Below are 44,829 nucleotides of genomic sequence, written 5' to 3' on the forward strand. Positions count from 1 at the left end.
CACCGGACCCGGCGACCGATGATGCCAGGTCGGCATTCCGTTGAACAGGTGCGTGGCCGTCATCGGACCGTCCCCCAGCGACTCGATACCGCGTCGAGTGGTGAGGGCATCGGCGTCCGTGTGCCCGATGCTCGGGAGTATTCCGTTCTCCCGCAACATCTCTGCGATGGCGGTAAAACCGTCGATCTCGGGCGCAAGGGTCATCGACTGCACCGCTCCCCGGCCCGCGCTCAGTATGTCGCGGAGCAGTCCGGGATCTCCGCTGCGCAGCGACGCCGGATCCTGTGCGCCGCAGCGGGCGACCGAGAGGAACGGCCCCTCGAGGTGGACTCCGGCGATGTCACCGGACTCGTACAGATCGGCCAACAGCGACGTCTGCGTGATCAGCCGTTCCGGCGGTGCCGACACCAGTGAGGCGAGCATCGTCGTTGTCCCGCGGGAGCGGTGATGCCGTACCGCCGTCATGAGATCGATGGCCGGTGAATCCGGAAAAGAGGCCCCCGCTCCACCATGACAATGCAGATCGACCAACCCGGGCAGGATCGTCGAATTCGTCTGCGGTACTGCCTCACCGGGCCACGCCGATGCAGGTCCGACCCACGAGATCCGGTCTCCCGTCGACGCGAGAACGCCGTCCTCGATCACCTGCTCGCGCGTGACGACCCGCCCGCGGTGCGTCGTCGTAGTGGATGCGGTCATGCCCGATCAGGTTCGAGCACTGCGTCGTCCTCACGTCCGGGGGTGCGCAGGTTCCACTTCTTGATGACGAAGCTGAACAAGAAGTAGTAGATCACCGCGTACACCAGGCCGATCGGGATGAGCAGCCACGCCTTGGTGGCGATTCCGTAGTTCAGCAGATAGTCGATGCCGCCGGCGGAGAAGAAGAAACCGTCGTGGATCCCGAGAGCATTGGTCAACGCCATCGAGGTTCCGGTCAACACCGCGTGAATGATGTAGAGCGGCCAGGCCACGAACATGAACGAGTATTCGAGCGGCTCGGTGATGCCGGTGACGAAGGCAGTCAGGCCGGTGGACAACATGATTCCGCCGACGATCTTCTTCTGCGACGGCTTTGCGTTGCGGTAGATCGCGAATGCCGCAGCGGGAAGAGCGAACATCATGATCGGGAAGAATCCGGTCATGAACACTCCGGCGGACGGGTCGCCGGCGAAGAACCGGTTCAGATCGCCACGGACCAATTGGCCGCCTGCATCCTGGTAGTCCCCAACCAGGAACCAGACGACGGAGTTCAGAATGTGATGCAGCCCAGTGGGAATGAGCATGCGGTTGGCGAAGCCGTAGATTCCGCTGCCCACCACACTGTGGTCGGCGACGGTGTTGCCCACCCACTGGAGAGCGCTGTAGAAGAGCGGATAGACGAACGACATTATTACGGCGACAACGAGACCGGTGATCGCCGTCATGATCGGCACCAGACGACGGCCACTGAAGAAGCCGAGATAGTCCGGCAGCTTCTGTCGATAGAAGCGCTGCCAGAGAATTGCCGAGAGCAGTCCGATGACGATGCCTGCCAATACGCCGTAGTCGATCACGGCCGGGTCTCCGTTGGCATCGACCTTTCCGTCGAGCACGACCGGCGACATTGCCGTGAAGACGCCGTTCATCACCATGTAGCCGACCACCGCTGCGAGCGCGGTCGAACCATCGGACTTCTTGGCCCAGCCGATGGCGATACCGACTGCGAAGATGAGGGGAAGCCAGGTGAACACCGCCTGACCCGCGGCGGAAATGACCGCAGCGGTGGTCTCCAGTGCGCTGAATCTCCCCAGCAGGTCATCCTGACCGAGCCGCAGGAGAATTCCGGCGGCGGGCAGAACAGCGATCGGGAGCATGAGGCTGCGTCCGAACCGCTGCAGCCCGGCCAATGATCGAGATTCCTTCTTCGGCTCGGTATCGATCGAGTCCGTCTTCTTCGGGGTCATGGCGACCTTCTCTTCGAGGCTGGTCCTTCGAGGGCGATTTCGCTGTTGTGACCGGGTGCCATCAGGGGTACTGTCCGGTCATTACCAGTTGTAGTTTGGCCAGGTGGCAAGCACATGTCAACCCGGCCGTGTGATCCACCCGACAGACATACGCCGACAGAAAGCGGGAACCCCACATGTCCAAAGCGGACGCGATCGTCGAAGGCCTCGGCGGTGCCGACAACATCGTCGAGATCGAAGCGTGCATCACTCGGCTGCGCACCGAGGTCAAGGACGGGTCGTTGGTGAACGAGGCAGCGCTCAAGGCGGCAGGTGCCCACGGCGTCTTTCACAAAGGAACCGCAGTTCAGGTCATCGTCGGCCCCGAAGCGGACACGCTCGCAGAAGACATCGGCGACATCCTGTGAGCGACGCCAGGGTGATCCTCAGCCCTGTTGCCGGCCAGGTCATCTCACTCGCCGACGTGCCGGACCCGGTGTTCTCGGCGCAGATGGTCGGCTCCGGTGTCGCGCTTCGCCCGGCCCCGAACGACGGGTCGGTCGAGGTTCGTTCGCCGGTCGCGGGCACGATCCTCAAACTCCATCCGCACGCGTTTGTCGTCTTTACCGAGGACAAGGCTGGTGTGTTGGTGCACATCGGTATCGACACCGTGAAAATGAAGGGCGCGGGCTTCGAACTCGTTGCAGCAGAGGGTGATCGAGTCGAGGCAGGCGACCTCGTCGTCACCTACGATCCCGCAGCGATCGCGGCGGCGGGCTACTCGGATGTCGTTCCCGTCGTCCTGATGGATTCGAAGCCGGATTCGGTGACGAGTGCGAACATCGACGACACCGTGGCAGTGGGCGACCTACTGTTCGAGCTGCCCTGATCTCACCGGCGCTGCGGGGTGCGTCGCCCGCCTTCGACTTCCATCGACAGTTGATACCGATCGCAGCGGTACCAGCTCTCGGTGTGTTCGAGCGGCTCGTCGCCGCTGAAGGAGACTCGGTCGAAATACAGCACGGGGGCACCGCGCTTGGTGCCGAGCAGGGTGGCGGTATCGCTGTCGGCCGCAGTGGCTTTGACGGTCTGCTCGGCCCGGTCGATGGTCAACCCGTAATGGATCTGTACGGCCTCGTACACCGATTTGCTCAGGTCGTGCTCGATCAGGCCGGGAAGCAAGGAAGCCCGGTACCACGCGTCGTCGACGCTGACCGGTTCGGCATCGGCCAGTCGTAGACGTTTGACGTGGTAGGTCTGTTCTCCGTCGGCAAGGCCGAGAGCACGAGTCGTTGCCGCCGAGGGGCTTTCGAGCCGCGCGAACAGCACCACCGTGGTGGGCGTCAATCCTTGCGCGCGCATCTCCTCCGAGAACGACGCCAGGTGCAAACGCGACTGCACGGTGCGACTGGCCACGAACGTGCCCTTGCCACGGACCCGCACCAGGTGTCCGTCGTTGACGAGCTGGCCGATGGCTTCGCGAACGGTGATGCGGCTGACGCCGTAGTCCTCCATCAGTTTTCGCTCGCTGGGCATCAGATCGCCGGGTTGCAGCTCCTTGGTGCAGCGGTGCAACAGGATTGCGCGAAGCTGTTCGTGCTTCGGGACCTGACTGTCCCTCAGATGTACGGGCATCACCACTGCGCCGGCCTTTCCGTCACTCGCCGAACCAGCGGTACGGACTGGTCCGGTCCAACCCAGAGACTACGTCACGTCGAGGGTGCCCCGACAGCATTCGGCCACCGACGCCTGGCGCGACTCGGCTCGACGGGAAACGACGCGACAGGCGACGGCCCACAGTGCATCATCGTCAGTCGTGACCACTGCCGACGCCGCCGACGGACCGACGCCGCTCTCGACCCCCATCAGCGCAGGAATCGTGGCCTCACTGGTCGGCTTCACCAGCTCGTTCGCCGTCGTGCTGACGGGCCTGCGGGCGGTAGGTGCAAGCCCGACAGAGGCGGCCTCCGGCTTGCTGGCACTGTGCGTCACCCAGGCCGTGGGCATGATGTGGCTCGCGCGCAGATACCGACAGCCCATCACGCTGGCGTGGTCGACGCCGGGCGCTGCACTGCTCGCCGGAACCGGTGTGGTCGTCGGAGGGTGGCCCGCCGCGGTGGGTGCCTTCGTCACTGTCGGGGTGCTGATCCTCCTGACGGGCCTGTGGCCGAGACTCGGCGCGCTCGTCTCGAGAATTCCGGTACCACTCGCGCAGGCAATGCTGGCCGGAGTACTCCTTCCGCTCTGCGCGGCACCGGTCGTCGCCTTCGCCGACTCCCCCGCCCAGGTAGCTCCGGTGGTACTCGTCTGGCTCGTCGTACTTCGGTTCAATGCACGCTGGGCAGTTCCTGCAGCATTCGCCGCGGCGGCGGCGGTCATCGCGGCCGACTTGATCGGCGGCGACACCCCCATCGCGGCCTCGGATCTGATTCCCCGAATCGACTGGACGGTTCCGCACTGGAGCTGGCAGGCCACAGTAGGTATCGCGGTGCCGCTGTACATCGTCACGATGGCGTCGCAGAACATCCCCGGCACCACGGTCATGGCATCGTTCGGGTTCCGAATTCCTTGGCGTGCGTCGATGACCGTCACCGGAACCGGCACTGTCCTCGGCGCATTCGCCGGCGGTCACACGATCAACCTCGCCGCGATCAGCGCTGCGCTCTCGGCGAATCCCAGTGCCCATCCGGACCCGAAGCGGCGATGGGTCGCCGCATTCTCCGCCGGATCCTCCTACCTGGTGCTGGCACTGCTGTCCACGGCCCTGGCGACCCTGGTTGCCGCAGCTCCCGCAGGTGTGGTGGAAACCGTTGCCGGACTTGCCCTGTTGGGAACTCTCGCGGCGTCGTTGTTCGGCGCACTCGAACATGCGTCGGACAGAGAAGCAACGGTTCTGACTTTCCTCGTCGCTGCGTCCGGCCTGACATTCGCAGGAATCGGCTCCGCGTTCTGGGCCTTGGTCGTCGGTCTGGTGGTCCGAGCAATCCTGCGTCGGCAGTCCCCGGCGATGCCCGCTACCGACGCCACTGGTTAGGGTCACGTTCATGACCGATCAGGTGAACCCCGGGCCGGAGTTGTCGCATGCATCGGACTTTCCGGCACTGTGGCCCGTGACGACGCGATGGGACGACAACGACCACTACGGCCACGTCAACAACGTCACCTACTACGCGTATTTCGATACCGCTGTCAACGGTTGGTTGATGGAGACGACGGGACTCGATATCCGGACACTGCCGGCGATCGGTGTCGTCGCCGAGACCTCGTGTCGATACCTGTCCGAGTTGAGCTTTCCGGATCGCCTTCAGGTGGGCCTGGCCGTCGAGAAGCTCGGCACCCGAAGCATCGTGTACTCGCTCGGGTTGTTCCGCGAGGCCGGCGACGATGCGTTGGAGTTGGCGGCGAGGGGTCGATTCGTACACGTGTACGTCGACGGAGTCACTCGCAGACCGGTGGCGATTCCGCCCGAAATCGAGAGCGCCGCTCGCACTCTGGTGATCGGGACCGCGTCGATCTGACCGACTACAGGCCGATCTCGTCGGCTGTACGCAACGCCCTGGTGACGATGTCGTCGATGAGCGTCGTGGTCGGCCCGCCCGCCACGGCCCGGTTTCGCGAATCGGCTTCCATCCGGCGCATGACGCCTTCGGCGATGATCGAGAGCTTCCACAGCGCCAGCACCTGCCAGAATCCGACATCGGAGACGTCACGCCCGGTGTGCTGCGCATACGACTCGACGAGCTCGGCCCGTGTAGGAAAGCCCGGCAGAGTCGACGCCATGAACGGACCGGCGACCCCGTCGTCGGCTTGCGGCCAGTAGGCCAGCAGGCCGCCGAGGTCCGCCAACGGATCTCCGAGTGTGCACAGCTCCCAGTCGACGACCGCGGCGACACGGCCGTCTTCGCGGGCCGTGATGACGTTGCTGAGGTGGAAGTCTCCGTGCACCAGAGTCACCTCGTGCTGCGGAGGGATGTTGGCTGCCAATCGAGTTGCCAGCGAGTCGATACCGGGTACGTCGCGAGTGCGCGAGGATTGCCACTGCTTGGTCCACCGGGCGAGTTGGCGAGCGGCGTACGGCTTGTGGCTGGCCAGATCGGCCAGACCCGAGGATTCCAGATCCACGCGGTGGATGTCGGACAGCGCCACCGTGAGGCCGAGCCCGATTCGGCGTCTGTGATCGGGGTCGAGTTCTTCGGCTACCGACACCGAGTCGACGACGATTCCGTCGACGAAACTCATCAGCACAAGCGGAACCTCGGACACCGAAGAATCCTCGGTGATCGCAATCATTTTCGGAACCGGCACCGCCGTGTTCTGCAGGCCCGACAGAATTCGATGTTCACGCACGACATCGTGTGCGGACGCCAACAGTTTCCCCAGTGGTGGACGTCGAAGTACCCAACTACTGCCACCGGCGTCACGAACCGCGTAGGTGAGATTGGACTGACCGTTGCCGATCCGGTGAAAGGTGAGAGGCGAGGTTGCGCCGATTCCCAATCCTGCGATCCAGGTCGTTACTGCTTCTTCGTCCAGTCCCACTGCGCCCATAGAAGAACCCTCACTTCGCCGCGCGACACCGTTGTCGACTGCCGTCATCGGAATTCGACCGATAGTAGCGAAGCAGAACCTGCTCGGGTGCGAAGGACTCCAGACCCGGGACGAGTCAGCTGGCGCGCACGAACGCGGGGACCAGAGCCGGAGTAGCAGTTGCCGCGGCCGGCACCGCTGCGCCGTGGCGCTTGACCGCGATTTCGTCCACTTCACCGATGAGCATTGCTACCAACGTCTCCGGCTCGGCCGCCCACACCGAGGAGATGTTGCGAACCTCGGCGGGTGCGAAGAGGCCGCTGTTGGTGAGTGCATCGATCCACTCGGCGACTGCCTCGGCGGTAGGCTCGGGCACGGTGGACCGGTCGAGGGAATCCGCTTCGAACTCGTTGCAAAAGAACGCGCGGACCATGTCGAGCTGTCCCTGAGACATTGCGGTCATGTTCTTCTCCTTCGAGTTTCCGGCGTCCGTAGGTGTCGAGTACCCGATTCCGACGGGTTGTGACGGGTACCACGGCCCGTTTCCAGATCGTTATCGATGTGCCTGTAACGGTCGAATGCGGGTTTCCGATGCGGCTGAAACTACGCCCTTTTGGACGGTCTCGCCCAGGGTGAACTGGACTATGTGAGTATCGTCACATAGATGGACCCATCCAATCAACGCCTTGCAACGAAGTCATAGTTCGCTTCACGAAATGCTGTGACGGGAAACAATCCGAGGGCAAATGCCCAGCTGAGCGGACCGAGAGCCGCTCGAGGGTGCGCATCGGCGGCCGGTATGCGAGCGACGCCGATCCGACCCACTCGATTCGGTTGCAGGTGAGAGGACCGTTCGATCGATAGAAACCAGTCCTGACCCCCGATTGAATCATTGAAACCGACTTCGAGAATTTGACGGCATGGTCACCGTTACCCGACACTGCATGATTCCGTACAGGCGGACTGGCGTGATCGAATCGTTACCAGAGCAACTATCAGCCGGTTCCCATGTTCCTCACATCCGACGTTCAGCCGGATCGGGCACGGTGGCGCTCATGCCACCACCGAGCCTGGACTCCGGACCGATCCGCGCATCACCCGCCGCCGAGACGCTCGCGGCGCCGCCCGGCACCACGAGCCGACCACGCCGGCGAGCCGTCGTCGCTCGCTTGGCCGTGTCCGGTGCCTCTGCGGTCCTGTTGCTGATCTTCCTGATGTGGGCCCCGCATGTCGCACCCTCGACGTCCGGGGTATCGACGACCGCCTCGGCACTGGCCGCTCACGTACTCGATGCGATCGATGTGACCGCGGTGTTGATCGCCGTCGCCGTCCTCGCCGTGGTGGCGCTGATACGCAAGCTGCCGTTCGGAATCGGGGTGGTGATCGCCTGCACCATCGGTGCCGTCGTGACCAGTGCGCTGGCTCGCGAGATCCTGGGAGCGTCGATGCCGTCCGCAGACCTTCCGAACGGACAACTCGTCGCCGTGGCCTCTCTGCTCGCGGCGGCATCCATGGTGGCGTCCACAACGTGGCGGCCCGTGATCCTCGGTCTGGGAACCGTCGCAACGCTGGCGGTGGCGGCAGCTGCCTTGATCGTCGGATCCGCGTCCGTCACCGGGATAGTGAGCGCAGCATCGATCGTGTTCGTGTGGTGGCCTGTGTGCTCGATCGTCATGCTCTATTCGCCTGTCGCCGCTGCCCGTGAAGCTCGCAACCCACTCGACACGGCCGCCCTGGCCGTTCAACGCAAGATGGGGCGCTCCCGGTGATGAACAACCGGAACGCGCCCCATCGATACTGCTGACGGCTCGTGACTAGAGGGCTTTGAGCTCCTCGGTCACCTCGGACACCGACTTCTTCGCGTCACCGAACAGCATCGAGGTGCCCTCGGCGAAGAACAACGGGTTCTCGATGCCTGCGAATCCGGACGACATCGACCGCTTCAGAACGATGACCGACTTCGACTGATCGACGTTCAGGATCGGCATCCCGTGAATCGGGCTCGACGGATCGTTGCGCGCAGCCGGGTTGGTCACGTCGTTCGCGCCGATGACCAACGTGACGTCGGTGCGGGCGAACTCGTCGTTGATGTCGTCCATCTCCTTCATCGCGTCGTACGCGACGTCGGCCTCTGCCAGGAGCACGTTCATGTGCCCTGGCATGCGACCGGCGACGGGGTGAATGGCGTACTTGACCTCGACGCCCTTCGACTCGAGCAGCTTGGCCATGTCCTTGACCGCGTGCTGTGCCTGCGCAACGGCGAGGCCGTATCCGGGAACGACGATGACCTGGTTGGCGTAGGCCATCTGGATGGCAGCGTCGGCCGCGGACGTGGCCTTCGCAGTTCCGCCGCCTGCACCCGCGGGACCTGCAGCAGCGTCACCGCCGCCGAATCCACCGGCGACGATTGCCGGAATGGAACGGTTCATGGCCTTCGCCATGAGGTTGGTCAGGATCGTGCCGGAGGCGCCGACGATCATGCCTGCAACGATCATCGCGGTGTTGTTGAGCGCCAGACCTGCGGCCGCGGCGGACAAACCGGTCAGAGCGTTGAGCAACGAAATGACGACCGGCATGTCCGCGCCACCGATGGGCAGCACAACCGTCAGACCGAGAACTCCGGCGAGTACGAGAACCGCAACGATCCACCACTGCGACACCCCGCCGCCCGGAGTGGCGTTGATGCCGATGACCACTGCAGCTGCCACAGCGCCGATCAGCAGCAGAGCGTTGAGCGGCTGCTGCAACTTGCCGATAGTGATGGGCGAACCGGGCAGGGTCTCCTGCAACTTGAGGAACGCGATCAGCGATCCCCAGAACGAGATGGACCCGATGATCGCCGCGAACAGCGACCCGATGACGATGTGGACCGTCGGCGATTCACCGTGCTTGAAGTTCGAGAAACCCGACGTGTCGAGGAACTCGGCCCAGGCGATCAGCGCGACCGTTCCACCGCCGACGCCGTTGAACAGAGCCACCAACTGTGGCATCGCGGTCATCTTGACCCGGCGAGCAGGCGGGATACCGAGCGCAACGCCGACGACCAGACCGAAGACGATCAGAATCCAGTTACCGGTGTCTCGGATGGAGATCAGCGTGGCCACGACAGCGAGGAACATGCCGATCGCGGCGATCTGATTGCCGCGCACGGCCGTCTTCGGTCCGGTCAGACCCATCAGGCCGTAGATGAACATGCCGAAGGCGACGATGTAGAGAATGTTGACGAGATTGTCCATCAGGAGTCAGCACCCTTCGTGGCCTTGGCAGGGACCGGCTTGGACTTGAACATGCCGAGCATGCGGTCGGTGACCACAAATCCACCGATGACGTTGACGGTTCCGAACACGAGCGCGACGAACAGGATGACCTGCAGGCCGATGGACGGATCCTCGACCTTGCCGAGCACCACCAGGGCTCCGAGCACGACGATGCCGTGGATGGCATTGGTTCCCGACATCAACGGGGTGTGCAAGGTGTTGGGCACCTTGGAGATCACCGCGAAGCCGACGAACCCGGACAACACCAGGATCGCAATGTTCGCGAGCAGCGGGGTGTACATCAGTTCTCCTTCTCACGTGTCACGCAGGCACCGGCAAGAACCTCGTCCGAGAAATCGGGGGCGAGCTTGCCGTCGACCAACATGAGTTCGAGCAATGCCGAGATGTTCTTCGAGTACAGCTCGCTGGCGTGCTCGGGCATCGAGGCCGGCAGGTTCAACGGCGAGCAGATGGTGACGTCGTGCTTGACGACGGTCTCGCCTGGCTCGGTGAGTTCACAGTTGCCACCGGTCTCACCCGCGAGGTCGACCACGACACTGCCGGGCTTCATGCCCTCGACGGCTGCGGCCGTGACCAGTCGCGGGGCGGGGCGTCCGGGCACCAACGCGGTGGTGATGACCACGTCGAATCCCTTGATGGCCTCTTCGAGAGCCTTCTGCTGTTGCACTCGCTCGTCTTCGGTCAGCTCACGTGCGTATCCGCCCTCGCCTGCGGCGTCGATCCCGAGATCGAGCCACTGCGCGCCGACGGAGCGAACCTGATCCGCCACCTCCGGACGCACGTCGTACCCGGTGGGGCGGCCGCCGAGACGCTTCGCGGTGGCGAGCGCCTGCAGACCTGCCACGCCGACGCCCAGTACCAGCACGGTAGCGGGCTTCACGGTGCCCGCGGCGGTGGTGAGCATCGGGAAGAACCGGGTGGACTCGGACGCGGCCAGCAGCACGGCCTTGTAGCCTGCGACGTTGGCCTGAGAGGACAGTGCGTCCATCACCTGCGCCCGCGAGATCCGCGGGATCGCTTCGACGGCGAAGGCCTGCACTCCGGCTGCCTTCAACGCCCCGATGCTGTTCTCCGCGTTGCGCGGTGCCAGAAATCCGATGAGCGTCGAACCCGACGTCAGCTTGGCGATCTCGGCGTCGGACGGCGGCGCGACCTTGACCACGACGTCCGCCGACCATGGATCACCGATGGTCGCGCCGGCGGCGACGTACAGCTCGTCGGGAATCAGAGCGCCGAGACCGGCACCCGATTCGACGACGATCTCGACGCCCTTACCCGTCAGGGAGGCAACGATCTTGGGCACCAGGGCGACGCGACGTTCGCCCTCCCCCGATTCCCGAACCACACCGACGACAGTCGTGGATCCCGAACCCTTCTCAGTGCTCTGCGATGTATCCAAATCTCCGTCTTCCTGCGTTGAATGGTGTCCACTGATCGGCCAATGGCCCCGAACGTGCGACGAGTGGACGAACCCATGCGACAAAGGCACAAGGTCCCTGATAGTAGCCAGAGGAGACAGACCGCGGGTAACCCGGAACACAGTCCGATTCGTTCTGAATCGAGTCCGTTCGGCATTCCGCAGCCACAAGACGAGCAATTGTGATGCACGCCATACAGGTCTATCGGTGATGATCGGACCCTACAGTGACAACCGTGGAATCTTGCATCTTCTGTGCCATCGTCGCCGGCGACGCCCCCGCACACCGTGTGTTCGAGAACGACCACGCGGTCGCCTTTCTCGACATCCGGCCGGTCAGTCGCGGACACCTGCTCGTCGTCCCGCGCGAGCACGCCACCGATCTGAACTCGACCCATCCGGACGCGGCCGCTGACGTGTTTCGCGTCGGGCATACGTTGGCGCGCGCCGTGCGCCACTCGGACCTGCGCGCCGACGGAGCCAATCTCGTGATCAACGACGGCAAGGCCGCATTTCAGACGGTGTTCCACCTCCATCTGCACGTGGTGCCCCGCTGGCATCGGGACCGGATGCGGTTCGCTGCCGGGTTCGTGACGCGCCGCCTGCGTGAGCCCGAGCGTGTCGCGGACTCCGTTCGCGTCGGGTTGGCCCGGTTGAACGGCGAATCGACGGCATGAAGCTGTTCCTGTCCTCGTACCGATTGGGCGGTCACTCCGACGCTTTCGTCGAACTGACCGGGCCGCCGTCCGATCTCGCGGTCATCGCGAACGCATCGGACGCGTGGCCTGCTGCCGCTCGCGAATCCTCGCTTCGCAGCGAGTTCGGTCCGCTGAGCGCGCTCGGGTACCGGCCCGCCGAGCTGGATCTGCGCCAGTACGTGGGTCGGCCCGCCGCATTCGAGCGCGCACTGGACGGCTTCGGTGCGGTCTGGGTGCGCGGGGGCAACACCTTCGTCCTGCGCGCTCAACTCGCCCGCTCGGGTGCAGACGAGATTCTGGCCGAGCGTGTTCGGCGGGGATCGATCGTGTACAGCGGATACAGCGCGGGCGCGTGTGTGGCCGCACCGTCGTTGATCGGAGTCGAGGACGCGGACGACCCAAGCGAGGTTCGGCCCGCCACCGGTGTCGATCCGGTATGGACCGGGCTGGGTCTGGTCGATTTCTCGATCGTCCCGCACTTGAATTCCGTTCTGGACGAGAACGATTCGGGGCATGCAACCGTGCAGCGCCTACGCAGGGACGGTATCGACTGTCGTGGGTTGACCGACGACCAGGCCATCGTCGTCGATGCGTCGGGGACGCGTGTGCTCGGTAGTTGACCTTCGTTCAACCCAGGCGGGCCAGTGGGGCGAGTCGGTCCAGCGAGGACCACGCCAGCGAGCAGCGCCTGGCGGTCATTTCGTCCGCGTCGAGCACCAGCATGTCGAACAACTGCCGAGGGGCCTGATGCCACGAGTCGGCGATCTGCGCGATGGTTGCTCGATCGAACAGCCCGGACTGCGTCAACGCCTGAACCCACTCGTCGATCTCGCCTCGGTGAATGCGCTCGATGGTGTCGTATTCGATTCCGCCCCCGAGGAATTCGTACGAGAACATCGCGGCCACGTAGTTCCAGGAGTCACTTCCGGGATCGATCATGGTGCAGCCTCCTTGTCGACTCGCACCGCATGGGGATGCGAGGTTCGCTGCGCTGGACGCTAGCGTGGCGAACTACAAAATTGCGTGTCGGCGACGCATCGATCTGGTAACGCCTGAGGCTGGTGTTACTGATGTGACTCACTTCGGTCGAACACTCACCCTCCTCCGTACAGGGTGGGTAGAGTCCGCATTCGTGGGCACTCGAGCCGTTGCAGCGTTGATCGCAGCGATCATATTCGGGCTGGTCGGATGCTCGAGCACACCGGACACCGAGGCCGATCCGGATCCGTCCGAGACGGCCGACCAGCCCGTGACCGAAGAACTCTTCGTCGGTGAATGCGGGTCGATGGACGACACGGAAGTGCAGAGACTCACGTCCGTATCCGACCTGACGGTGGTGTCCGAGAACGCCATTCGTTGTCGATGGGAATCCGCGACGGGCGCGTACGCGATGTTCACCTGGTACCGCGGCAGCCCCATCGATCGAGAGAGTTCCGTGGCCGAAGCGGTCGGCCGCACCATCGAGCGCATCGATGTCGACGGTCACCCAGGATTCACCGCCGCGGCCTCGGGAGCGTCGTGCGAGGCCGGGGTCGAGAACGGGGACGGCTTCGTGCACTGGTCCGTCAATTACATGGTCGACGGCCCCCGCGATTCGTGCGACGTCGTCGAGGATCTGGCCAGAACCACGATCTCGAAGGCGAAGTAGCCCGATGACGACGTTCCCCTGCACCGATTCCACCCGTCGCGTCCTTGCCGCTGTCCTCGTCACTGCCGCCGTCGGAACCGGATGCACCACCACCGTGACCGGTAGGGCGGCACCCGCTCGAGGCGGCGGTAGCGGCCAGTTCGACAAGCTGCTCGAGGAGTGCATCGCCGTCCCGGACCCCACCATCGCCGAAACAGTGGGTGCCGACCTCGTCGATCAGTACTTCTACGGTGCAGTGTGCATGTGGACCGGCGTCGGTGCCGCCGGGCTCATCGACGTGACCTTCGCCTGGTTCGAGAACGAAGCCCTCTCGCGCGAGCGAGAGCTGGCCGATCGGCTCGGCTACGCGACCGAGGACGTCGACGTTGCCGGCACCACAGCATTCCTGTCACGACGACCGGCCGACCCATCGTCGTGCGGAATCAGCGCGGCGTACTCGGGCGTCATCACCTGGTGGGTGCAATACCGAGGCGGCAGTCCGGCCGACCCGTGCGCCGCGGCCACCGAACTCGCAGAACTGACACTGCAACGCAACCAGTGACCGACCGACCGACCCCGACCCCGACTCCGCCTCACGCGTGGCCGTGACAGACTCGAGTGTCGACGGTCACATTTTCGACGTGAGGAGACCGAGATGTCGGTGACGACCGATGCAGATGCCCGCCTGAGCGAGCTCGAATCCCTTCTTTCGCCCGGCTCGGTGGTCACCGACCCGGACATCACCGAGGGCTACCGACGCGACTGGGCCAAGGATCCCGACGCCGGTACCCCGCTGGCCGTCGTACGCGCACAGTCCACCGAGGACGTTCGTGCCGTCATGCGATGGGCCACCGAGCACGCCGTGGCGGTCGTCCCACGCGGTGCGGGATCGGGTCTGTCCGGTGGAGCCACCGCCGTGGACGGCGGAATCGTGCTCACCACCGAGTTGATGCGCGAAATCACCGTCGATCCGGTGACCCGCATCGCGGTGGTACAACCCGGACTGCTCAACGCCGAGGTCAAGAAGGCCGTCGCGGAACACGGCCTCTGGTATCCACCGGATCCGTCATCGTTCGAGATGTGTTCCATTGGAGGCAATGCGGCCACCAATGCGGGCGGACTGTGCTGTGTGAAGTACGGCGTCACCACCGATTACGTTCTCGGTCTCGAGGTCGTCCTGGCCGACGGTACCGCCGTCCGACTGGGCGGGCCACGCCTTAAAGACGTTGCGGGCCTGTCCCTGGCGAAGCTGTTCGTCGGCTCCGAAGGCACGCTGGGCATCATCACCGAGATCACTCTTCGATTGATTCCGGCGCAACCTCCCGCCAGTACGGTGGTCGCCTCGTTCGCCTCGGTGCACGACGCCACCGCCGCAATTCTGGCCATCACCCGGAACCTGCGGCCGTCGATGCTCGAGTTCATGGACCGCGCGTCCATCGGTGCCGTCGAAGACGCCATGAACATGGGACTCGATCGCGAGGCGGCGGCGATGCTCATTGCTCGGTCCGACTCCCCCGGTGCCGACCGAGGCCGCGAGATCGAGATCATGGCGGCCGCGTGCACCGAGGCCGGGGCCTCGGATGTCTTCACCACCGACGACCCCGATGAGGGCGAGGCCTTCGCTGCCGCACGGCGATTCGCCATTCCCGCGGTCGAGCGACTCGGCAGCCTGCTGCTCGAGGACGTCGGGGTTCCGCTGCCCGCACTGCCGGCCCTCGTCGACGGAATCGCCGAGCTGTCCACGAAATACGACGTGCTGGTGGCGGTCATCGCCCACGCCGGTGACGGCAACACCCACCCGCTGATCGTCTTCGACCCCGAGGACGCCGACATGACACGTCGCGCCAACATCGCGTTCGGCGCGATCATGGATCTGGCAATCTCGTTGGGCGGCACTATCACCGGTGAACACGGAGTCGGTCGCCTCAAGAAGGCGTGGCTTCCCGATCAGGTGGGTGAGGACGTCATGGAGCTGACCCGCCGAATCAAGACCGCACTCGATCCGGCGGGGATCCTCAACCCCGGTGCTGTGCTGTGAGCGGAGCGGCTGACGCCGCACGTGCGCGCAACTTCGTAGCAGGGGTCGAATTTCCATGCACGACCCTCGGTCAAACGGTGAACCCGTCCGCCACCGCCAATACCTCGTCGAGGATTTCCAGTCCCTGACGAATTTCGTCCTCGGACGTGGTCAACGGCGGGGCAATCTGTAGGCGGTTTCCCGACACGAACGGCCACAGCCCACGTGATTTCGCCGCTGCGGTCACCGTACCCATCGCCGCCGCGTCCTTGCCCGACGCGGCGAACGGCACCAGCGGTTCCCTCGTCGTGCCGTCCTTGACCAATTCGACGGCCCAGAAGAATCCCTTGCCGCGCACCTCGCCCACGCTCGGATGTGATTCGGCCAGCTTCGACAGGCCCGCACCCAGTACGTCCTCGCCGACGTGACGCACGTGCTGAAGGATCTTGTCGCGCTCGAACACTCCGATGGATGCCACGCCCGCGGCGCACCCGAGCACGTGCCCGGAGTAGGTCAAGCCGCCCGGATACGGCTTGTGGTCGAACTGCGAGGCGATCTTCTCCGAGATCACGACACCGCCGAGGGGGATGTACCCGGAGTTGACGCCCTTGGCGAACGTGATCAGATCCGGTGTCACATCCCAGGCCTGGCACGCGAACCATTCGCCGATGCGCCCGAACCCGACCATCACTTCGTCGGCGATGTAGACGATTCCGTACTTGTCGCACAGTGCCCGAACGCCGGCCAGATATCCGGGCGGTGGAATCAGCACACCGTTGGTGCCGATCACCGATTCGAGGATCAGTCCGGCAATGTTCTGCGCGCCCTCGAGCACGATGACCTGCTCCAGATGCGCCAGTGCTGCCGTCGTCTCGTCCTCGGGAGTCGTTGTGCCCCAGGGCGACCGGTAGGGGTACGGCCCGAAGAAGCGCACGACGTCGACGTTGGTGGGTTCGGTGCCCCAACGCCGTGGCTCGCCGGTGAGACCGATCGCAACTCCGGTCCCACCGTGGTACGAGCGATACGCGGCAAGCATCTTCGTACGCCCGGTGTGCTGTCGCGCCAGCCGCACCGCATGCTCGACGGCTTCTGCGCCACCGGTCGTGAAGAACACTCGGTTCAGATCACCCGGCGCACGTTCGGCGATCAACGCGGCGAGTTCACTGCGCTTGTTGTTGGCCACGGTCGGGGAGATGGTCGTCAGAACCTGAGCCTGTTCGACTATGGCGGCGACCACGTCGGGGTGTTGATGGCCGAGATTGACGTTGACCAACTGCGACGAGAAGTCCAGGTATCGGTTGCCCTTGTCGTCCCAGAACCACGATCCCTCCGCCCCCTCGACGGTGATCGGGTTCAGTTCGGCCTGCGCCGCCCAGGAGTAGAACACGTGATCCATCTACTTGCCGCCTTCCTCCAGTGTGACCTCTATCGGAGCGTACGACTCCCCGGTGACGTCCACACCGTCGGCCTTCAACAAATCGAGCGCCTGCGTGACGTACTCGTTGGTGTACGCCTCGGCATCGGGATCGGCTGTCAGCACCGTCGATCCCTCGGCATTCTTGGTGCTCTTGGCGATGTCGACAGTCTGCTGCCAGGCCGCCTCGTCGATCATGCCGATGCCCTCTGCGGACGGCCAGATCAGTTTGTTGACCTCGTTGACCTGCCAGAGCTGGTGACTCGCGCCGAGTGTCGAGCCCGCCGCAACGGTGATGTCGCGGCACGTTTCGACGTTGTCGCGGCAGAAGATCCAGCCCTTCAACGATGCCGCCAGGAATTTGACGGTCTGCTCCTGGTAGGCCTCGTCGGAGAGCCTGTCGGTATTGGCCCAGATCGCGTCCTGCAGCATCGCGACTCCGTCGTCGTTCCAGTTCAGCGCGGTGAAATCGTCTGCGGTGTAGAGCGCACCGGTTGCGGGGTTCACGGTCTCGAGCAACTGCGCGTACTCGTTGTACGACATCGCCTGGGCTGCAGCGATATCACCGGACAACAGGCCGTTCATGTCGAACTGCTGCTGCACCAACGTCACGTCGGAGGGACTGACCCCGGCCTTGGTCATACCGGCGAACAGCTCGAATTCGTTTCCGTAGCCCCAGTTTCCGACGGTCTTGCCCTGGAGGTCGGCGGGTGAGGCGATGTTCTGATCCTTGAACGAGACCTGCAAGGTGCCCGACTTCTGATAGATCTGGGCCACGTCGGTGATGCCGGCTCCGGCCTCACGGGATGCGAGCGCCTTCGGTACCCACGCGACGGCATAATCGGCCTGCCCCTGTGCGAGCACGGTTTGCGGGACGATATCGGTTCCGCCGTCGAGGATTTCGACATCCAGCCCCTGCTCGGCGTAGAAACCCTGATCGACGGCGGCGAGGTAGCCCGCGAACTGGCCCTGCTTGAACCACTGCAGTTGAAGCTTGATCGTGGTGTCCCCGTCGGCACCGGTGTCGGTGTCGGTCGTGGTGGTACTGCACGCCGAGGCGACCACTGCCAGCGCCATCACGGCGGCGAGAAGAGATCGGGGGGTTCGGGTGATCTTCACGTTCATCTCCTAGATACGACGCCGGGACACGAGCTTCTCGAGCAGCAGAACAACCAGAAAGAAGAGCAAACCGACTGCGATGGCACCCATCACATAGGCCCATGCCCGGGGGTAGGCCGTGTTCGCCGCGGCGGAGGTGATCCGCGACCCCAAACCGTTCTGCAATCCACCGAAGTACTCGCAGATGATGGCAGCAATGACAGCATTGGGAGCGGCAACCCGCAACCCGGTGAAGATGTGCGGAACGGCGGACGGGAGGCGGACGATTCGCGTGAACTGCCAACCACCCACGGCATACGACGTCATGAGATCGTGGTGCACGGCCGAGACCTGACGCAGTCCTTTTGCCGCACTGACGAATACCGGGAAGAACACGACGATGGTCACCACGAGGCGGCGCGGTAGATCGGTGGTCGAGGAGAACATCGAATTGAACACCGGCGCAAGAGCGACGATGGGAACGGCTGCAGCACCCGCTGCCAACGGGGTGAGCAATTCGTCGACGATCCGCAGGCGAACCGCTGCCATTGCCGCGAGGAGACCGAGGACCGAGCCTGCGATCAACCCCACCAGAGCATTGGTTCCCGTTGCCAGACTTGCCGATCCGATGTTGCCGAGATTTCGCACGAATTGCTCGGCGATGGCGCTCGGCGACGGCAGCAGGAACGACGGAACCCCCGCGACGACCGTGAGCATTTGCCACAGTGCGAGCGCCGCTGCACCGAACACCACCGGTGGCAGCCAGAGCTTCATCGCAGATCCGCACTTCGAACCGTGCGGCCGTGCAACGCGTCCCGAACCGCGGTGATGGACGAGAAGAACTCCGCCGATTCGCGAGGATCACCGTTCGCGCCGAATCTGTCGATCGTCAGTGTGTCGACGATCCGCCCCGGCCGAGGGGACATCACAACCACCCGATCGGACAGGTACACCGCTTCGGGAATCGAGTGGGTCACGAACACCACTGCCGCGCTCGACTCCTCGGCGATGCGCAGTAGGTCGTTCTGCATCTTCTCGCGGGTCATCTCGTCCAGGGCACCGAACGGCTCGTCCATCAACAACAGTCCCGGCGTTCGGGCCAGCGCCCGCGCGATCGCCACTCGTTGCTGCATCCCACCGGATAGCTGGCTGGGAAACTTCTCTGCGAAATCGGTGAGTCCGACGAGGTCCAGGAGTTCGCGCACCCGTTCCGCGCGTACGCGTTTGGGTACCTTGTGCAGTTCGAGCGGCAACGCGACGTTCGATTGCACTGTGCGCCAATCGAGCAGCCCGGCCTGCTGAAAGGCGATGCCGTATTTCTGTTCGATGCGGGCTCGGCGAGCAGTCAGACCGAACACCGACACAGCACCGGACGTGGGTTGCTCGAGATCGGCAACGATGCGGAGCAACGTCGACTTACCGCACCCCGAAGGCCCGATCAGCGAGACGAATTCACCGGGCGCGATCGCGAGCGAAACATCCTCCAGCGCAGTCACTCCCCCGTCGAACGTCTTCCCGACGCCCTCGACGAGTACCGCATGCTCGGTCATGACCGATCCTTTCGACCAGGCGAGCGGCCCGCATACCGACTCAGTGCGATGTCGAGCAGCGACACCAACCCGGTCACCACCAGCCCGAGCACCGCTGCACCGAGAACAGCGGCGTACAGGCGGGATGCGTCTCCTGTTGCCTGCTGCGAGAACACGATGATCTGCCTGCCGATACCGCCGGTCGTTCCGGTGGAGATTTCGGCGACCACGGCACCGATCACGGCGGCGGCCGCGGCCAGACGCAGCGCCGGAATCAGATGCGGCACAGAGGCGGGTAGGCGTAGTCGAACGAGGGTGGTCCACCATCCGGACGCATAGCTGTGCATCAGATCGAGTGCTGCCCGATCGGGTGCACGCAGGCCTCGCAGCATCCCCACCGCCACCGGGAAGAACGCGAGATACGACGCGATGACGGTGATACTCATCCACGGCTGCCATGCGTAGCCGCCGATGGCAATCTTCCCGCCCCACCCCGCGACCAGCGGTGCCAACGCGATCAGCGGAACCGTCTGCGAGACGATCACATACGGCAACACGGACCGCTCGACCCACACGAATCGCTGCATCGCCACGGCCAGCACCAGCCCGACCACCGTCCCCAACGCGAACCCCAGTACCGCGAGCCCGAACGTGAACAGGCCACTGGAGGCGATCGCGGCACCGACACTGCGAGCCCCGGCGACGTTCACCTCGGGCTCGGTGAGCGCCGCCAACACCGACCACACGTGCGGTAGCGCGCCGTCGTCGGTGCGCGGCAGCACCCGCACTCCGGCGATACTCACCCCGTCCTCGGGGACGAGCACTTTCACCAGCTCCCAGAAAACCAGCAACAAGCCGACGGCCACCACCGCCATCAACGGACGCCGCCCTCCTCGATTCGCACCGGCGGGAGTAGGCGCCACCACCGAAGCCTGATCGAGAACGCTCGTCACGACGTTGCCGTCACGCTCGGGCGAATCTGCGGAATGATGCTCTCTCCGTACGCTTCGAGTGTCGCGGCCTTGGCGTCGTGCTGCAGGTACACCGAGAACTGGTCCACGCCGAGTGTCTCCAGCTCTTTCAGCTTGGCGATGTGATCTGCCGGGGTGCCCAGCAGGCAGAACCTGTCGATCACCTCGTTCGGAACGAATTCTGCGTGCGAATTGCCTGCTCGGCCGTGCTCGTTGTAGTCGTAACCTTTGCGCGCCGCGATGTAGTCGGTGAGTGCCTGTGGAACTCCGCCGCCATCGCCGCCGTAGCGCGAGACGATATCGGCGACGTGATTGCCGACCATCCCGCCGAACCAACGACACTGATCTCGGGCATGTTCGAGCCCTGCATCGGTACCGTCGGTGACGTACGCGGGAGCTGCAACGCAGATCGAGATCGAATCCGGGTCGCGACCCGCCTGCTCGGCCGCAGCGCGGACCCGGCCGATCGTCCACGCCGCGATGTCGGGATCGGCCAGCTGCAGAATGAAACCGTCCGCCACCTGTCCGGTGAGCTCGAGGGCTTTGGGTCCGTACGCCGCAACCCATACCTCGAGTCGGGACCGCTCCGCCCATGGGAACTGCACCGTCGTCTCACCGACCCGAGCACTCCGCCCGTTGGCCAGGCTGCGGATCACATCGATCGATTCCCGCAGCGTGGCAAGGGTTGTCGGCTTGCCGCCGAGGGCACGGACCGCCGAATCACCGCGGCCGATGCCGCAGACGGTCCGATTGCCGAACATGTCGTTGAGCGTCGCGAACGTCGATGCCGTAACCGTCCAGTCGCGGGTGGCGGGATTGGTGACCATCGGACCGACGGTCACCCGCCTCGTCGCGGCCAGAATCTGACTGTAGATGACGTACGGTTCCTGCCACAGCAGGTGCGAATCGAACGTCCACACGTGCGAGAAGCCATGTGTCTCTGCCTGTCTGGCCAGGTCGACCACACGGGACGCCGGCGGATTGCATTGGAGCACTACCCCGATGTCCATAGCTCAGATCAGATTCTGCGACAGGTCGCGTCGGACGAATCGGCCGTGTCCAGCAGTGCCGGAATAGGATCCGCCGTCGACGATGATCCGGCCACGCGAGATCACGGTGTCGACGTGCCCGTCGATCTCGAAACCCTCGTACGCCGAATAGTCCATGTTCATGTGGTGGGTCTTGTCGACGCCGATGCTGGTGTGTCCGTTCGGGTCGTAGATCACGATGTCCGCGTCGGCACCGGGGGTGATGACGCCTTTCCTCGGATACATTCCGAACATCCTGGCCGGGGTGGTGCAGCAGACGTCGACCCACTTCTCGAGCGTGATCCTGCCGCTCTTGACGCCCTGGAACATCAGATCGATGCGGTGTTCAACCGAGCCGATCCCGTTGGGAATCTTGGAGAAATCGCCGATACCCATCTCCTTCTGATCCTTCATGCAGAACGGGCAGTGATCGGTACTGACGGTCGCCACGTCACCGGTGCGTAGATAGCGCCACAACTCGTCCTGATGCCCCTCCGCTCGCGACCGCAATGGCGTCGAGCAGACCCACTTGGCACCCTCGAAGCCCGGTGCACCGAGTTGTTCCTCGAGCGACAGATACAGGTACTGTGGACAGGTCTCGGCAAAGACGTTCTGCCCGTTGCCCCGGGCCTGCGCGATCTGTTCCAGGGCCTGCTTGGCAGAGACGTGTACGACGTAGAGCGGTGCACCGGTGACGTTGGCCAGCATGATGGCTCGGTGCGTCGCCTCCTCCTCGAGCTGCCACGGCCGTGACGTGCCGTGGAAGTACGGGGCCGTGTCTCCACGCGCGATCGACTGAGCGACCAGTACGTCGATCGCGATGCCGTTCTCCGCGTGCATCATCAGCAGTGCACCCGTTTCGGCGGCGGACTGCATGGCGCGCAGGATCTTGCCGTCGTCGGAGTAGAACACGCCCGGGTAGGCCATGAAGAGTTTGAAACTGGTGACGCCCTCGGATACCAACTCGCTCATGGCTTTCAGGGAATCGTCGGTGACGTCGCCGATGATCTGATGGAAGCCGTAGTCGACGGCGCACTGCCCCGCGGCCTTGTCGTGCCATTGCGCCAGAGTGTCCTGGACGCGCTGACCGGGTGTCTGAATCGCGAAGTCCACGATCGTCGTCGTGCCACCCCACGCCGCTGCGCGCGTTCCGGTTTCGAAGGTGTCGGAGGCGAACGTACCGCCGAACGGCATCTCCATGTGTGTATGTCCGTCGACCCCACCCGGAATGACGTATTTGCCGGTCGCGTCGACGACGACGTCCGCCGAGGTCTTCAGGTCCGCGGCCAGGGAGACCGATCCGGGTGCCAGCACTGCAACGATGCTTTCACCGTCGATGAGAACATCCAATTCCTGTGCGCCGGTGGTCGATACCACGGTCCCGCCGTGCACGAAGGTGGTGGCCATCAGGGTTGCACCAGTGGGCCGTATGCGTCGGGTCTACGGTCGCGATAGAAGGCCCACCGGTCGCGAACCACCTTGATCAAATCCATGTCGAGGTCGCGCACGATAATTTCGGATTCCGAATCCGACGCCACCTCGCCGACGAATTTGCCTTCGGGGTCCACGAAGTAGCTGGTCCCGTAGAAGTCGTCGTCACCGTATTCGGATTCGATTCCGACTCGATTGATCGCGCCCACGTAGTACTCGTTGGCGACGGCCGAGGCGGGTTGTTCGAGCTTCCACAGGTAGTTGGACAGGCCCCGCGAGGTGGCCGACGGATTGAAGACGATTTCGGCACCGGCAAGACCGAGTGCGCGCCACCCTTCCGGGAAATGTCTGTCGTAGCAGATGTAGACACCGATACGCCCGACCGCGGTGTCGAACACCGGCCACCCCAGATTGCCGGGGCGAAAATAGAACTTCTCCCAGAATCCGTTCACGTGAGGGATGTGGTGCTTTCGATACTTGCCGAGATACGTGCCGTCTGCATCGACGACGGCAGCGGTGTTGTACAGAAGTCCGGGCTGTTCCTGCTCGTAGACGGGCAGAATCATCACGATGCCGAGTTCTTTCGCCAATGCGGCGAAACGGTCGACGGTGGGCCCGGGTACCGATTCTGCGTATTCGTAGAACTTCGCATCCTGTAACTGACAGAAGTACGGACCGTAGAAAAGTTCTTGGAAACAGACGACTTTCGCGCCCTGCTCGGCGGCGGACCGAGCAAACCCCTCGTGTGCCGCGATCATCGATTCTTTGTCACCGGTCCACTTGCTTTGGACCAGAGCAGCTCGAACTGTGGACATCATTGGCACTCCATCTCTCGCTGGCTTGCACCCTCAAGATATTTTGCGCCGTGTTACGGGATCGTTCGGCCGGTTTCGTATGTATTAATCGTCGGAACTGTTCACGAGTGTGGAAGGAGTGCGCGCACCGCGTCGATGGAATCCGCGGTGGCGAGGTTCTTGTCGGGGCGGTATCGCAGTACTCGCGCGAATCTCAGGGCCACACCGCCCGGGTACCGTGGGCTGACCTGCACGCCGTCGAGTTCGATTTCGACGATCAGTTCGGGGCGCAGGTACACGGTGTGCTCGTCCCGCTCTCGCTCGTGTTTCGGGAATTCATCGGTCTGCCATTGCAACAGAACGTCGGTCAGGCCTTTGAAGGTCTTACCGACCATGATCGGGTCACCGCCGTCGGGATCGCGAGCTCCGAGGTGCAGGTTGGACAGGTAGCCGGTGCGGCGCCCGTATCCCCACTCGGCTCCGAGGACGACGAGGTCGAGGGTGTGCTCGGGTTTGACCTTCTGCCAGCTCTTTCCGCGGCGGCCTGCCGCGTACGGCGCACCGAGAGCTTTGAGCATGACCCCTTCGTGCCCGGCGTCGAGCGCTGCGTCGAAGTGGGCCTCTGCCGCGTCCGCATCGGGTCTGACGGCACTGGGAATTCGGTGCTCCGGTGCCACTCGGTCCAATGCGGCCAGGCGCTGCTCCAGCGGGGCATCGAGCAGGTCGACACCGTCGAGGTGCAGGCAGTCGAAGAAGTAGGGCTGCAGCAGCAGCTCGTGCGCGCTCTCGGCACCGAATCGGCTCATCGTTTCCTGGAACGGTCGCGGGCGGCCGCTGTCTTCGAGCGCGAGGGTCTCCCCGTCCAGGACCACCGACTCGCACGGAAGCGCGAGAACCAGGTCCACCAACTCGGGCACACTCGCAGTGATGTCGCGCAGAGTACGCGTGTAGATGCTCACGTCGGTTCCGGAGCGGTGCACCTGAATTCGTGCACCGTCGAGCTTGTACTCCACGGTGACATCGCCGGACAGTTGTTCCCAAGCACCGCGCAGAGATTCCGCGGGCGACGCCAGCATCGGCCGGACCGGTCGACCGACCTCGAGCCGGAATGCATCCAGCGCGTCGACGCCACCGGTGATGGCGGCGATCGCCGTCGCGGGCAAACGACCCGACAGCATGAATGCGCGACGCACCGGCGCTTGCGGCAGGTTCGTGGCCGCGGCAACTGCGTCGACCATGATCCCTTCGAGCGCGCCCTGACGCAGCTCACCGGTGACGAGCCGGATCAGAAATTGACGCTCCTCGGTTGTACTCCGGGAGAACAGGTCGGTCAGTAGCGCCACCCGACGCGCAGCAGAACCGGCCCCCGAGGTCGCCGCGACCGAAGAAATCGCCTCGTCCACCTCGGCAACCGTCAGCGTCGAGTCCGCAGCAGCCGCAACGTCGAGATCGGCCAGCGTGCGCCAGCCGACCCCTATCCGCCCCTGCGGTAACTCCCCCGACAGCCAGGACACGGCGGGCTCGATATCTCCGACATCGGCCTCGGCGAGCAGGGCACCGATCTGCCCGATCTTGATCTTTCGCGAACGCGTCGCCGACACAGCACGGGACGTTTCGACGATCCTCGACATCAACACAACATCGAACATAACCGCCCCCACCGACAGCGTGCTGACATCCAATTGTTACCGGTGTGACTCGAGCGACTGGTGTTCTTGCTGTTACGTTCGATTCATGTCAGCCACGTCCGTGCTAAAAAGCGCATGGACGACGCGTCAGCTGAATCCGAGAACCTGGTCGCCCCACGCAGCGCGCATGTCGCCGTCGGGGTCGTCGACGAGAGTGTCGGATGCATCGATCACCAGCGTCCAGCGCGTCTTCTCGGTGTACGGAGCCCAATGCTTGGACGCATCCAACGCGGCGGGGACGCCGTACCGTGCGAAAGCGAGCCAGCGTCTCTGCATCCGCGCCGACACCGCCATTGCCGGCTTTCGGCCACCGAGCCAGAAGGTGGGGTCTCGGTTGAGCGTTCCGAAATTGCCGAAGACATACGGCAGTTCGGTCGCGTGTCCGGCTCCCACCCGTGCGGCCTTGAGCATCGGCGTCGCATGATCGAATCGGTACATCCATGTCGGCGAATGCCTGCTGTGCCCGTCGGCGATCCACACGCTCGGCATGAGGAATCCAGCGTCGCGCGACATGGCCTGTGCCCCAGCCGGTTTGTCACGGTCCGGGTATGCAGCCATGATCTCGGCGACTCGATAGGCAGGCAGATCCGCGTGGTCGTGAGCGATGGCGCGGAACATCTCGGAGACGGTGTCGGAGGTGATCGGCATCAACGGAGACTTCATGAATCGGAAGATCGAGGGCTCGTCGTGGTTGGTGCCGATGATCAACGGGATTTTGTGCGAGAGGCCCTTCTGAAAGGCTGCCACGGGATAGCGCGGAACGATATCTCCATCGACGACCGGCGAAAGGCCAAGTGTCCCAGGAACTGTCGTCGGGATCTCGTAGCAGAGCGTGTCGCCGGCGGTGACCAGCCTGGTGAAATGCATCTCGAACAGTTCCCCGATGTCTTCCGGGTCGACCCCCACCAACTCCAGGAATCTCGATGCCACCGCGGCTCCGCGTTCGGGGCCGTACACCGAGGTCGCAGGCGCGCTCTGCACGATCGCTCGCTGGAACAGGCCCTCGGCCTTCGGAGAGGTCATCAACGTGGTGACCGACGCTCCCCCGGAGGATTCGCCGAACACCGTCACCTGATCGGGATCGCCGCCGAACGCGGAGATGCACTCGCGGACCCACTGCAGCGCGGCAATCTGATCTCGCAGTCCCAGATTGGTCTCGAAGGTGTGCTCGTCGGTGGAGAACGACGAGAGGTCGAGGAACCCGAACGCGCCGAGACGAAAGTTGATGGTCACCACCACCACGTCGCCGTTCTCGCTGAGGTTCCTCCCGTCGTAGACCCGCTGCGCGGACGATCCGAGCGAGTACGCACCGCCGTGGATCCACACCAGCACCGGCCGCAGTTCTGCGTCGGGACGGGGAGCCCAGACGTTGAGCGTGAGACAGTCCTCGGAAATCGACAGCGACGGATCGATCGGCACCGGGCTGTCGCGTCCCTGCGGAGCCATCGCACCGAATTCGAGGCCGTCGATCACTCCCGACCAGGGCTGCAACGGACGCGGCGCACGGAACCGGTGCTTCCCCACCGGAGGCGTCGCATAGGGAATACCGCGCCAGGCCACGATCGGCGACGCATCGGCAGCGACCGGATAGCCCAGAACGTCACCGTAGGGCGTGGCCACGAGCACGGTGGAATCGGACGCAGCGGAATTGGACGCAGCGGAGTCGGACTCGGTGTCCATGGCACCTCCCGTTCGGTCGTTGCCCAACGTACCAACATCAACCACCCCCTCGGCGACGATACGCACAGCGTCGACGCCCGCGAGCGAAGGAACCGACGATGAAGAGAATCGGATGTGCCGCAGTGGCAGTCGTCGGGGCGTGCCTGCTCGGAGCCTGCGGCGCGAGCGGCGAAGGTGACGGTCCGATGGCCACCGTGATCACCGACCGCCCCACCCCGATCACCACGGCTCCCTCCGCCCCCTCTGCCACGTCGGCAACACCGTCCACCACCGCGACCGGCACGCCGACGTCCACCACTCCGGCACCGACGAGTCCTGCTGCAGCGCAGGCGAAGCCGCAGGACTACGCAGGCAAGGCACCCGGCTGGTACTACTTCTCGAGCCCCAGCGGAAAATTCGAGTGCGGAATCGCCGTCCTCGAATCCTCGATCGCCGGATGCCACGGATCACTCCCTGATTCGGCACCCGAGGTTCCCGGCAGCGGGACGTCGGGAACGGCGGTGAAACCCAATGCTGTGCAGCTGATCGCCGGGTCCCCGGCGAAGTTCGAAAGCCTCGGCGATCCCAAATTCCACCGTTTCGACGGTCCTGCGGCGGCCTTGCCGTACGGCGAAGTGCTCACCGTCCCCGGAAGTGGCTCAACCAACGGCCTGCAGTGCAGCATCGACGAGCAGACCGGGGTCACGTGCTCCGATCAGGTCGGCCACGGCTTCACCGTCTCGGACGAGGATTTCGACCTTCGTTGACGGTCTCGTTCGCGCGGCAAATTACCAGGCGTAATGTCCGGGGACGGTACGACAATCCCTGCCGTACGGTCTCCCCAGCGGCCGACGCCCGTGCGCGCGGCCGGAAGGTGCATCACTCATGAATCAGACCTCGGACCGCCACACAGCGAAGGTCATCGGCGTCAGCATCGCCGCTGCTGTGGGCGGGTTCCTGTTCGGCTTCGACAGCTCGGTCATCAACGGCGCTGTCGACTCGATCGAAGATCACTTCTCCCTCGGCTCGTTCACCACCGGCTTCGTGGTCGCGATCGCCCTCATCGGGTGCGCAGTGGGTGCCTGGTTCGCCGGCAGCCTCGCAGACCGTTGGGGACGCAAGAAAGTCATGCTGCTGGGCTCGGCCCTGTTCGTCATTTCCTCGATCGGTTCGGGATTGGCGTTCAGCGTCCCCGATCTCATGCTCTGGCGAGTGCTCGGCGGACTCGGAATCGGCATCGCCTCGGTGATCGCACCGGCGTACATCGCCGAGATCGCTCCGGCCAAATGGCGTGGCTCCCTGGCCTCGCTCCAGCAATTGGCCATCACCATCGGCATTTTCGCAGCTCTGCTGTCCGACGCCCTTCTCGCCGGTGCCGCCGACGGCGCGTCCAACGACCTGTGGTTCGGCATCGAGGCCTGGCGCTGGATGTTCCTGGTCGGCGTGATTCCCGCTCTCGTGTACGGGTTGCTGGCCACCCTGATCCCGGAGTCTCCGCGCTACCTCGTCGGTCAGCATCTCGACGAAGAAGCGGCCCGAGTCCTCGCCGAGATCACCGGTGAGCTGCATCCGGACGAGCGCGTCCACGAGATCAGACTGACGCTGCGCAAGGAGTCACGCTCGTCGTTCGCCGACATTCGCGGTCCGAAGTTCGGCCTGCAACCCATCGTCTGGGTCGGCATCACGATGGCCGTGCTGCAGCAGTTGGTCGGCATCAACGCGATCTTCTACTACTCGACGACGCTGTGGCGGTCGGTCGGCTTCACCGAGGATCAATCGTTCACCACCTCTGTCATCACCGCTGTGATCAACGTGGTCATGACGTTCGTGGCGATCCTGTTCGTCGACCGAATCGGTCGGCGCAAGCTGCTGATGGCGGGCTCGATCGGCATGTTCGGCGGGCTCGTCATGGCGTCGGTGGCGTTCTCGCAGGCGACCGGCAGCGGCGATGACGTCACGTTGCCCGCTCCGTGGGGTGCGATCGCGTTGGTCGGTGCCAATCTGTTCGTCATCTTCTTCGCCTCGACCTGGGGTCCGATCATGTGGGTCATGCTCGGTGAGATGTTCCCCAACCGCATGCGCGCCATGGCGCTCGGCATCGGTACCGCAGCCAACTGGATGGCCAACTTCGCTGTCACGCTTGCCTTCCCACCCCTGACGTCGTCTGTGGGGCTCTGGGTGATCTACGCAGGGTTCGCTTTGTTCGCCGCGCTCTCGTTCTTCTTCGTGAAGGCCAAGATCAGGGAGACCAAGGGCATGGAACTCGAGGACATGCTGGGCTGACGCCGAACCGCAGATACAGGGGCGGCGGCATCGACACCGAGTGACCGGTGTTACTGTCGCTTTCGTTCTGACACGGGGTGTGTCCGCCGATGCGGATGCTGAGATCAAACCCGCCGAACCTGATGCAGGTAATGCTGACGAAGGGATGTCAAGGCGATGACGCCTGTTGTATCTGCGGACCCGGTCCGCTTCACCGATCTACTGTGGGATGCCTCCGAGGACATTCGACGCGCGATCGACGACCTCGAATTTCTTCGACTCCTCGGGGCGGGGACGCTTCCGCTCGACGCGTTCCGTCGGTACCTCGAACAGGACTCGCTCTATCTCGGTGGGTACGTCAAGTCGCTGTCGCTGCTGGCAGCACACGCACCGAACCCGGTCGCCGGAGCATTCTGGGCAAGCGCCGCCGCGAGCGCGATGGACGAGGCCGCGTCGCACGAAGCGATGCTGACCGGTGGAGCCCTGCCCCCGTCGACCCGGACGCCAGAGCCTTCCCCGGCATGCCTCGGTTACACGTCCTACCTGACCGCGACGGCGGCAACCGAACCGTATCCTGTTGCAGCAGCAGCTGTTCTGCCCTGCTTCTGGATCTACGCCGACGTCGGCCGCTCACTCGCCGGTGCAGCGAGGGCGGTTCTCGATCGCGATCCCGATCACCCGTATGCGCAGTGGGTGGCCGCGTACGACGCTCCCGAATTCCATGCCATCGTCGACGCAGCCAGGACATTCGTGGACGACGCGGCTGCTGCCGCGACTCCGATACAGCGCGAGCAGATGATCGACGCCTTCGTCGTGGCATCGAGGTACGAATTGATGTTCTGGGACAGCGCGTTACATCCCACCCCATGGCCCCTGGCCGAGAGTGCGGTGTACGCATGAGAACCACTCGAATTCTCGCCTCGTTGGCGGCGGCCGTCGTTGCCACGACCGGACTGGCGGGCTGCTCGGACTCGACGGACTCCGACACCATTCGGTTCGCGTTGGACTGGACGCCCAACACCAACCACACCGGCCTCTATGTGGCCCTGCAGGAAGGCTATTTCGCCGACGCCGGCCTGGACGTGGAGATTCTGCCGTACAACAATACTGCGGCGGACACTCTCGTCGATGCCGGAAACGCCGAGTTCGGTATCAGCACACAGAGTTCGGGCGTCTTCGCCACCTCGGCGGGCGCGCAGATCGTCTCGGTCCTCGCGCCGCTCCAACACTGGGCGACCGGCATCGGAGTTCGCGCCGATCGAGACGACATACCGAGCCCGAAGGCGCTCGACGGGAAGGTCTATGCCGGCTTCGGCGAGTCCGGCGAGCAGGCCGGACTCGAGAAGGTCATCCAGAACGACGGCGGCACAGGCGAATACGAAACGGTGGTACTGGGCACCTCGGCGTACGAGGCGGTCTACTCCGGGACCGCCGACTTCACCGTCTCCTACTTTGCGTGGGAAGGCATCGAGGCCGAGCACAGCGGAACGCCGATGAAGTACTTCGACTACACCGACTACGGATTTCCCGACGCCTACGCGATCACGATCAGTGGCAACGAGCCCTGGCTCGCCGCCCATCCGGATCAGGCCGAGAAGTTCGTCCAGGCACTTCAGCGCGGCTACCAACTCGCCGCCGACGATCCGGACAAGGCCGCACAGGATCTGATCGACGCCAATCCGGGAACATTCACCGACGAATCGCTCGTCTTCGAGAGCCAGGAGATGCTCGCAGAGAAGTACATGAAGGACTCCACTGGCGAGGTAGGACGGCAGAGTCTCGACAAGTGGACCGAGTACTCGAAATTCCTCTACGACAGCGGTGTGCTCGCCGATCAGAACGGCGCGCCTCTGACCGCGGAGCCGGACTGGTCGACCTACTTCACCAATGACTACCTCGGCGATCGATGAGCCGGTAGCCGCTGACCGAGGTTCCTACTCGTTCAGCGGTATCCGAGCCTCGCTGCGTTGGGCGTGGCCTGCGCTGACCGTCGTCGTTCTGATCATCGCCGCCTGGCAGGTCTACGTCCAGATCAGCGGCATCCGGCCGCAGGTGCTGCCGTCCCCCGGCCGCGTGGTGGTCCAGGGTTGGGCGCAACGCGATGCGATCGCCGAGAACGCGGCGGCGACCCTGCAAGTGACCCTCGTCGGTTTCGCGGTCTCCCTGGCCCTGGCCTGGTTGCTGGCCATCGCGGTGGACTTCTCGCCGTGGCTGCGGCGCGCGTTCGTTCCCCTCTTCGTCGTATCGCAGACGCTTCCCATCATCGCGATCGCGCCGCTGTTGATCATCTGGTTCGGCTTCGGGCTGCTTCCGAAGATCCTGGTGATCGCACTGGCCACGTTCTTCCCCATGGCCATCGGGCTCATCGAGGGTTTCGCAGCGGCCGATCGGGACGCGCGGTCGCTGCTGGCCAGCATGGGTGCCTCGCGCTGGCAACAGTTTCGATACGTGCGGCTACCATCGGCGCTGCCCCGCTTCTTCACCTCGCTGCGCATCGGAATCACCTACGCCGTCGTCGGTGCGATCTTTGCCGAATATGCCGGGGCCAGTGCGGGACTCGGCATCTACATGAGCCAACAGAAGAACTCGTTTCGTACCGATCTGGTTCTCGCCGCGGTTGCCGTGACCGCCGTGATCAGTGTGGTCCTGTTCGTCTCGACTTTCCTGGTGGAGCGGTTTGTCGCGCCTTGGGCACGTCACGGTTCGGCGGGTCTCCATGTCTGACGCCGACACCTGCATCGATGTTCGCGATCTCAGCAAATCATTCGGCGAGAAGCCCGTCCTCGACGGCATGTCGTTCGGTGTTCGCCCCGGCGAGTTCGTGTCGATCATCGGCCCGAGCGGTTCCGGTAAGAGCACGGTGTTCAACATGCTGGCCGGGCTCGACAGGCCCGATTCCGGCACGGTTCGAGTACCGCCGTGCGCCTACATGCCGCAGAAGGATCTCCTGTTTCCGTGGCGTTCGGTGTTGGACAACACCACCCTCGGGCTCGAAGTGCAGGGCGTTGCCAAGAAGGAAGCGCGTGCGCGGGCACGCGAGCTGTTCCCGGTGTTCGGCCTGGACGGGTACGAGTCGGCCAGACCGTCCGAGCTCTCCGGCGGCATGCGCCAGCGGGCGGCGCTGCTGCGCACGGTGGTGCAGGGACGATCGGTACTACTGCTCGACGAACCCTTCGGGGCGCTGGACTCGTTGACTCGAAGCGACATGCAGGCGTGGTTGCAGCAGGTCTGGTCGGAATTTCGGTGGACAGTGCTGATGATCACGCACGACATCCGCGAAGCGGTCTATCTCTCCGATCGCGTGATCGTCCTCTCCCCCAGGCCCGCCCACGTTCGACGCCAGATCGAGGTCACGCTGCCCCGCCCACGCGGGCTCGAGATCGTCACGACGCCGCAGTTCGCGGCGGTCGAGAAACAGTTGATGGACGTTCTGCTCAGCGCGTCGACGCTCTGACCGGTACCGCAGGAATTCAGTCGACACAGGGTTCAGTCGACACAGGGCTCAGTCGACACAGGGAATGCCGCCGTCGCTGTGCACACCCGCGTCGGGGGCCGTTACCGGATCCGGGGACGGATCCGGTGCGACGACCTCGAGCGGGGGCGGCGTTGTTGCCGGATCAGGCGCCGAGGTCATCGGCGATGCGGGCGCAGGCGCGTCGCCGATCAACCGTACTGCCTCGGCCCTGATGGCATCGACGTCGACGAGGTTGACGTCCTGCCCGTCGATCGTGTCGTAGCCCGTGATCGGGAGGGTGTAGAAATCGATGTCGCCCTGCATGACTGCACCGGCTCCCCCTGCGAGCTTCACCGGATCCAAGGATGCATCGATCACGACGTCGTTCTTGGTGCCCGCTACGAGCGCCCGGAGTTCGCCGATGTTCGCCATGACACCGGAGGCGCTGAGCTTGGCCATCACTCCCGCCACGAATGCCTGCTGTCGTTTGGTTCGATCCAGGTCGCCGTTGTCGAGGCCGTGGCGTTGCCGGACGAAGGACAGCGCCTGCGATGCGCTCAGCTCTTGCGCGCCCGCCGCGAAGTCCGCGCCCGAATAGTTGTCGTGTACCGGATTGTTCAGGCACACCTGAATGGGCCCGACGGCAGTCGCCACGTCGTAGAAGCCCAGAAGGTTCACTTCGGCAAAATGATCGATCGGCACGTCGAGCAGATCACGAACCGCGGTCAACGTCGATCGTCGACCAGCGTCTCGCGCTCGACGCTCCCGCTCGGCCGTATCGATGACGCCCTCGTCGAGTAATCGTGTATCGGCGTCGGCTTTCGCAAGTCCGTACGCTTCCTTGATCTTTCGCTTGCCGTATCCGGGAACGTCGACGTAGTCGTCGCGAGGTATCGACAGCGCGGTCGCGCGACCGCCGTCGGCCGGAAGGTGCACCAGCAACAACGTGTTGGTGTTGTAACCGCCGACATCGCTGTCGCCCGCATGCAGCGCATCGGTGACGAACTCGGCAGGCAGGTCGTTGCCGTCCATGTCCTTCCGACTGTCGAGGCCGATCAACAAGATGTTGGTGTCCTCGCCGTTGCCACTCGAATCGTTGTTCGCGATGCCGTCGAGCGCATCCGAGGTGGTCAGTCCCGTGGTGGCTTCGCGGTACACCGCGAACCCGATTCCACTCACCGCAACCGAGGCAACTGCCGCAGTGGCGACGAAAACCCGGCCGATTCGGAGCGCGAGGCCGCGATTGCGCGACGGCGTCCTGATGCGATGGCGCCCCGATCCACGTTCACCGAGGGTGGTGTCGTTGCCTGGGCCGTTCGAGAGCACCTCGCCAGGCTACTCGGCCCTCACCTGGCGGTTGCTCCACCCAATCGCAGCGCGAGATCGTCGACGGCGGAGAACGCCGCCTCCAGATTGGCTCGTGCCCGCGGAATCTGCGGTGCGAGCGCCGGCACCCGCTCGGCGAGCGTCAGGTCGACCGGAACGAAGTGCACGTCCATCCTCAGAGCAACTCCGAGCACCTGTCGCAGTTGCGCGGTGGTGTGGTCGGCGGAGGCGTTGTCGGTACCAGGGGTGTAGTCGTTTCCCCGACTGGTCACCACGACCACGGGCTTGCCGACGAGAGGTGCCGTGTCACTCTCGAACGGCACTGTGATGCCCGGAACGTGTACGTAGTCGATCCATGCCTTCAAGGTCGACGGGATCGACCAGTTGTACATCGGTGCGCCGATCAGCACCGCGTCCGCCGAGATCAGTTCCTCGATCAGTTCGACCTGCAACGCCTCGGCGGAAGGATCCACGGTTTCGTCGGCGGTTCGCAGATGGGGTGCCCAGTGCAGCGCCGAGGTGGGTAGGTGCGGCAGCGGACTCGAGTGCAGGTCTCGATGGATCACCGAGTGATCGGTGCCGATGCCATGCCAGGCGTCCGAGAAGCGGGCCGTCACCCTACGGCTGATCGAGCGATCCGGGTCTGCGGACGAATCGAGGTGCAACAACTGGGGCACTGAAAACACTCCTCACATGCTGGGTGCTTCGAGCCTATGCGTACCGACGCCTCTGCCCGCTCCTATCCTGGACCGATGGACTTCCGATTCGTCATGCCTGCTCTCGAGTCGCGATCGGCCAACTCGCTGGCGGCGGTCGTTCACGAGCGGACCGGACCAGACGTGGACATCAGAATCGGCGGTTCGGAGGTACCGCTCGACGAAGCAGCACGCAGTGCGGTGTTGGAACTTCTCACCCAGCTCTCGACCGGTCGGGCGGTGGCCATCGGCACCGTGGACGAGTTGCTGACCACCTCGCAAGCTGCCGAGGTGCTCGGTGTTTCCGACACCTATGTCAGACGGTTGGCCGATGCGGGCGATCTACCGATCGAAATGCGAGGCACTCACCGACGATTTCGGCTCGAAGACCTTCTGCGGCATCGTGATCGATTCCGGTGACGTTGGGGTGCCGTCACCCGGCCTCACGTTCGAAGTGCTCGGACTGGACGGTCATGAGATCACGGAACGCCTGACCGGCAGCCAGCCAGAGTTGTTCGGAGTCGATGTAGTCCACCCCTCGGATCTCGACATCACCCAGGTACGCGCCGACGTCGACCGACAACATTCCGATGACCGAAGAGACGTCGGCATCGAGATACGTGGATTGGGTGTTCTGCAGTTCTCGGAATTGAGCCGAGAAGAACTCGGCTGGGATTCTCCGATCGACGAACTGGGCGATGAGGAACAGGAAGCGGGACGCGTGGGCTGAGCCCGTCCGGAAGGAATGTTCCATGGTGAAGACCTCTCCCCACGGTCGACAGCACCCCTCGCACTGTCGACCGTTGAGCTCGCTGATACCCGAATTTCGATGCACGGACGAACTCTCGAACATCGATTCGACCCAGAGGCTAAAACAGGGAGCTCGTCCTACCAGCGCAAGATTAATCGGACCTTTGTCCCGTTTTTACCGGAAAAGCCAATTTGGTGAGGAGTCACAACACAGCGGTCGTGAGCTGTGGTTCTCTACTGAAACGATCCCAGCGGAGCGCGATCCGGAGTGTCGAGCTGCCAGAACTGCCAGCCGTCGCGCTCCTCGACATCCCCACTGATATGTGTGGCTACCGCACTGGCAGCGACGGATGGATTGTCGAACCGGCGGCCTTCCATCGGTCCTGCGGTGATCTCCAGTCGCTGCGTCTCGGGATCGTAGCGGCCGCTGAGCCGATAGCCCTCACAATCGGCAACCACCCGTACCCGGTTGTCGATCACTTCTTCTTCCACGGCTGCCTTGGCCGACTTACGAGGTGTCTTCACCCGCGGTGTACGAACCCACGTCTGTTCGGGGCCGAGGTCGACCGATGTGTCCAACGTCGAACTCAGACCCAGCAGGTCCCAACGCTCGCTGCCGTGCAGCACTCGGTCCACGGCGATTGCGTGATGCCCGGTCCTGGTGCGGAGTGGCGAATCCTGGACCCAGAGGTCCACTTCTCCGCGGATGTCGGTAGCCATCTCTTCGGACGAGACCATGTAGAAGCGCGGCTCTTCGTTCGCGAGATCGACGAACACCCAATACGAGGATCCGGTGTCGTCACTCTCGAGCGATTCGTCCTGCCTGCGGGCCTTCCAATCACCCGTTACCTTCGATCGCACTCGGACTATGCACGACGACGTGCCGTCCATCGACCAGACCTGCACGGGATTGCGTCGCGATGTCGTCAGCCGCTCCGCGCGTCCACCGCGCTGTGCGACGGTTCGGATGAATGCCTTGATTCCCCGGTCGGATGTGTCTTCCACGGATTGCCACCTTCAGCCTCGAGAGCGCCCCGTACTTATGAAGAGAGGTGTTGCGACGGGTGGCGCTTGCACGACTCGGTTTCCCTCACCCTACTGCGTCAATGCGTGCTCGAGTAACCGCAGAACACCCCGCAGGACGAGTGCCGGTTACCGTGGTGACACCGAACTCGGCGAGGAGGTACAACCATGACGGTCGAGATCACCCACGACGGTGCCGACCATCGCTTCGAGATCTATGTCGATTCCGAGTTGGCGGGCTACTCGGAGTACCTCGAATCGGACGGTTCCAGAACGTTTCACCACACCGTGACGCTTCCGCAGTTTCGCGGTCGAGGACTTGCCGCTGCCCTCACCGAATACGCTCTCGACGACACCAGCACGCAGGGACTGCGCGTTGTCCCTGCGTGCTGGTTCGTTCGCGACTTCATCGCAGCCGCGGGCGATCGCTACTCGCATCTGATGGAGCCCTGACTGTCAGCGCCGGGACGACATCACCCCGACGCTGATCTCGGATTCCGATTCACAGTTGTTCGAGGCCACTGTCTCCGCGGCCTCGGTCTCACGTGAATCTGCCTCTGCGACAGGTGTTTGAGCGGCTCGTTCCGCTGCAACCCGACGCCGTTCGTAGTTCTGCGCACCACGCGCGACGCGTTGTCGGTGTTCGTTCAGGATCTGTTCGTAGTGGTACATCTGTTCTCCTACAACAAGAGTGGACGCCGAACACAGAGCATTGCTGTGCGGCGGAGTATTGAATCGATTGCGGCGTATCGACGGCCGGAACCGGCCGATTCAGCCGAAGGCTCACTCAGAGAGCATGATCGGCGCAAATCGCGAACCGAGAGCAGACGACTCGACGGCCTACGTAATTCGCTTCTGCTGCCATTGTCCACCTCCACGGTCTCTGCGATGTGCCTGTGTCACGATCATGCACGGCCACCGCGACGAACTCCACCGATTAAATTCAGCGCGCACGACGCACGAGTCGTTCGTACACCAATTCCCCTGGCGCAAAGGCTATTCCGCGAACAGTAAGCACTTCCGGACGACGAGGTGCGTAGACGACGACGGCTACGCTGCGCGGTGATATTCGTACCTACGGTCACCTGAGGCGCGGCCAAGACTCCGAGAGCCCGCAAACGCGCGCGCGTGTGTCAGCTGCATGGGGAATGGGCAGTGGTCGGGTGGCGATTCTGCTCGCGTATCGCAAGTGCGCGCGCCTTTGACGGCGCTCAGTGAAAGTGCCCAGATCTGATCTCTGAAAGTGCTCACCCGTGTGGCTCCGCCAATGAGGGCGGGCCTCCTCCGATGCTGATGGTCTCTGACCACACACCAGCGCCCCGAAGGAGACCCGCGATCTCATGCTTACATGGGAAGAGGACATGGAGATATCCGCACTGCACAAACGAGGCATGTCGATCTCGGACATCGCCCGCCATACCGGCCGCAACCGCCGCACCGTCCGCAACTACATCAACGGAACCACCACCCCAGGTGTGCGACGAAAGTCCACGACGGACCCGTTCGAGGACTTCATCGACTACATCCGCTACCGATTCACCGAGGACCCGCACCTGTGGGCGGTCGCCCTGTTCGACGAACTGTTGGCCCTGGGCTTCGCACTGTCCTATCCGACGATGACCCGCAAGATCCGGCAGCAGAAACTACGCCCGATCTGCCTGGCCTGCAGGACCGCAACCGACCGAGCCAACGCCATCATCGACCACCCACCGGGCGAAGAAACCCAATGGGACTACGTCGATCTACCGAACCCGCCGACTGAATGGGGTTGGGGCAGAACAGCACACCTGTGGGTCGGCTCCCTCGCACACTCGGGGAAATGGCGGGCGGTACTGACCCCGTCGATGGATCAACCACATCTGGTCGACAATCTCGACCGCGTTGTCCGCGCTCTCGGCGGCACCACCCGAGTCTGGCGTTTCGACCGGATGGCCACTGTCTGCCACCCCGAGTCCGGTGCGGTGACCGCCAGCTTCGCCGGCGTCGCGAAGTACTACGGGGTCTCGGTCGCGATCTGCCCACCGCGGAGAGGGAACCGCAAAGGTGTCGTCGAGAAAGCGAATCACACTGCAGCACAACGCTGGTGGCGGTCGTTACCGGACATGAGCGTCGAGCAGGCCCAAGCGCATCTCGACAACTTCTGTGCCGCCATCTCCGACAGTCGCACCCGCCACACCCCGGACGGAACCAGCACTGTCGCCGACCTCGCAGCGGCCGAACCCCTGCAGGAACCGCCGGCGACGGCGTATCCGGTGATTCTCGGCGACAGTCGGACGGCGTCGCGGCAAGCGTTGGTGTCCTACCGCGGCAACCAGTACTCCGTCCCGCCGGAGTTGGCGTCCGCGCAGGTCACCGTCACCCGCCCCGTCGGCGGTAGTCATCTCGACATCGTCACCGCCTCCGGCATCACTGTCGCCAGGCATGCGGTCGCCGCCGACGGTCTCGGCATGATCGTCCGCGACAGCGGTCATGTCGTCGCACTCGAACGGGCCGCGATGGCGACCGCGAACACCGGCAAACCGCACCGCCGCAAAGAACGGATACCACCCGGGCCTGATGCGCTCAGGGCGGCAGAAGTATTGCGTGGCAGCAGTTTCCATAGTACGAACTACTCGACAGGAGCAGCTGAAACCGATTCCGCGGCAGCATCATCGGATGTCATCGACCTCTCGGCCTACGAGCGGGCTGCACGGGGAAGGAACACTCTCGCATGAGTGAAACACCGAAAGGAGGTGCCGCTGCCGATCGACTTCCCGCACCGAACACCGCGGAAGCAGCGAGCCTTTACCAACGTTTGCGTGGCCATCTCGGGGTCCTCAAACTCGCCGACGCCGCCGAAGCACTGCCGGCGGTCCTCGACCAGGCCGCGGCGGAGGAGCTGTCGATGACGGCGGCGCTGGAGCGGTTGCTCTCGATCGAGGTTGCTGCCACCGAAGCGCGGCGGTTGGCAGGCAGGTTGCGGTTCGCGTGCCTGCCGACCCCGGCATCGCTCGAGGACTTCGATTTCGACAACGCCGCCGGGGTCGACAAGAAGCTGATCGACGAGCTCGCGACCTGCAGATATTTGGAGACCGCTACCAATGTGCTGCTCATCGGCCCGCCGGGGGTCGGGAAGACGCATCTGTCGGTCGGGTTGGCGCGGGCTGCTGCGCATGCCGGGTATCGGACGTATTTCACCACCGCCGCCGATCTCGCCGCTCGATGTCACCGGGCTGCGATCGAAGGCAGATGGGCGACGACGATGCGGTTCTACGCCGGGCCGACACTGTTGGTGATCGACGAACTCGGGTATCTTCCGTTGCCGGGAGAGGCGGCTTCGGCGTTGTTTCAGGTTGTCTCGCAACGGTATATGAAGACATCGATCGTGATCACCAGCAATCGTGGTGTCGGATCGTGGGGAACGGTTCTCGGTGACGACACCGTCGCAGCAGCCATGCTCGACCGTCTCCTGCATCGATCGGTAGTCCTCGATATGTCCGGTGATTCCTACCGGCTCCGCGATCACAACGCACGATCGGAGAAGCTCCGCAAAGCCGTCACCGGGACCCGTCAACCGCTACAGTGATCACCGCTACCGGGTGAGCACTTTCGCTGAGCGAAGTTGAGCATTTTCGATGAGCGCCATCACCTTTGCTTGGTCGACCGTCGCGGGCGCGTCGCGCCGCCACTCGGGTCCAGTCCCCCGGTGTCCGCAAATGCGCGCGCGTGTGTCAGGTGCGCGGGAAATGGTCGGTGGTCCGGGTGCGATTGTGCGCGCGTATCGCAAGTGCGCGCGCATTTGCTCGGCCGTCACACGCGAGCACCGTAGGAGCCGCGTCTGTGTGCGGTTCGAGGCCCGCGGGTGTCTGCACGTGCGCGCGCGTTCGTCAGGTGCGCGGGAATTGGTGAGCGGTCGGGGTGCGATTGTGCGCGCGCGGATGGCGGATGCGTGCGCGTTCGTCCGCGAGAGGGTGGTGTGGGTGTGGGTGGTTTCGAAATGCAGAATGGCCCCGGACCTGGTGGTCGGGGGCCATTCTGGAATGTTGTGTTCGGCGGTGTCCTACTCTCCCACACCCTGTCGAGTGCAGTACCATCGGCGCTGGAGGGCTTAGCTTCCGGGTTCGGAATGGGACCGGGCGTTTCCCCTCCGCTATGGCCGCCGTAACTCTGCGAAACAGTTACACACGGAACACAACGGTCGTCTCCGATGACCACGTGTCGGTGGGTTCGGTGAACGATGTTGGTTCATTCAATTGTGGGTACAACCTGAAACGTGTGTTGTTTCAGATATTGCACAGTGGACGCGTAGCTTCTTTGTGGTAAGTCCTCGGCCTATTAGTACCAGTCACCTGCATCGGTTACCCGACTTCCAGTTCTGGCCTATCAACCCGGTGGTCTGCCGGGGGCCTTACCCCCTCGAGGGGGTGAGAAACCTCATCTTGGAACAGGCTTCCCGCTTAGATGCTTTCAGCGGTTATCCCTTCCGAACGTAGCCAACCAGCGGTGCTCCTGGTGGAACAACTGGCACACCAGAGGTTCGTCCGTCCCGGTCCTCTCGTACTAGGGACAGCCTTCCTCAAGTTTCTTACGCGCGCGGCGGATAGAGACCGAACTGTCTCACGACGTTCTAAACCCAGCTCGCGTGCCGCTTTAATGGGCGAACAGCCCAACCCTTGGGACCTACTCCAGCCCCAGGATGCGACGAGCCGACATCGAGGTGCCAAACCATCCCGTCGATATGGACTCTTGGGGAAGATCAGCCTGTTATCCCCGGGGTACCTTTTATCCGTTGAGCGACACCGCTTCCACTTGCCGGTGCCGGATCACTAGTCCCGACTTTCGTCCCTGCTCGACTTGTCAGTCTCACAGTCAAGCTCCCTTGTGCACTTGCACTCGACACCTGATTGCCAACCAGGCTGAGGGAACCTTTGGGCGCCTCCGTTACATTTTAGGAGGCAACCGCCCCAGTTAAACTACCCACCAGGCACTGTCCCTGAACCAGATCATGGTCCGAGGTTGAGGTATCCAATACGATCAGAGTGGTATTTCAACAACGACTCCACAGTAACTGGCGTCACCGCTTCACAGTCTCCCACCTATCCTACACAAACCGAACCGAACACCAATACCAAGCTGTAGTGAAGGTCCCGGGGTCTTTTCGTCCTGCCGCGCGTAACGAGCATCTTTACTCGTAATGCAATTTCGCCGAGTCTATGGTTGAGACAGCTGAGAAGTCGTTACGCCATTCGTGCAGGTCGGAACTTACCCGACAAGGAATTTCGCTACCTTAGGATGGTTATAGTTACCACCGCCGTTTACTGGGGCTTAAATTCTCAGCTTCGCCATCACTGGCTAACCGGTCCTCTTAACCTTCCAGCACCGGGCAGGCGTCAGTCCGTATACATCGTCTTACGACTTCGCACGGACCTGTGTTTTTAGTAAACAGTCGCTTCTCACTGGTCTCTGCGGCCCCACCCAGCTCACACTGCAAGAGTGATCACCGGACAGGGCCCCCCTTCTCCCGAAGTTACGGGGGCATTTTGCCGAGTTCCTTAACCATAGTTATCTCGATCGCCTTAGTATTCTCTACCTGACCACCTGTGTCGGTTTGGGGTACGGGCCGTGTAACAACTCACTAGAGGCTTTTCTCGGCAGCATAGGATCACTGAATTCGCCTCAATCGGCTACGCATCACCTCTCAGGCTTGATGAACGGCGGATTTGCCTACCGTTCGCCCTACAGGCTTACACCAGTACAACCACTGACTGGCCCAGCTACCTTCCTGCGTCACCCCATCGCTTGGCTACTACCAGATCAGGTCCCACGCATCCACCACACGCCTCACTCTCGAAAGAGATCAGTCACGTGGATTCAGGGTGGTTAGTGTCACTGATTCACCATGGGCGCGGTTACACGGGTACGGGAATATCAACCCGTTGTCCATCGGCTACGCCTGTCGGCCTCGTCTTAGGTCCCGACTCACCCTGGGCGGATTAACCTGGCCCAGGAACCCTTGGTCATTCGGCGGACGAGTTTCTCACTCGTCTTTCGCTACTCATGCCTGCATTCTCACTCGCGCAGCCTCCACACCTGGATCACTCCGATGCTTCCATGGCTGCACGACGCTCCCCTACCCACCCACACACCTGCACACAAATCCGCAGACTTGCATGGGGCTGTTGTGTGAGTGCCGCAGCTTCGGTGGTGTACTTGAGCCCCGCTACATTGTCGGCGCAGGATCACTTGACCAGTGAGCTATTACGCACTCTTTCAAGGGTGGCTGCTTCTAAGCCAACCTCCTGGTTGTCTTCGCGACCCCACATCCTTTTCCACTTAGTACACGCTTAGGGACCTTAGCTGGCGATCTGGGCTGTTTCCCTCTCGACTACGAACCTTATCGCCCGCAGTCTCACTGCCACGCTCTCACTCACCGGCATTCGGAGTTTGGCTGATTTCGGTAAGCTTGTAGGCCCCCTAGACCATCCAGTAGCTCTACCTCCGGCGAGAAACACGTGACGCTGCACCTAAATGCATTTCGGGGAGAACCAGCTATCACGGAGTTTGATTGGCCTTTCACCCCTACCCACAACTCATCCCCTCAGTTTTCAACCTAAGTGGGTTCGGTCCTCCACGACGTCTTACCGTCGCTTCAACCTGGCCATGGGTAGATCACTCCGCTTCGGGTCTAGAACACGCCACTACACCACACAAGGTGGATACGCCCTATTCGGACTCGCTTTCGCTACGGCTACCCCACACGGGTTAACCTCGCGACATGCCACTAACTCGCAGGCTCATTCTTCAAAAGGCACGCCATCACCAGCAACAGTAAACTGTTCACCAGCTTTGACGGATTGTAAGCGCACGGTTTCAGGTACTATTTCACTCCCCTCCCGGGGTACTTTTCACCTTTCCCTCACGGTACTAGTCCGCTATCGGTCACCAGGGAGTATTCAGGCTTATCGGGTGGTCCCGACAGATTCACAGCAGATTTCACGGGCCCGCTGCTACTTGGGTATCCACAACGACAGTTGCAATGTTTTCGTCTACGGGACTCTCACCCTCTACGACAGGCCGTTCCAGACCACTTCGACTAACACCACAATTTCTCACTGTCGGCCGATCCGGCAGAATCGACAATGCAAACCCCACAACCCTCCATACGCAACCCCTGCCGGGTATCACACGCACAAAGTTTGGCCTCATCCGCTTTCGCTCGCCACTACTCACGGAATCACTATTGTTTTCTCTTCCTGTGGGTACTGAGATGTTTCACTTCCCCACGTTCCCTCCACACACCCTATATATTCAGGTGCAGGTAACACGACATCACTCGTGCTGGGTTTCCCCATTCGGACACCCTCGGATCACAGCTCGGTTGACAGCTCCCCGAGGCTTATCGCAGCCTCCTACGTCCTTCATCGGCTCCTGGTGCCAAGGCATCCACCGTACGCTCTTCATTACTTACAACAAAGATGCTCGCGTCCACTGTGCAATTCTCAAACAACACACACTCGAAAGACTCGCTGCACTACCAGCCACCACCCGAACCTCCGAAAAGACCCGAACAATGCGATGTAGATACAATCTCCCGCTTGTATATGTCTTGCCTAGAAAGAAACATGCTTTCGCGTGTTCTCTCAGGACCCAACAGTGCATCGATATAGTTCCTGCCGGCGAAACATGGTTTCGCGTTCTGCAGGATCTGATTGTCAGTGTTCCACCCGTGAGCTCCCGCCGTTCCACGTGTGGGAACGAAACGGGCTCTGCCAGACCATCATCCGAGCACCTGTGTGCTGGTACATGTCCTGGAGAATGCTCCTTAGAAAGGAGGTGATCCAGCCGCACCTTCCGGTACGGCTACCTTGTTACGACTTCGTCCCAATCGCCGATCCCACCTTCGACGGCTCCCTCCCACAAGGGGTTAGGCCACCGGCTTCGGGTGTTACCGACTTTCATGACGTGACGGGCGGTGTGTACAAGGCCCGGGAACGTATTCACCGCAGCGTTGCTGATCTGCGATTACTAGCGACTCCGACTTCACGGGGTCGAGTTGCAGACCCCGATCCGAACTGAGACCAGCTTTAAGGGATTCGCTCCACCTCACGGTCTCGCAGCCCTCTGTACTGGCCATTGTAGCATGTGTGAAGCCCTGGACATAAGGGGCATGATGACTTGACGTCGTCCCCACCTTCCTCCGAGTTGACCCCGGCAGTCTCTTACGAGTCCCCGCCATAACGCG

General features: G+C 63.2%; 44 protein-coding genes, 3 rRNA genes and 1 riboswitch (2 of these 48 running past the window's edge). Of the genes, 20 read left to right on the forward strand and 27 right to left on the reverse strand.

Going from position 1 to position 44,829, the window contains the following annotated elements:
- Positions 1-699 carry the 5' portion of an N-acetylglucosamine-6-phosphate deacetylase gene (locus AYK61_RS25570; protein ID WP_259468295.1) on the reverse strand. The gene continues 486 nt to the left of window position 1, outside the view, so the window shows 699 of its 1,185 coding nt (coding positions 1-699); its start codon is at positions 697-699; its stop codon lies beyond the left edge, outside the window.
- The gene (locus tag AYK61_RS25575; protein ID WP_121873684.1) at positions 696-1,943 is read right to left on the reverse strand and encodes a PTS transporter subunit EIIC; all 1,248 of its coding nucleotides are present in this window, start codon (positions 1,941-1,943) and stop codon (positions 696-698) included. The genes AYK61_RS25570 and AYK61_RS25575 overlap by 4 nt, the downstream gene beginning before the upstream one ends.
- 176 nt (positions 1,944-2,119) lie before the next feature.
- Between AYK61_RS25575 and AYK61_RS25580 the strand changes: the two genes are divergently transcribed.
- On the forward strand, positions 2,120-2,350 hold the full coding sequence (locus AYK61_RS25580; RefSeq protein ID WP_032393491.1) for a glucose PTS transporter subunit EIIB: 231 nt from the start codon (positions 2,120-2,122) through the stop codon (positions 2,348-2,350).
- A complete protein-coding gene (locus tag AYK61_RS25585; protein ID WP_121873685.1) occupies positions 2,347-2,811 on the forward strand; it encodes a PTS glucose transporter subunit IIA in 465 nt (154 codons plus the stop codon). Before AYK61_RS25580 ends, AYK61_RS25585 begins: the two co-directional genes overlap by 4 nt.
- A 2-nt stretch (positions 2,812-2,813) precedes the next feature.
- Here AYK61_RS25585 and AYK61_RS25590 read toward each other — a convergent pair whose 3' ends face one another.
- Entirely contained in the window at positions 2,814-3,560 is a 747-nt protein-coding gene (locus tag AYK61_RS25590) for a GntR family transcriptional regulator (RefSeq protein ID WP_037193713.1), read from the reverse strand.
- A gap of 178 nt (positions 3,561-3,738) precedes the next feature.
- Here AYK61_RS25590 and AYK61_RS25595 point away from each other — a divergent pair, with 178 nt between their 5' ends.
- Both AYK61_RS25595 and AYK61_RS25600 read left to right on the forward strand, forming a co-directional pair.
- Positions 3,739-4,956 (forward strand): benzoate/H(+) symporter BenE family transporter, encoded by a 1,218-nt coding sequence (locus tag AYK61_RS25595; RefSeq protein WP_121873717.1) that lies wholly within the window; start codon positions 3,739-3,741, stop codon positions 4,954-4,956.
- A 10-nt stretch (positions 4,957-4,966) separates the two neighbouring features.
- Positions 4,967-5,440: a thioesterase family protein gene (locus AYK61_RS25600; RefSeq protein WP_121873686.1), complete on the forward strand. Its 474-nt coding sequence runs from the start codon at positions 4,967-4,969 to the stop codon at positions 5,438-5,440.
- Between the two features lie 4 nt (positions 5,441-5,444).
- On the opposite strand, the gene AYK61_RS25605 is transcribed toward AYK61_RS25600, so the two are convergent.
- Together AYK61_RS25605 and AYK61_RS25610 are read right to left on the reverse strand one after the other, a co-directional pair.
- Positions 5,445-6,470: a phosphotransferase family protein gene (locus tag AYK61_RS25605; RefSeq protein WP_121873687.1), complete on the reverse strand. Its 1,026-nt coding sequence runs from the start codon at positions 6,468-6,470 to the stop codon at positions 5,445-5,447.
- Between the two features lie 115 nt (positions 6,471-6,585).
- A complete protein-coding gene (locus AYK61_RS25610) occupies positions 6,586-6,912 on the reverse strand; it encodes a hypothetical protein (RefSeq protein ID WP_121873688.1) in 327 nt (108 codons plus the stop codon).
- A gap of 592 nt (positions 6,913-7,504) precedes the next feature.
- Between AYK61_RS25610 and AYK61_RS25615 the strand changes: the two genes are divergently transcribed.
- The gene (locus tag AYK61_RS25615) at positions 7,505-8,218 is read left to right on the forward strand and encodes a hypothetical protein (protein ID WP_121873689.1); all 714 of its coding nucleotides are present in this window, start codon (positions 7,505-7,507) and stop codon (positions 8,216-8,218) included.
- A 45-nt stretch (positions 8,219-8,263) separates the two neighbouring features.
- Here AYK61_RS25615 and AYK61_RS25620 read toward each other — a convergent pair whose 3' ends face one another.
- The 3 genes from AYK61_RS25620 to AYK61_RS25630 are packed head-to-tail and all read right to left on the reverse strand — an operon-like array spanning position 8,264 to position 11,126.
- A complete protein-coding gene (locus AYK61_RS25620; RefSeq protein WP_121873690.1) occupies positions 8,264-9,685 on the reverse strand; it encodes an NAD(P)(+) transhydrogenase (Re/Si-specific) subunit beta in 1,422 nt (473 codons plus the stop codon).
- Positions 9,685-10,008: an NAD(P) transhydrogenase subunit alpha gene (locus AYK61_RS25625; protein WP_068048360.1), complete on the reverse strand. Its 324-nt coding sequence runs from the start codon at positions 10,006-10,008 to the stop codon at positions 9,685-9,687. The genes AYK61_RS25620 and AYK61_RS25625 overlap by 1 nt, the downstream gene beginning before the upstream one ends.
- Positions 10,008-11,126, reverse strand: a complete 1,119-nt coding sequence (locus AYK61_RS25630; RefSeq protein ID WP_121873691.1) for a Re/Si-specific NAD(P)(+) transhydrogenase subunit alpha — start codon at positions 11,124-11,126, stop codon at positions 10,008-10,010. The genes AYK61_RS25625 and AYK61_RS25630 overlap by 1 nt, the downstream gene beginning before the upstream one ends.
- A 254-nt stretch (positions 11,127-11,380) precedes the next feature.
- Here AYK61_RS25630 and AYK61_RS25635 point away from each other — a divergent pair, with 254 nt between their 5' ends.
- Both AYK61_RS25635 and AYK61_RS25640 read left to right on the forward strand, forming a co-directional pair.
- Complete coding sequence (locus AYK61_RS25635) at positions 11,381-11,821, forward strand: HIT family protein (protein ID WP_121873692.1); 441 nt, start codon at positions 11,381-11,383, stop codon at positions 11,819-11,821.
- Positions 11,818-12,462: a Type 1 glutamine amidotransferase-like domain-containing protein gene (locus tag AYK61_RS25640; protein WP_121873693.1), complete on the forward strand. Its 645-nt coding sequence runs from the start codon at positions 11,818-11,820 to the stop codon at positions 12,460-12,462. Before AYK61_RS25635 ends, AYK61_RS25640 begins: the two co-directional genes overlap by 4 nt.
- Before the next feature lie 7 nt (positions 12,463-12,469).
- Here the strand turns inward: AYK61_RS25640 and AYK61_RS25645 are convergent, their stop codons facing one another.
- Positions 12,470-12,781 carry a hypothetical protein gene (locus tag AYK61_RS25645; protein WP_121873694.1) on the reverse strand — a complete coding sequence of 104 codons (312 nt, stop codon included), beginning with the start codon at positions 12,779-12,781 and terminating at the stop codon, positions 12,470-12,472.
- Positions 12,782-12,974: 193 nt separating this feature from the next.
- Between AYK61_RS25645 and AYK61_RS25650 the strand changes: the two genes are divergently transcribed.
- The 3 genes from AYK61_RS25650 to AYK61_RS25660 all read left to right on the forward strand — a co-directional run bounded on the left by AYK61_RS25650 (position 12,975) and on the right by AYK61_RS25660 (position 15,507).
- Complete coding sequence (locus AYK61_RS25650; RefSeq protein ID WP_259468296.1) at positions 12,975-13,490, forward strand: DUF3558 domain-containing protein; 516 nt, start codon at positions 12,975-12,977, stop codon at positions 13,488-13,490.
- Between the two features lie 4 nt (positions 13,491-13,494).
- Positions 13,495-14,031: a DUF3558 domain-containing protein gene (locus AYK61_RS25655; RefSeq protein ID WP_121873696.1), complete on the forward strand. Its 537-nt coding sequence runs from the start codon at positions 13,495-13,497 to the stop codon at positions 14,029-14,031.
- 93 nt (positions 14,032-14,124) lie between these two features.
- Complete coding sequence (locus AYK61_RS25660; protein ID WP_121873697.1) at positions 14,125-15,507, forward strand: FAD-binding oxidoreductase; 1,383 nt, start codon at positions 14,125-14,127, stop codon at positions 15,505-15,507.
- A 70-nt stretch (positions 15,508-15,577) separates the two neighbouring features.
- Here AYK61_RS25660 and AYK61_RS25665 read toward each other — a convergent pair whose 3' ends face one another.
- The 10 genes from AYK61_RS25665 to AYK61_RS25710 form a co-directional block, all read right to left on the reverse strand.
- Entirely contained in the window at positions 15,578-16,882 is a 1,305-nt protein-coding gene (locus AYK61_RS25665; RefSeq protein ID WP_121873698.1) for an aspartate aminotransferase family protein, read from the reverse strand.
- Positions 16,883-18,019 (reverse strand): ABC transporter substrate-binding protein, encoded by a 1,137-nt coding sequence (locus AYK61_RS25670; protein ID WP_121873718.1) that lies wholly within the window; start codon positions 18,017-18,019, stop codon positions 16,883-16,885. It lies immediately after the preceding gene.
- A gap of 9 nt (positions 18,020-18,028) precedes the next feature.
- Entirely contained in the window at positions 18,029-18,772 is a 744-nt protein-coding gene (locus AYK61_RS25675; RefSeq protein WP_121873699.1) for an ABC transporter permease, read from the reverse strand.
- Positions 18,769-19,548, reverse strand: coding sequence for an ABC transporter ATP-binding protein (locus AYK61_RS25680; protein WP_121873700.1), 780 nt, complete (start codon positions 19,546-19,548; stop codon positions 18,769-18,771). Before AYK61_RS25680 ends, AYK61_RS25675 begins: the two co-directional genes overlap by 4 nt.
- Complete coding sequence (locus AYK61_RS25685) at positions 19,545-20,450, reverse strand: ABC transporter permease (protein WP_259468297.1); 906 nt, start codon at positions 20,448-20,450, stop codon at positions 19,545-19,547. Before AYK61_RS25685 ends, AYK61_RS25680 begins: the two co-directional genes overlap by 4 nt.
- A gap of 26 nt (positions 20,451-20,476) precedes the next feature.
- Positions 20,477-21,508: a TIGR03842 family LLM class F420-dependent oxidoreductase gene (locus AYK61_RS25690; protein WP_121873702.1), complete on the reverse strand. Its 1,032-nt coding sequence runs from the start codon at positions 21,506-21,508 to the stop codon at positions 20,477-20,479.
- A 3-nt stretch (positions 21,509-21,511) separates the two neighbouring features.
- Positions 21,512-22,933, reverse strand: a complete 1,422-nt coding sequence (hydA, locus tag AYK61_RS25695) for a dihydropyrimidinase (RefSeq protein ID WP_121873703.1) — start codon at positions 22,931-22,933, stop codon at positions 21,512-21,514.
- Positions 22,933-23,772: a nitrilase-related carbon-nitrogen hydrolase gene (locus tag AYK61_RS25700; RefSeq protein ID WP_197914655.1), complete on the reverse strand. Its 840-nt coding sequence runs from the start codon at positions 23,770-23,772 to the stop codon at positions 22,933-22,935. The genes hydA and AYK61_RS25700 overlap by 1 nt, the downstream gene beginning before the upstream one ends.
- 101 nt (positions 23,773-23,873) lie before the next feature.
- Positions 23,874-25,388: an ATP-dependent DNA ligase gene (locus AYK61_RS25705; protein ID WP_121873719.1), complete on the reverse strand. Its 1,515-nt coding sequence runs from the start codon at positions 25,386-25,388 to the stop codon at positions 23,874-23,876.
- A 138-nt stretch (positions 25,389-25,526) separates the two neighbouring features.
- Complete coding sequence (locus AYK61_RS25710) at positions 25,527-27,119, reverse strand: carboxylesterase/lipase family protein (protein WP_121873720.1); 1,593 nt, start codon at positions 27,117-27,119, stop codon at positions 25,527-25,529.
- Between the two features lie 98 nt (positions 27,120-27,217).
- On the opposite strand from AYK61_RS25710, the gene AYK61_RS28125 reads away from it, so the two are divergent.
- From AYK61_RS28125 to AYK61_RS25740, 6 genes are all read left to right on the forward strand, one after another.
- A complete protein-coding gene (locus AYK61_RS28125) occupies positions 27,218-27,865 on the forward strand; it encodes a hypothetical protein (protein WP_259468298.1) in 648 nt (215 codons plus the stop codon).
- A 118-nt stretch (positions 27,866-27,983) separates the two neighbouring features.
- The gene (locus AYK61_RS25720) at positions 27,984-29,381 is read left to right on the forward strand and encodes a sugar porter family MFS transporter (protein ID WP_121873704.1); all 1,398 of its coding nucleotides are present in this window, start codon (positions 27,984-27,986) and stop codon (positions 29,379-29,381) included.
- Positions 29,382-29,444: 63 nt separating this feature from the next.
- Positions 29,445-29,544: riboswitch (TPP riboswitch) on the forward strand.
- The gene (locus AYK61_RS25725) at positions 29,538-30,260 is read left to right on the forward strand and encodes a TenA family protein (RefSeq protein WP_121873722.1); all 723 of its coding nucleotides are present in this window, start codon (positions 29,538-29,540) and stop codon (positions 30,258-30,260) included. It overlaps the preceding riboswitch by 7 nt.
- On the forward strand, positions 30,257-31,270 hold the full coding sequence (locus tag AYK61_RS25730; RefSeq protein WP_121873705.1) for an ABC transporter substrate-binding protein: 1,014 nt from the start codon (positions 30,257-30,259) through the stop codon (positions 31,268-31,270). The genes AYK61_RS25725 and AYK61_RS25730 overlap by 4 nt, the downstream gene beginning before the upstream one ends.
- A complete protein-coding gene (locus AYK61_RS25735) occupies positions 31,248-32,084 on the forward strand; it encodes an ABC transporter permease (protein ID WP_183130560.1) in 837 nt (278 codons plus the stop codon). Before AYK61_RS25730 ends, AYK61_RS25735 begins: the two co-directional genes overlap by 23 nt.
- Entirely contained in the window at positions 32,077-32,814 is a 738-nt protein-coding gene (locus tag AYK61_RS25740; protein ID WP_121873706.1) for an ABC transporter ATP-binding protein, read from the forward strand. The genes AYK61_RS25735 and AYK61_RS25740 overlap by 8 nt, the downstream gene beginning before the upstream one ends.
- 48 nt (positions 32,815-32,862) lie before the next feature.
- On the opposite strand, the gene AYK61_RS25745 is transcribed toward AYK61_RS25740, so the two are convergent.
- Entirely contained in the window at positions 32,863-34,140 is a 1,278-nt protein-coding gene (locus tag AYK61_RS25745) for an LCP family protein (protein WP_121873707.1), read from the reverse strand.
- A 20-nt stretch (positions 34,141-34,160) separates the two neighbouring features.
- Positions 34,161-34,817 (reverse strand): FMN-dependent NADH-azoreductase, encoded by a 657-nt coding sequence (locus tag AYK61_RS25750; protein WP_121873708.1) that lies wholly within the window; start codon positions 34,815-34,817, stop codon positions 34,161-34,163.
- A 75-nt stretch (positions 34,818-34,892) separates the two neighbouring features.
- Between AYK61_RS25750 and AYK61_RS25755 the strand changes: the two genes are divergently transcribed.
- Positions 34,893-35,255 carry a helix-turn-helix domain-containing protein gene (locus AYK61_RS25755; RefSeq protein ID WP_121873709.1) on the forward strand — a complete coding sequence of 121 codons (363 nt, stop codon included), beginning with the start codon at positions 34,893-34,895 and terminating at the stop codon, positions 35,253-35,255.
- Positions 35,256-35,268: 13 nt separating this feature from the next.
- Here AYK61_RS25755 and AYK61_RS25760 read toward each other — a convergent pair whose 3' ends face one another.
- Positions 35,269-35,589 carry a homoserine dehydrogenase gene (locus AYK61_RS25760; protein ID WP_094688156.1) on the reverse strand — a complete coding sequence of 107 codons (321 nt, stop codon included), beginning with the start codon at positions 35,587-35,589 and terminating at the stop codon, positions 35,269-35,271.
- Between the two features lie 230 nt (positions 35,590-35,819).
- Complete coding sequence (locus tag AYK61_RS25765) at positions 35,820-36,590, reverse strand: hypothetical protein (RefSeq protein ID WP_121873710.1); 771 nt, start codon at positions 36,588-36,590, stop codon at positions 35,820-35,822.
- 186 nt (positions 36,591-36,776) lie between these two features.
- Here AYK61_RS25765 and AYK61_RS25770 point away from each other — a divergent pair, with 186 nt between their 5' ends.
- The gene (locus AYK61_RS25770; protein ID WP_121873711.1) at positions 36,777-37,061 is read left to right on the forward strand and encodes a GNAT family N-acetyltransferase; all 285 of its coding nucleotides are present in this window, start codon (positions 36,777-36,779) and stop codon (positions 37,059-37,061) included.
- 3 nt (positions 37,062-37,064) lie between these two features.
- Here AYK61_RS25770 and AYK61_RS25775 read toward each other — a convergent pair whose 3' ends face one another.
- Complete coding sequence (locus AYK61_RS25775; protein WP_121873712.1) at positions 37,065-37,280, reverse strand: hypothetical protein; 216 nt, start codon at positions 37,278-37,280, stop codon at positions 37,065-37,067.
- A 668-nt stretch (positions 37,281-37,948) separates the two neighbouring features.
- On the opposite strand from AYK61_RS25775, the gene AYK61_RS25780 reads away from it, so the two are divergent.
- Both AYK61_RS25780 and istB read left to right on the forward strand, forming a co-directional pair.
- On the forward strand, positions 37,949-39,322 hold the full coding sequence (locus AYK61_RS25780; protein ID WP_008720605.1) for a Mu transposase domain-containing protein: 1,374 nt from the start codon (positions 37,949-37,951) through the stop codon (positions 39,320-39,322).
- Positions 39,319-40,173: an IS21-like element helper ATPase IstB gene (gene istB / locus AYK61_RS25785; protein ID WP_008720604.1), complete on the forward strand. Its 855-nt coding sequence runs from the start codon at positions 39,319-39,321 to the stop codon at positions 40,171-40,173. The genes AYK61_RS25780 and istB overlap by 4 nt, the downstream gene beginning before the upstream one ends.
- A gap of 461 nt (positions 40,174-40,634) precedes the next feature.
- On the opposite strand, the gene rrf is transcribed toward istB, so the two are convergent.
- From rrf to AYK61_RS25800, 3 genes are all read right to left on the reverse strand, one after another.
- Positions 40,635-40,751: ribosomal RNA gene (gene rrf, locus AYK61_RS25790) — 5S ribosomal RNA — on the reverse strand.
- Positions 40,752-40,902: 151 nt separating this feature from the next.
- A 23S ribosomal RNA gene (locus AYK61_RS25795) occupies positions 40,903-44,057 on the reverse strand.
- Positions 44,058-44,413: 356 nt separating this feature from the next.
- A 16S ribosomal RNA gene (locus AYK61_RS25800) occupies positions 44,414-44,829 on the reverse strand; it runs 1,099 nt beyond the window's last position.
- The 16S, 23S and 5S rRNA genes sit together here, the layout of an rRNA operon.

It is taken from the genome of Rhodococcus sp. SBT000017 (assembly GCF_003688915.1).
Classification (GTDB): Bacteria; Actinomycetota; Actinomycetes; order Mycobacteriales; family Mycobacteriaceae; genus Rhodococcoides.

Coding starts and splice junctions, on each gene's coding strand:
- AYK61_RS25575 (WP_121873684.1), bottom strand. CDS start 1,943: ATGACCCCGAAGAAGACGGACTCGATCGATACCGAGCCGAAGAAGGAA.
- AYK61_RS25580 (WP_032393491.1), top strand. CDS start 2,120: ATGTCCAAAGCGGACGCGATCGTCGAAGGCCTCGGCGGTGCCGACAAC.
- AYK61_RS25600 (WP_121873686.1), top strand. CDS start 4,967: ATGACCGATCAGGTGAACCCCGGGCCGGAGTTGTCGCATGCATCGGAC.
- AYK61_RS25605 (WP_121873687.1), bottom strand. CDS start 6,470: ATGGGCGCAGTGGGACTGGACGAAGAAGCAGTAACGACCTGGATCGCA.
- AYK61_RS25610 (WP_121873688.1), bottom strand. CDS start 6,912: ATGACCGCAATGTCTCAGGGACAGCTCGACATGGTCCGCGCGTTCTTT.
- AYK61_RS25615 (WP_121873689.1), top strand. CDS start 7,505: ATGCCACCACCGAGCCTGGACTCCGGACCGATCCGCGCATCACCCGCC.
- AYK61_RS25620 (WP_121873690.1), bottom strand. CDS start 9,685: ATGGACAATCTCGTCAACATTCTCTACATCGTCGCCTTCGGCATGTTC.
- AYK61_RS25625 (WP_068048360.1), bottom strand. CDS start 10,008: ATGTACACCCCGCTGCTCGCGAACATTGCGATCCTGGTGTTGTCCGGG.
- AYK61_RS25640 (WP_121873693.1), top strand. CDS start 11,818: ATGAAGCTGTTCCTGTCCTCGTACCGATTGGGCGGTCACTCCGACGCT.
- AYK61_RS25645 (WP_121873694.1), bottom strand. CDS start 12,781: ATGATCGATCCCGGAAGTGACTCCTGGAACTACGTGGCCGCGATGTTC.
- AYK61_RS25655 (WP_121873696.1), top strand. CDS start 13,495: ATGACGACGTTCCCCTGCACCGATTCCACCCGTCGCGTCCTTGCCGCT.
- AYK61_RS25660 (WP_121873697.1), top strand. CDS start 14,125: ATGTCGGTGACGACCGATGCAGATGCCCGCCTGAGCGAGCTCGAATCC.
- AYK61_RS25665 (WP_121873698.1), bottom strand. CDS start 16,882: ATGGATCACGTGTTCTACTCCTGGGCGGCGCAGGCCGAACTGAACCCG.
- AYK61_RS25675 (WP_121873699.1), bottom strand. CDS start 18,772: ATGAAGCTCTGGCTGCCACCGGTGGTGTTCGGTGCAGCGGCGCTCGCA.
- AYK61_RS25680 (WP_121873700.1), bottom strand. CDS start 19,548: ATGACCGAGCATGCGGTACTCGTCGAGGGCGTCGGGAAGACGTTCGAC.
- AYK61_RS25690 (WP_121873702.1), bottom strand. CDS start 21,508: ATGGACATCGGGGTAGTGCTCCAATGCAATCCGCCGGCGTCCCGTGTG.
- hydA (WP_121873703.1), bottom strand. CDS start 22,933: ATGGCCACCACCTTCGTGCACGGCGGGACCGTGGTATCGACCACCGGC.
- AYK61_RS25700 (WP_197914655.1), bottom strand. CDS start 23,772: ATGTCCACAGTTCGAGCTGCTCTGGTCCAAAGCAAGTGGACCGGTGAC.
- AYK61_RS25710 (WP_121873720.1), bottom strand. CDS start 27,119: ATGGACACCGAGTCCGACTCCGCTGCGTCCAATTCCGCTGCGTCCGAT.
- AYK61_RS28125 (WP_259468298.1), top strand. CDS start 27,218: ATGAAGAGAATCGGATGTGCCGCAGTGGCAGTCGTCGGGGCGTGCCTG.
- AYK61_RS25720 (WP_121873704.1), top strand. CDS start 27,984: ATGAATCAGACCTCGGACCGCCACACAGCGAAGGTCATCGGCGTCAGC.
- AYK61_RS25725 (WP_121873722.1), top strand. CDS start 29,538: ATGACGCCTGTTGTATCTGCGGACCCGGTCCGCTTCACCGATCTACTG.
- AYK61_RS25730 (WP_121873705.1), top strand. CDS start 30,257: ATGAGAACCACTCGAATTCTCGCCTCGTTGGCGGCGGCCGTCGTTGCC.
- AYK61_RS25735 (WP_183130560.1), top strand. CDS start 31,248: ATGACTACCTCGGCGATCGATGAGCCGGTAGCCGCTGACCGAGGTTCC.
- AYK61_RS25740 (WP_121873706.1), top strand. CDS start 32,077: ATGTCTGACGCCGACACCTGCATCGATGTTCGCGATCTCAGCAAATCA.
- AYK61_RS25755 (WP_121873709.1), top strand. CDS start 34,893: ATGGACTTCCGATTCGTCATGCCTGCTCTCGAGTCGCGATCGGCCAAC.
- AYK61_RS25760 (WP_094688156.1), bottom strand. CDS start 35,589: ATGGAACATTCCTTCCGGACGGGCTCAGCCCACGCGTCCCGCTTCCTG.
- AYK61_RS25770 (WP_121873711.1), top strand. CDS start 36,777: ATGACGGTCGAGATCACCCACGACGGTGCCGACCATCGCTTCGAGATC.
- AYK61_RS25775 (WP_121873712.1), bottom strand. CDS start 37,280: ATGTACCACTACGAACAGATCCTGAACGAACACCGACAACGCGTCGCG.
- AYK61_RS25780 (WP_008720605.1), top strand. CDS start 37,949: ATGCTTACATGGGAAGAGGACATGGAGATATCCGCACTGCACAAACGA.
- istB (WP_008720604.1), top strand. CDS start 39,319: ATGAGTGAAACACCGAAAGGAGGTGCCGCTGCCGATCGACTTCCCGCA.